This is a genomic window from Microbacterium sp. KR10-403, assembly GCF_040196215.1.
In the GTDB taxonomy this organism is placed as follows: Bacteria; Actinomycetota; Actinomycetes; order Actinomycetales; family Microbacteriaceae; genus Microbacterium.
This window is the reverse complement of record NZ_JBEGDC010000004.1, coordinates 456,609-511,860: the sequence shown is the minus strand read 5'-3', so window position 1 is coordinate 511,860 and position 55,252 is coordinate 456,609. Positions and strand designations below refer to the sequence as shown.

Here is a 55,252-nt window from a genome sequence, read left to right as displayed (position 1 = left end):
AGTCGGCGATGACGGCACGACGCTGCTGCATGTGCTGTTCGGGCACGTCAAACACGACGTCGAGCACGACGCGGCTCTCGCAGCGCGGCTGATCGGCCGAGGTGTCGACGTGAACACGCCCGATGGCGGCGGTGTGCTCGCGTTTCAGTGGGTGCTGAATATGAAGTACACCGATGAGGAGCTCGCACCGATTTACGATCTCTGGTTCGCGCAGCCCGTGCTTGATTTCACATCCCGCTCGTCCCGATACGGTGTCTCCCCGCTCGAAGTGGCAGAGAAGCTGCCCTATCGTGAAAAGATCACCGCGCGCATGAAGGAGTACATCCGTGAGCACTCCTGACTTCGTCCAGAACTCGGGCGGCTGCGTGGTCTCGAAGAACATCCTTTCGGGCCGCGGGCGTCTGACGTGGCTCGTGCGGGAACCATCGACGAACCCCGCCGACAACGGCTGGAGGTTTCTCTCCGACATCGATGACGATGAGTACCTTGCCGACCCGAACAACATGGCCGTTGCCACATTCAATCAGGTTGCGGAGATCGAGCCCGCCATCATCGGGATCTACGCCCTCCCCGTCGGCAGCGACCTTCAGCTCGTCGTGGAGAACGGCCGTCGTCGTTTCTACGACAACAACACGGGCCAGGTGGTCGACATCCACTGAACGGAGCCTCGGGCCGCATAGGCCCACCCGTTGCAGGCTCGATCCGATGCCGGCCACGCGAAAAGGTCCGATGCACCGCCTCTCGCGGCACCTCGGACCTTTTGGAGGGGCTGACGGGAATCGAACCCGCGCTGTCTGCTTGGGAAGCAGAAGTTCTGCCATTGAACTACAGCCCCGCACGCGTCGAAACGCGCTCCGGCCAGCATAACAGGCTCCGCGCGGCACCCTTTCCGGCGCGGGCCGTTCAGAACTCCTCACATCCGCACACCCGACGCCGCGAACGGCCCGCAAAACGCCGCCCAGCGCCGATACTTGCGGAGTTCTGAACACACCCCACCCCGCGCACGCGCCAGAATGGCCGAGTGACCCCCGACCAGCCGTACGCCGGACGCACCGCTCTCGTCACGGGCGCGACCGGGGGCATCGGGCTCGAGATCGCCCGCGCGCTTGCCGAGGGAGGGGCCCGCGTCATCCTGCCCGCCCGCAACCGCGAGAAGGGCGAGCGGGTCGCCGCGGACATCCCGGGCAGCACGGTCACCGACCTCGATCTGGCGAGCCTCGACTCCGTGCGCGCGTTCGCCGCGCGCCTCGACGAGCCCATCCACCTGTGCGTGCTCAATGCCGGGATCGTGCTGCTCGGCGACCGCACCCGTCACGTCACCGCGGACGGCTACGAGCTGCACTGGCAGACGAATCTGCTCGCGCAGGCGGCGCTGGTCCGCGGCATCCTTCCCCTCCTGCGTGCCGGGCGCGCACGCATCGCCGTGCAATGCAGCCTCGCTGCGGCGGTCGGACGCCTGCGCTGGAACGACCTGCAGGGCGAGCAGCGGTACGGAGCCTTCCGCGCGTACGCGCAGTCGAAGCTCGCACTCGGACTGTTCGGCCTGGAGCTGGGTCGCCGCGAGCCCGATCTGCATGTGGCCCTGTGCCACCCCGGTGTCGCGCCGGCGACGGCCATCGCGGCGCCGATCCGCGCGCTGCTGCCGGACCGCGTCGTGGACGCCGTCGTGCACAGCTTCGGCAACCCTCCGCGGCGGGCCGCCGAGTCGGCGCTGATGGCGTTGGGGGCGGATGCCGCAGCCGGCGGGTTCTACGGACCGAGAGGCCTCTTCCAGCTGAGTGGTCACCCGCGCCGGCTGCGCCTGTACCGTCGACTGCGCGACACCGATGCCGCGCGCCGGCTCGGGGGCGTCATCGACGAAGAGCTCTGACCTACGGTGTGGCCAGTCGTGCTTCGAGCCCACGGATGATGACGTCGAGGTCGAACGCGAACTGCTCCTCGTCGAACGTCGAGAACCCGGCGTCGTCGATGCGTCGCAGATGGGGGCTGGCTGCGGCATCCATCGTCGACAGCGCCTCGTGCAGCTCGGCGCGCTGCGGGTGACCGCCGGCGCGCGCGTTCAGCAGCACTCCGCGCGCGTGCGCCATCGCGACGTCGGTGACCAGCGCGATGGCGCGCACGGCGACGGTCTCGTCGAACCCGGCGGCGACGAGCGTGCCGAGCACGATCTCGGCCGGATGCAGGGCCGCGGCCCGCGTCGACGGGTCGAAGCGGATGTGGCTGACGATCGCACCCGATCCGAGCAGGATGTCGCGCATCGACGACGCGATGAGCCGCAGTCCGGTCTGCCAGTCGGTGCCGACCGGGATCTCGACCACCTCGAACCGGGCGGTGAACGCATCGTCGGCGAGCAGCTCGAGCAGACCGTCGCGTCCTGACACGTGGTAGGTCACGGCCTTGCGGTCGACGCCCAGCGCGTCGGCGACCGCCTGCACCGTGAGCGTGTCGGGATCGAGCGTGCGTGCGGCGGCGACGATGCGGTCGCGGTCGAGGCCGACGCTCACGCCGCGCCCGCGCCGTGCCGCTCTCACCTCGTCCATGGTTTCTCCCGTCGCCGTGCCCACCTTTCGACCGTACGCTCCGATAGCGTGATCACCGAACTCAAGGAGACCGCATGACCCCGCTGTTCGCCGGAACCTACAACTCACGAGACACGGGCGGCATGCCGCTGCGCGGGGGCGGGCAGATCCGCACCGGCGTGCTCTACCGTTCGGATGCGCTGTCGGGAGTCACCGACGCGGGCCTCGCAGAGCTCGACGCGAGCCCGATCGGGGCGGTCGTCGACTTCCGCACCGACGGCGAGCGGGCGCAGGCGCCCGACCGGCTGCCCGAGCGCCGGTTCGACACCGAGCACCTGTCGGTGCTGGAGGGCGCGGCACCCGGTATCGGTGCGCCCGCCGCGATGTCGAGCGAGTCGGTGCGTGCGGTGCTGAAGGAGATCCCCACGCTGGGCGACCTCTACATCCGCATGCTGGAGGGGACCGCGGCATCCTTCGCCCGCGTCGCCGGTCTCGTCGCGACACCGACCGACGAGAGCAGGCCCGGCGTGCTCGTGCACTGCACGGCCGGCAAGGACCGCACCGGCGTCGCCACCGCGCTGCTGCTCGACGCCGTCGGCGCCGACCGGGACGCCATCGTGGCCGACTATGCGGTCAGCGAGCAGAACCTCTCCGGCGAATGGGCGGACCGCATGCTCGAGGGCGTCGCGAAGACCGGCGTACCGATGCTGCCGCAGATCGTCGCGCTGGTGACCGCGACCCCGCCCGACGCCATGCGCACCATGCTGGAGTGGGTCGACGACCAGGGCGAATCTGCCGCGTACCTGCGTTCGGGCGGACTGGGCGAGGCAGAGATCGGGATGCTGCGGGCCCGGCTCACGGCTTGATCAGACCCGACGACGTCGGACCGCCACGAGTGCGAGGCCGGCCAGGAGTGCTGCGACTCCCGTCCATGCCCACGGCAGCAGTGCGTTGGTGTCACCGCCGGTGACGGCGAGCGTCGTGTTGGCGTCGCTGGTCGTGGTGGACCTGGTGGTCGTGGTCGGCGTCGTCGACGCAGTCTGCGAGGCTGCGACCGTGATCGGTACGGACTGCGTCGAGGTCGTGCCGTCGACCGTGATCGACGCGGTGATCGTGTGCGCACCGGTCGCCAGGTCGGCGGGCAGCTCCGCGGTCAGAGTGAACGCGCCGGAAGCGTCGGCGGTCGCCGTGCCCAGCGACACCGGGTCGGAGTGCACGCTGATCGCGACGAGGGTACCGGCCGGAACACCGCTGCCGGTCACCGTGATCGGCGCCGAGGGTGTGAACGGCGCGCCCGTCACCGCCAGATGGAACAGGATGGCCGGGGCCGGCGGCACACTCGTGCGCACGCCGAGATAGAAGGTCGTGTCGCTGTAGCGGGGGGTGCCGTCGGTGTCGGCGAGGGTCGTGGCAGCGGCATCCACGTACCAATGGAATCCCGTCGGGATCGCGGGCGAGTGCGCCCCGGCGTTGCTGTCGCCGCAGGCGACCGACTGGGTGGTGGTGGCATCGATGCCGGGGTATCCGTTGGCATCGAACGTGTAGGTGATGCGGCTGCCGACCGACGGGCGGCCCTGCCAGGTGCCGAGGGTGAACGGGTCGGCGTTCGTCGCGGGGTCGGCGTACGCGCACGTGAAGTACATGGTCGTCGCCTCGGGGAACGACGGGTACCCTGACGTCGTGATGGCGGGTGCGGCACCGGTGAACGTGACGGAGGCCAGCCGCGGGTTCGCACCGAAGGCTTCATCGCCGATGGTGCGCACCGAGCTGGGGATCGTCACGGAGGTCAGGTCGTTCTGGCCGAGGGCGAAGTCGTCGATCGAGGTGACCGAGTCGGGGAGGGTGATCGCGGTCAGACCTCGGTTCTGCAACGAGCCCGTACCGATGGTCGTGACCGTGTATTCAGTGCCGCCGAGCGTCACGTGGGCGGGGATGTCGACGACGGTCCCGGTGAACGACGGGGCAAGGCCCACCACCGTTGCGCCCTTCTCGGGATGCAGCGGCTCGTACGAGTACTCGACACCACCGGACGCGCACTGCACGGGGATGGAGCCGGCATACCTCGTCGTGTCGTGGAAATAGTCGGCGGGTGAGGCGAGGGTGGTGCCGTCCGGATCTGCGAACCAGCCCACGCCGCGCGGGACCGTGGGCGGGGTGGGGGCGGTCCCGCATCCTGTGGTGGTGCTGCTGCTCACCACGCCCGGGATGCCGTTGGCGTCGTAGGTCACGGTCACGTCGGTGCCCTGGGAGGTGTACCCCATCCACTCACCGACGGCGAAGCGGCTGCCGTTGCGGGTGGGATCGGCGAACGAGCAGGTGAACATGATCGTGGCCGTGCGCGAGAACGACGGGATCTGGGCGTCATCGGCCCCCGTGACAGCCGGTGCCGAGCCGTCGAAGCTCACGATCTGCGGCACGGCCGGCCCGCCGAAGGCAGCCGAGCCGATCGACGTCACGGACGCGGGGATCGCAATCTGCGAGAGCCCGGTCGTGTCGAATGCGGCAGTGCCGATGGTGGCCACGGACGAGCCCAGATGCAGGTTGCCGATCGACGTGCGTGCGAAGGCCGTCGACTCAATGGTGGTCACGTTGTCTCCGATGTCGACCGCGTCGATCGAGCCGACACCCTCGAACGCCGCGGCGCCGATGGCGGTGACGTCATAGGTCGTGGCGTTGAATGTGACGGTGTCGGGGATCGTGATCGCTGTGCCCGTGAACCCCGCTGCCAGGCCGATAGCGGTGGCGCCGGCATCCACGTGGTTGAGGTCGTATTCGTAACGGATGCCGTCGGCCGTGCCCTCGACCGGGGCCGGTGCGCCGGCGTACACGGTGGTGTCGGCGTAGATCGCGCCGCTCGCCTTCGTGGTCGCACCCGTGTCGGTGTACCAGTACGCGCCTTTCGGGAGCGTCGGTGCGGCGCCGTCGGCGGCGACGGTGGTGCCGCAGCCGATGGTGTGTTCCGTGCCGGTGACGCCGGGGATGCCGTTGGCGTCGTACGTCAGGGCCGGCTCGGTGCCGACGGACGTATACCCCTCCCAGGTGCCCGTGGTGAACGGGTTCGTGTTCGTGGAGGGGTCGGCGTACGAGCAGGTGAAGTGGATCGTCGGGTCTGAGGTGAACGACGGGTGGCCGGTGCCGGCCGCGGTGATTGTGGTGGGCGCTGCTCCGGAGAATGCGACCGTTCCAAGGGGGTTGTGGCCGAATGCGGCGGCGCCGATGGTGGTGACGTTGTCGCCGAGGGCGAGGGTGGTCAGGCTGTTGTTCTCGAACGCGTAGTTGCCGATGGTGGTGATGTCGTCGCCGAGAGTGAGGGTGTTCAGGCTGTTGTCGAAGAACGCGGAGGCGCCGATGGTGGTGATGCTGTTGCCGAGGGTGAGGGTGGTCAGGCTGTTGTATGCGAAAGCGGAGGCGCTGATGGTGGTGATGCTGTTGCCGAGGGTGAGGTTGGTCAGGCCGCTGCTATCGAAAGCGTGGGCGCCGATGGTGGTGATGCTGTCGCCGAGGGTGAGGGTGGTCAGGTCGTTGCCTGCGAACGCGTAGTCGCCGATGTTGGTGACATTGTCGCCGAGGGTGAGACTGGTCAGGTTCTGGAGGGCGAACGCCCCTTGGATGACGCTGGTGGCGTTGTCGCCGATGGTGGTGACGTCGTAGGTCGTGCCGTCGAAGGTCACGGTGTCGGGGATAGTGAGAGCCTCGTGGTCGCCAGCGACGGCGAAGCCGAGTGCGGTGGCTCCGGCATCCACGTCGTTCAGGTCGTATCGGTAGCGGATGCCCTTGCTTTCGCCTGTGACCGAGGCCGGGGCGCCGGCGTACACGGTGGTGTCTGTGTAGATGGCGCCGGCTGCTTCTGTGGTCGCACCCGTGTCGGTGTACCAGTGGGCGCCGGTGGGGAGTTTCGGTGCGGCGTCGTCGGCGGCGACGGTGGTGCCGCAGCCGATCGTGTGTTCGGCGCCGGTGACGCCGGGGATGCCGTTGGCCTTGTAAGTCAGGCTCGACTCGGATCCGACGGACGTGTACCCCTGCCATTTGCCGGTGGTGAAGGGGTGCTTGTTCATGGCTGGGTCGGCGTACGAGCAGAGAAAGTGGACCGTCGGGCTCTCCGGGAAGGGAACACCGGCCAGGGTCGGAGCCGGGCCGGTGAACGTGACCGAAGCAAGGTTCGGGTTGTTGCCGAACGCCCAGTCGCCGATGGCGGTGACGTGGTCGCCGATGGTGAGGCTGGTCAGGGAGTTCTGGCCGAATGCTCTGGCGCCGATGGCGGTGACCTGGTCTCCGATCGGGATGGTGGCCAGCGTGTTGTCGTAGAACGCCCAGTCGCCGATGGCGGCGACCTTGTCGCCGAGGGACAGGCTGGTCAGCCCGTCCCCCCGGAACGCGTCGTCGCCGATGGCGGTGACGTCGTATGCGGCGCCGTCGACCGTGATGGTGTCGGGGATGGTGAGGGCGGTGCCGGTGAACGAGCCGGCCAGCCCGGTCGCCGTGGCAGAGGTGCCCGAATACGAGTATGCGACGCCGTCGACGGTGGCTGTGCCCGACGCGGCGGCTGCCGGCTGTGCCACCCCCACGAGCGCGATCGCAACGGCCGTGGCCCCCAGCATCCCGATCAGTTTCGTGCGCATGAGCAGTCCCCTCGACACGGCCCCGAGGCTAGCGCGAGGCGCGGCGGCGTGCCTCAGTAGTCGACTACTGGTTTTTTCGGCCGATCAGGCCTCGGTAGGCTGGCCACGTGCTGCTCAGCGACCGCGATATCCGCCGACAGATCGATGACGCGCGCATCGCGCTGGACCCGTGGGACCCCGAAATGGTCCAGCCGTCGAGCGTCGATGTGCGCCTGGACCGGTACTTCCGGCTGTTCGACAACCACAAGTACCCGTTCATCGACCCGGCTGAGGACCAGCCCGACCTCACGCACCTGATCGAGGTGGCGCCCGATGAGCCGTTCGTGCTGCATCCGGGCGAGTTCGCGCTCGGGTCGACGTTCGAGCAGGTGTCGCTGCCTGACGACATCGCCGCGCGGCTCGAGGGCAAGTCGTCGCTCGGCCGGCTCGGTCTTCTCACGCACTCGACGGCCGGCTTCATCGACCCGGGGTTCTCGGGGCACGTGACACTCGAGCTGTCGAACGTGGCGACCCTGCCGATCAAGCTGTGGCCCGGAATGAAGATCGGGCAGCTCTGCTTCTTCCAGCTGTCTTCGGCCGCGGCATCGCCCTATGGCACCGGGCCGTACGGCAACAGGTATCAGGGACAGCGCGGGCCGACGGCATCCCGTTCGTTCCAGAACTTCCACGTGACGAACGTGGGCGAGCGCTCCGACGGGGCGCTCGGGGGCTGAGGCAGGTTCTTGCCGCGGGCACTGTCCATCTCGCAGGACGGGTCGCCGCGAGCGGCGTGACACGCCGTGCGACACGCCCGGGATCGCGAAAACATCCTGCGAGACGAACGCGGGGTGCCTCCCGACGTCGGATGTCGGCGCATCCGGTGCGGCCCGACGGTGAGAGTGCACTTGGTGGACGAGGCGTAGGGAAGCACCCGCGCTCTCGTCCACCCGCTGCACTCTCAGCGGCCGAGAAGGCGGCGGGGGTGGATGCCGCGAGGTGGCGTCAGTGCGAGGTGACGACCCCGACCGCGTCGTGCACGATGACCGCCGCCGCACGCGCCCCGGCGCCGGCCGCGACGATGAGCTGCTGCGGGCCTTCGGCCACGTCACCGGCGGCGTACAGGCCGAATTCGCTCGTGTGTCCGGCGCCGTCGGTGACGACATGGCCGTTCTCGTCGCGGTCGGGCACGATGCCGTCGAGGAACGACAGGTCGACGCTCCACTCCGGACGGATGAACCCGCCGTCGAGCGGCACGCTGCGGCCGTCGCTCAGCTCGACGCTCTCGATGCGGCCCTTCTCACCGTGCAGGGCGGCGACCGGCGTGCGCTCGACGGTGACACCCGCCGCGGCCAGCTCGGCCTCGGCGACCGCGTCGATCAGGGAAGCACCGTGCGTGAAGACGGTGAGCGCGTCGGTCCAGCGCGCGATGAGGCGTGCCCGGTCCGCGAGGTCGGAAGTCGCGCCGAACAGGCCCAGCCGCTGTCCGCGCTGTTCCCATCCGTCGCAGGCGGCGCAGCTGAACAGGCTCATGCCGTAGTACGAGATGAGGTCGGGAACGGCGGGGAGCGTCTCCTGCAGGCCCGTGGCCAGCAGCACGTTCTGCGCGAAGACGACGTCGGTCGCCTGGCGTTGGCCGATCTCGGCGACGAACACGCCCTCATCCCGCCCGAGGCGGAACACGCGCTGCCGCGCGCGGTAGTGCACGGTCGGGTAGGCGCTCAGCTCTTCGCGCGCGATCTTCTTCAGCTCGTTGGGCGCGATGCCGTCGCGGGTGAGGAAGCCGTGCACCTTCAGGGTCGCCGCGTTGCGCGGGCGATCCGCGTCGATGACGGTCACCTCGGCCACCGAACGGCCGAGGTTCAGCGCGGCGGAGAGTCCGGCGGGGCCGCCGCCGATGATCAGCACATCCTGCAGTTCCGACATCCCTCAATCTCCTTGCGGTGGCAGTGCGGCCACGAGCGGGTGGTCGACGTGGGTGGGGCCGAGCTTCTGAGCGCCGCCGGGCGAGCCCAGGTCATCGAAGAACTCGGTGTTCACGGTGAGGTAATCTGCCCATTCCTCGGGTAGGTCGTCCTCGTAGTAGATGGCCTCGACGGGGCAGACGGGTTCGCAGGCGCCGCAGTCGATGCACTCCTCAGGGTGGATGTACAGCGAGCGCTCGCCCTCATAGATGCAGTCGACGGGGCACTCGTCGACACAGGCGCGATCCTTGACATCGACACACGGCAGCGCGATGACATACGTCACAGCGCGAGCACCCCGGCTCCGGAGATGTCGACCTGCTCTTCGCGGTCGACGACCTTCACGCGCTCGCGGCGGTGCTCGTGGTTCTCGCCGAGGGCGCGCTCATGCGCGTCGAGCTCGAGCCAGCCGGCCCAGTCGGTGTGCCGTACGCCGCGCTCGGCGAGCAGGTCGAGGATGTCGCCCTCGACGGGCGCCGACAGCAGTCCGGCCGCGGCATCGGCCACGACGTGCCCGATGGTCTCGAGCGCGTCGGACTTCGTGCTGCCGATGAGGCCGATCGGCCCGCGCTTGACCCAGCCGGTCGCGTACAGACCGGGTTCGACGCTGCCCCCGATGTTGGGGACGACGCCCCGCGCCTCGTCGAACGGCGCGCCCTCGACGCGCGTGCCGTAGTAGCCGATCGCCCGGTAGACCGCGCCGACCTCGTACTCGCGGAACTCTCCCGTGCGCTCCAGGGTGCCGTCGGCACCGGGACGCGTGCGCTCGAAGCGCAGCCCGGTCACGCCGCTCTCGTCGCCGAGCACGGCGACCGGCGTGTGCCAGAAGTGCAGGTGCAGGCGCCGCGACGCCTGCCCGACCTCGCGGTCGCGCCACGAGTTGAGGATGCGCTGCATGACCTTGACCTGGTTGCTGGCGGGCACGGTGTCGGCATCCAGCTCGAAATCGGCGTCGTCGAGGATGAGGTCGAGGTCGCGCACCTCGCCCAGCTCGCGCAGCTCGATGGGCGTGAACTTGATGCCCGACGGACCGCGGCGGCCGAACACGTGGACGTCGGTGACCGACGAACCCTCGAGGCCCGCAAGCACGTTGTCGGGCACGTCGGTGGTGCGCATGTCTTCGCCGTGCTTGGCGAGCACGCGCGCGACGTCGAGCGCCACGTTGCCGTTGCCGATGACCGCGACCTGCGTCTGGTCGAGCGGCCAGGTGCGTGGCACGTCGGGGTGCCCGTCGTACCAGGCGACGAAGTCGGCGGCGCCGTACGAGCGGGGCAGATCGATGCCCGGGATGTCCAGCGCCGCGTCGCGCAGCGCGCCGGTCGCGAGGATGACCGCGTGGTAGCGCTCGCGCAGCTCGTCGAGCGCGATGTCGCGGCCGATCTCGATGTTGCCGAGGAAGCGGATGTCGCCGTCGTTCAGCATGTGGTGCAGCGAGTCGACGACGCCCTTGATGCGCGGGTGATCGGGCGAGACGCCGTAGCGGATGAGCCCGTAGGGTGCCGGCAGCGACTCGAACAGGTCGATCGCGACCGTGCCGCCGTTCTCGGCGACGGCATTGCTGAGGAGGTTGCCGGCATAGATGCCGGCGGGGCCGGAGCCCACGATCGCCACGCGCAGGGGAGCAGAACTCGTCACGTCAGAGTGCCTTTCGATTCGACAGGAGAGGGTCAGGATGCCGCGGCCGTCGCGGGCTCGCCAGCGCCGATGAGTGCGCTGTCGGGGTGGTCGTACGCGAGCCGCACGACATCGCCGATGACGATGACGGCGGGGTTGCGCACATGGCGCTCGGCGGCGGCGTGGACGATCGTGGCCAGGGTCCCGATCGTGACGCGTTCGCCGGGTCCATATCCATCTTCGACGATGGCGACGGGACAGTCGCCGCCGCGGCCGCATCGGGCCAGGACTCCGGCGGAGTGACCGAGCGTTCCCACGCCCATGAGCAGCACCACGGTGTGGTCGCGTCCACCGGGCACCTGCTCGATCTGGTCGTGGCCGCTGACGACGGTGAAGCTCGTCGCGACACCGCGGTGGGTGAGGGGGATGCCGGCGACCGCCGGCACCGAGACGGCGCTGGTCACCCCGGGCACGACCGCGACGTCGACGCCCGCGGCCTCGCAGTGCAGCTGCTCTTCGCGTCCGCGACCGAGCACGAAGGGGTCGCCGCCCTTCAGGCGCACGACACGGGCGCCGGCCCGCGCGAAGTTGACGAGCATCTCGTTGATGACGTTCTGCGGCACCGGGTGGTGGCCGGGCAGCTTGCCGACGTCGACGACCTGCGCGGTGATGCGCTCACCGGCGGCGACGAGGCCGTCGAGCACGGCGCGCGCACCGAGGCGGTCGGCGATGATCACGTCGGCCTCGCGCAGGGCGCGCAGCCCGCGCAGGGTCAGCAGCTCGGGGTCACCGGGGCCGGCACCGACGAGGTCGACGCGCCCGCGGACCTGCGCGCTCACAGGTGCAGCCCGCATTCGGTCTTGGAAAGCCCCGCCCAGCGCCCGGCGCGGGGGTCTTCGCCATCGGTGACCGGCTGCGTGCACGGCGCGCATCCGATCGAGGGGTAGCCCTGCGCCACGAGCGGGTTGATCGGCACGTCGTGGGTGCCCGCATAGTCGAGCAGCTCGTCGAAGCTCCACGCCGCGAGCGGGTTGACCTTCACGAGGCCGTTGCGCTCGTCCCAGGTGATCAGCGGGGCGTTCGAGCGCAGCAGGCTCTCCTGGCGCCGTACGCCGGTCAGCCACACCTCGTACTCCTGCAGGGCGTCGTGCATCGGGTCGACCTTGCGCATCGCGCAGCACAGATTCGGGTCGCGGGCGAAGAGGTCCTTGCCGTACCTCTCGTCCTGCTCGGCGACGGTCAGCTCGGGTCGCACGTCGACGACGGTGACGTCGAGGCGCTCGGCGACCTCGTTGCGGGTGAACGTCGTCTCGGCGAAGTGGTAGCCGGTGTCGCCGAACAGCACGTCGACGCCGGGCAGATGCTGCGACACCAGGTGCGGCAGCACGCCGTTGGCCATCGACGAGGCGACCGCCACACCCCGCAGCGGGAAATTCTCGACCACCCAGGCGATCGCCTCCTCGGCGTTCGCCTCCGGCCCGTGCGTGCGCGGGGCATCACCCAGCACACGCAGGCCCTCGTCGACGAGCGCGTGCAGCGTCGCCGCATCGCGCCGTGTCGTGGTCGCGGTGCTCATACCAGCGCCTCGTCCTCGGCGGCATGCGCCCACTGGGCGAAGGTCTGGCCGGTCTCGCGGTCGGCGAGGTAGCGGCGGATGACGCGCTCGGCGTAGTCGGCGATGCCGTCGGCCGGCACCTTCAGGCCGCGCACGGTGCGACCCAGGCCCGCCTCGGGGCGGCCCTCGGTGGCGAGGCCCCCGCCCAGGTGCACCTGGTAGCCGGGCACCTGATTGCCGTCGGCGTCGGTGATCAGCTGGCCCTTCAGGCCGATGTCGGCGACCTGGATGCGCGCGCACGAGTTCGGGCAGCCGTTCACGTGCAGGCTGATGGGGCGGCCGATCTCGGGCTCGAGGTCGCCGAGGCGCTTCTCCAGCTCGCTGATCGCGTGCGCCGCGTTCACCTTGGTCTCGACGATCGCGAGCTTGCAGAACTCGATGCCGGTGCAGGCCATGGTCGCGCGGCGGAACATACTCGGGCGCACCGACAGATCGAGCTTCTCAAGGCCGGCGGTGACGGCATCCACCCGCTCTTCCGGAACGTCGAGCACCAGGATCTTCTGGAACGCGGTCGTGCGCACCCGCTGCGATCCGTTCGCCTCGGCGAGGTCGGCCACGGCCGTCAGCGTCGAGCCCGACACGCGCCCGACGAGCGTGGATGCGCCGATGAAGTAGCGGCCGTCCTTCTGCTTGTGCACGCCGACGTGGTCGGGTGCGCCGACCGGCTCGGGAGCGGCGGGGCCGTCGGGCAGCGGGGCGTCGAGGTACTCGGTCTCGAGAACCTGGCGCAGCTTCTCGGGGCCCCAGTCGGCCAGCAGGAACTTCATGCGCGCCTTGTTGCGCAGGCGCCGGTAGCCGTAGTCGCGGAACAGGCGGGTCACGCCGTACCAGACCTCGACGACGCGCTCGGGCGGCACGAAGGCGCCCAGGCGCTCGCCGAGCCGCGGCACGGCGGCCAGGGCTCCGCCGACCCACAGGTCGTAGCCGACGCCGAGCTCGGGGTGCTCGACGGCCACGAACGAGCAGTCGTTGATCTCGTGCACGACGTCTTGGCTGGGGTGTCCGGTGATCGCCGTCTTGTACTTGCGGGGCAGGTTCGAGACGCTCGGGTCGCCGATGTAGGTGTCGACGATGCCGCGCAGCTGCGGGGTCGGGTCGATGAGCTCGTCGGCGGCGATGCCGGCCACGGGCGAAGCGAGGAACGCGCGGGGCACGTCGCCGCACGCCTCGGTGGTGCGCAGCCCGACCGCCTCGAGGCGGCGCCAGATCTCGGGGACGTCCTCGATGCGCACCCAGTGCAGCTGCACGTTCTGCCGGTCGGTGATGTCGGCGATGTCGCGGGCGAACTCGGTCGAGATGCCGCCGATCACCCGCAGCTGCTCGGTGGTGAGCTGTCCGCCGTCGATGCGCACGCGCATCATGAAGTAGCGGTCCTCGAGCTCGTGCGGTTCGAGCGAGGCGGTGCGGCCGCCGTCGATGCCGGGCTTGCGCTGCGTGTACAGCCCCCACCAGCGGAAGCGCCCGTGCAGATCATCGCCCGCGATCGAGTCGAAGCCTTCCTTCGAGTAGATCTCCTCGATGCGCGTGCGCACGTTCAGGCCGTCGTCTTCGGCCTTGAACACCTCGGTGGGGTTCTGCGGCTCTTTGCCGTCGATCTTCCACTGCGCGTTCGGTTTCTGCGGCGCCCTGCTCGTACGGGTGCGTGCACCGCGGACAGGGCGGGCAGCGGTGTCGATCGTCACGACGACCCCCTTCGACCAGGCGGGAGGAACCCGCGACGGAATGTGGATGGGTCGAGAGTAGGGAGGAATGTGTCGGTGCCGTCGGCGTATGACGTCGCGGTGCCTTATGACGTCACAGTTCGTCACGCGGGGTTGCGCGATGACGCTCGAAGACATGCGGCGTCATGGACTTGCCGGGTGCTGGAGGCGCTCTGCGCGGTGCGGTCAGCGCGGCGCGGATGCGTAGCGGTCGATGACGAGGTCGACGATCGCGTCGGGTGCCCCCGTGCCGTCGAGCAGCGGTGCGGCCAGCTCGTGGTCGGGGGCGGTGCGCGCCGCCAGGTCGTGGAAGAACCCGTGCGCGAGCAGATACGGCACGACGAGAGCGTCGGGATGCTGCGCGGCGGCGTCGGCCAGCGACGGCCGGCGGGCCGCGAGATAGGCGAGATGCACGGGAGCGTCGACGCTTTCTCGCAGAAGGGCGGCGGCCTGTTCGCACGCGGGTGCCGAGGCGGGGTCTCGCGAGCCGGCGGCCGCGAGGATCACGGGCCGTCGCGGATCGGTGATGCGCGTCGCGAGCACCTCGACCAGGCGCCGATCGGGGCCGAGCGGGGGAGTGACCGTCGCGTCCGGGTGGGCGGCGGCCGCGGCCTGCAGATCGACGCGCACGTGGAAGCCCGTCGACAGCAGCAGCGGCACGATCACGAGCGGCCCATCGACCACCGAGGCGGCGGCCGTGGCATCTGGTTCCTGCACGTCGACGAAGGCGGCGCGCACATCGACGTCCGGCAGGCGTGCGGCGACCCGGTCGACGAGCTCGGCGATCGCGGCCGAGCCCGGCGCGGAGTCGGTGCCGTGCGAGACGGCGAGCAGGGTCGGTGCGGGCATGACGTCAAGGATGCCAGGGTTCGTGTTTCGGGCCGATGACACGCGTAACCGGGCGCCTTCGGCGGCGTGGGGTGGCGCGCTGTGCTCGCTTCGCCGACGACGGGGCCGGACAGCTCCGAAAAGCGTAGTGAACTTCCGGTTCACACAGCTGTCGGATGGGTGGGGCCGGCGCCGGCGGTGCCAGGTGAGAAGGGGCGCAGCCCCATCGGTGAGAGTGCAGCGGGTGGACGAGGATGCGGGTGCTTCCCTCCTCCTCGTCCACCAGATGCACTCTCAGCGGCCGACGGGCCGCCCGGGAGGGGCGACCCGGTCGCGTGCTCAGGCGCCGGGGGTGGACGCCGCGCCGTCGGCGCCGGCGGAGAACCCGGCCGAGAAGCCCCGCTCGTACGCCTGCTCGGCGGCATGCCGCACGTCGGCGCCGTGCCCGTGGCCCTTGCCGTGCCCGTGGCCCTTGCCGTGCCCGTGGTGCCCGTGCCCGCCGTGGTGGCGGCGCTCGAACTCCTCGCGCAGGTGCGCGTGGTGTCCGGGGCCGAAGCCGCGGCGGCCCGGACCGAAGCCGTACTCGCGAGGTGCGCCCGGATCGAAGTCGGGACCCTCGTCGGGGAACCCGGGCGCGTGGCCGGCGTAGCCGCGGGCGTACTCGACGTCGTCGCGCGTGAAGCGTCCGTGGCCGCGCCTCGGGCCGTCGAACTCGCGGCCGGCGTTGTCGAACCCGCGACCGCGGCGGCCGTCGAACCTGCGCTCGCCGGAGAACCCGCGCCCGTGACGGCGGGGGTCACCGCACTCGGCGTCGTAGCGACCGTAGCCGTAGCCGTGGCCGCGGCGGCGTTCGTCGAACTCGGGGCCGTGGCCGCCGAAGCCCTCGCCGTGGTCGAACGGACGCCGGCCGGCGCCGCGCCCGCGGCCCTTTGCGGCGCGCTCGCGGCTCGGCATCGGCTGCGACTCGTCCCAGCCGAGTTGGCGGGCGATGGTCTCGAGCGAGGCCGTCAGCTGCGCGAACTCGTCGGCGGGAAGAGCCCAGGCGACCTTGGCGCGCACCGCGTCCACCTTCGCGCCGAGTCGGCCGAGGGCCTCGCGGCCGCTGTCGGTCAGCGACCAGCCGCCGTCGACGCGGGCGATCCAGCCGCGCCGCGCGAGTCGCACGATGCGCTTGCCGGTATGCTCGGTCATCCACGGTGCGTCGACGGTGCCGGCGACCGCGTTGAGCAGCATCCAGTCGCGTCGGGTGACTTCGTCGTCGGCGAAGGCCGTGGCGAACTCGCGTGAGATGAGGCGGTCGACCAGTCGGAGCCACGCGCCCAGCGGGCGGCGATCGGTGGGCGTCGTGCCCGCGTCTGCCGAACTCTCGGCGGCCGCGGCGGTCTGGTCGGGGGTGCTGTCGGAGGGTGTTGCGCCCTCCTCGGGGGTGTTGTCTTGCGTGTCCATGAGGAAGTCCTTTCGTGGCGGCCGCTCTCGAGGCTGCCGCTCGGTGTATGTCAGATGACAAGTACATGTAGTGTGACATGCTCTGGCGTTGCATGTCAAGTCACATGTAAAATTCGAGGCATGAGCGCATCGACCCCTGACTCCGCCGACGCGATCGCCGCCGCCCTGGCGCGGCTGCGGGGGCGGCGCGGACCCCGTCCCGGCGAACGGGGTGGGTGGGGGCCCGGTCCCCACGATCACGACCCGCGCGACCATGACCTGCACGGGGGTCCGCACGGCGACTCGCACGGGGGTCCGCACGGCGACGCGCACGGGGGAGGGCCGCACGGCGGACCGTGGACGGGAGGACGCCCGGGCCCCTTCGGGCCCCACGGCGGAGGACATCCGATGGCGGGATGGCCGGGAGGCCACGGACGCTTCGCGGGGCCGGCGCGCCTGCGCCTGCTCGAGGCGCTGGCCGCGGCATCCACCCCTCTGTCGGTCAGCGAGATCGCGGATCGGATCGGCGTCGATCAGCCGCGCGCGTCACGGCTCGTGCAGCAGTGCGTCGGACTCGGGTTCGTGCAGCGCGAGGCCGACCCCGACGACGCCCGCCGCACGCGCATCGTGCTCACCGATGAGGGATTGCGGATCGTCAAGGGCTTCCGCGGCAATCGCCGTGCCGCGATCGAGGACGCGCTCGCGGACTTCTCCGACGCAGAGCGTGCCGAGCTCGCGCGCCTGCTCACCAAACTCGCCGACGCCTGGGGGGAGTGAGGTCAGCGCGGCCGGCGGATCGGGTCGTGATAGAGCGCGGGCGTGACGGTGAGGTCGCCCGACTCGTCCGTCCACGAGTGCGCGGCACCGCGGTGCCGGTGGCGGCGCAGCCGAACGATCGCCCCGGCCAGTGGCACTCCCACGGCGAGCGCGAGGGCCCCGGAGAGCGTGCGGTCCTCGTTTCCGAGCACGCTCTTGCGCTCGAAGGCGGTGTGCAGCGCCCCTCCGCGCGGCGGCGGAACCGGCCGCGGTGCGAGCGTGCCGCGGCGCCGCTGCTCGACAAGTTCGGTGACCTGCGTCCACCACGTCGATTCCGCCGCGTCATGGAAGTAGTTGTCGACAGCCCATGTGGGGTCGGGATGCCGGAACCGCCGCGCGATCACGTCATCGGCGCCGCCCAGCAGACCGCTCGCGCGGAACGCCGTGTTCAGCAGCGTCTTGCGCACGCCGAACTCGTCGAGCGCGATGACCGGGACGCCCATCGCCAGGGCCTCGATCGCGGCTGTGGAGCCGATGGTGACGAGCCCTTCGGCGGTCTGCAGCGCGGTGGTCATCGGGTCGTATGAGACGACGAGGTTGTCCGGGCGCTCGCGCAGCAGGTCGACGAGCGGGGTCTGCTCGTAGTGGGTCTCGTTCTCGCCGGCCCGCGAGCGCAGCTTGATGACGACGCGTCGCTCGGGATGCGCCTTGGCCGCGGCGACCAGCACATCGGCCAGCCGCTGACGCTCGTCGGGGGAGCGGGGCACGATGGCCTGCGCCGCGAACACGAGGTCGGTGCCGCCGCTCGCGCGCTCGCGCGGGCGGGCGAACGGCAGCGTTGCGAGTCCCAGCGGCACATCGATCGCGAGCCGGCGACTCAGCTCGGCGAAGGCGCGGCGCTCGCGCAGCGAGTGCACGACGAGCAGATCGCTGTGCCGCCGGTACTTCACCGCACCGGCCTGAGCCGGAATCGAGATGCCCGGCATCCCGGTCACGACCACCGGCCGGTCGGTGAGCCGGTCGATCTCGCGCTGCACGAGGCGCACGAACGGTCCGCGGCCGCCGATCAGTACGACATCGGCGCGCAGCGCGTGCAGGCGGGTGGCGATCCCGCCATGCGTGACACGCGACACCGCCCGGGCGGCCGGTTCGCCCGCGGCGAGCGCGGTGCCGGCGAGAGCCGCGCGCTCCTGCGCGCGGCTCACGGTCAGCGGTGTGCGCACGATGAGCATGCGCGCGTCGATGCCGGTGACCGAGTCGAGCATCGTCGCCGCCCACTTCACGTACGAGTCGGCGTCGGCGATGGCCACCACGCGCAGCGTGGCGGCGGGTCGCGGCGCCGGCCGCGACGCCGGTTCGCGGCGTGCGGCGGCACCCGAGGAGGGGCGGGCGGCGAGCAATGTCATGCCGAGACGCGCCTCAGCTTCGCCATCGGAGCCAGCTCGCCCGGGAAGACGCGCTTCACGCCGTCGCCGAGAGCCTCCTCGACGATGCGGATGTCGCGGACCAGGTGCTCGAGGCCCGACGGCTCGAGCGACGCGGCGTGGTCCGATCCCCACATCGTGCGGTCCAGGGTGATGTGCCGTTCGACGGCCACCGCGCCCAGCGCGACGGCCGCGACCGAGATCTGCAGCCCGCGCTCGTGGCCCGAGTATCCGACCGGGATGCCGGGGTAGCGGTCGCGCAGCGTCGCGATGGTCTTGATGTTGGCCTCTTCGGGCTCCATCGGGTAGGTCGAGGTCGCGTGCATGAGCACGACCCGTCCGGTGTCGAGCTCGGCGAGCGCCCGGTCGATCTGCTCGATCGTCGACATGCCCGTCGACAGGATGATCGGCTTGCCGGTCTCACGCAGTGCCGCGAGCAGCTCGAGGTCGGTGACCGACGCCGACGCCACCTTGTGCGCGACGACGTTCAGGTCTTCGAGGAACGCGACCGAGGGAACATCCCACGGCGAGGCGAACCAGTCGAGGCCGGCCATCGTCGCGTAGTCGCTGATCTCGACGTACTCGTCGCGGCCGAACTCGACGCGACGGCGGTAGTCGAGGTAGGTCATGGTGCCCCACGGCGTCTCGCGCGGAGTGTCGCGCATGTGCTCGGGGGTCGCGATCTCGGGGGTGCGCTTCTGGAACTTCACCGCGTCGGCACCCGCGTGGGCGGCCACGTCGATGAGGCGCTTGGCGAGCTCGACGTCGCCGTTGTGGTTCAGGCCGATCTCCGCGATCACATAGGCGGGGTGGCCGCCCCCGATCACGTGCGAGCCGATTCTGACGGTCATGCTGCTGTCCTCTCGTCCATGCGTTCGAGGCTCTCGGCCGCACGTGAACGGAACGCGACCGTGCGGTGACGTGACGAGGTCGGGATGCCGTCAGTCGGCCAACACGCGATCGACGAGTTCGCGAACGGCGCCCGAACCGCCGGTGCGCTCCAGCACGACGCGAGCGCGCGCACGCACCTGCGGGTGGGCATCGGCCACCGCGACCGGCCAGCCGACCAGCACCATCGCGGGCAGGTCGTTGACGTCGTTGCCGAGGTACGCGATGTCGGCCAGGGCGATGCCGAGCTGGCCCGCCCAGTCGCGCAGCGCGGCGGCCTTGTCGGTCACGCCGTGCCGCACGGGTGCCTGCAGCTTCGCCGCGCGGGCGCGCACGACGGGGTTCGTCTCTGTCGAGAGGATCAGCAGCGGGATGCCGGCACGCCGGAGCAGACTCGCACCCATCCCGTCCGAGCGGCTGACGCGCACGAGCTCGTGGCCCTCTTGGTCGATGAGCGCGGTGTCGTCGGTGTGCACGCCGTCGAAGTCGGTGACCACCGCGCGTGCGGGAATGCGCGCCGGCGCGTCGACGAGCGGCGCGAGTGCGGAGGCGACCGCGAGCTGCTCGGGGTCGTCGATCTCGATCGCCGTACGCTCGGGCACCGGCGCGATGCCGATCCGGCCGAAGAACCGGTGCCGTGCCGCGCGGAACCCGTCGGCGTCGAACACGTAGAACGCACCGGTCTCGAGGAAGTGCGGTTCGCGATCCTGCCGACGGGGACGATGGGATGCCGCATGGTTCACGCCCTCGGCGGTGCCGTCGGCAGTCTGTCGCCAGAGGAAGCCGTAGCTCTCGAACGCCGAGAAGACGCTGTCGTAGCGCCCTGCGCGCACGGCGGCGACGGCATCCCGCAGCCCCTCCCCGGGGATGAACGGCGATGTCGCCTGCAGGAACGCGACCACGTCGATGTCGAGTCCGTCGGTGGCCAGCGCGTCGAGCGCGTGCAGCACGGCGCTCTCGCTGGTCGCGGTGTCGCCGGCGATCTCGGCGGGGCGCGGCACGATGCGCGCTCCGGCCTCGGCCGCGACGGCGGCGATCTCGTCGTCGTCCGTCGACACCACCACGAGGTCGATCCCGGCGGCCTGTGCCGCGTGCACCGCGCGGGCCACGAGCGGCACGCCGCCGACCGGGCGGAGGTTCTTTCGCGGCACGCCCTTCGAGCCGCCGCGCGCCGGGATGATCGCGGCTGTGATGCTCATCGTCCGTTCACCGCCTTCCAAGCGCGCTGCGCGCGTCGGCCCGCACCGCGCAGCGCGAGCCGGGTCTCTTCGGTGCGCCCGGTGCCGCCGCTGCCGATCACCAGGCGCGTCAGCAGCCTGCGCGAGCCGCCCGGCAGGTGCAGCTCGGCCAGCCGGCGCGGTGCGAAGTACCGGGCGCGCTCGTCGGGGTCGATCCCGTCGAGCAACTCTTCGGCGCGTTCGCGCAGATGCGCGGCGATGCGCGGCTGCATGCAGTAGCCGACGGCGTCGACGAGGTGCTGCAGCCGGCCCGGCTGCGCGTAGGGATCGCCCGGACGGTTGGTCGCATCGACGATCGTCGCCGGGATGCGGTTGCCGTTCTCGTACGGCTGCAGCGCCGCCAGCACCGTGGCGTTGCCGACGGCCTCGGTGTGCGTGCCGTACAGCGCGCGGACGGTGGGCAGTGCGGTGGAGAAGCCGGCCACGACCGCCACCGCCGACAGGCGCCGGGTGAGCACCTCGGCCGGCGCGTCGCCGCGGTAGGGCTCGAAGGCCACGCCGTGCCCGGCCGCACGGGCGCGGACCTGGTCGGCCAGCGCGGGCGGTGCGGTCGGGTGCGGTTTGAAGACGATGCGGCGCGCGCCCCGGTGCACGGCGCGGTCGACCATCTCCTCCTGCATCGAGGTCTCGTCCTCGGTCGACACCAGTCCCAGGGCGGCGAGGTACTGTCCCAGCACGAGGGCCGCCGGAGCACCGTGCTCGGTGCGGTCGTGCTCGGCCGAGGCCGCGTCGATCTCGGCGACGACCGCGGCGAACGCGGGCGCCGGGACGGGCACCGGCTGCGCGCCGACCTCGGTGAACAGAAGCGGTACGACATCGGGCACGACGTCGGGGTAGAGCACGTGCTGCACGCGCCCGGCGATGCTCCGTGAGAGCCTGCTGCGGATCGGTGCGTAGGTCATCAGGCCGTCGCCTACGACCGTGATCCGTGCGTTGCGGAACACCGAGAGCAGCGTCCGGGTCGGGGCGACCTGCGGCGTCTGCACGAACAGATCGAGGTCGTCGGCGTCGACCTGCCAGGCGCGGGACAGAAGGCGCTCCCATGCCGGCGACTCCGTGTCGCCGGGGGCCCACGCGGTGGGGTGCAGGGGGTCGAGCAGCGGGTTGAGTGGCTCGATGCGGTCGAACCGGCTCAGCAGCGTGCGCAACTGCGGCGACTCGTGGATCGCCCGGTTCGTCTCGGGCACGGCGGCGGAGTTGATCGGCACGAGCACGCGTTCGTCGCCCGAGGGCACGAGTCCGGCGTCGATCGCGGCCACCGCGGTCATCAGGCCGTACCCGGTGTGCAGCGCGAACACCTGCGTCATGCCCGGCCCGCCTTGCGCAGGTGCCGGGCCAGCACACGGCGTCGCGGATCGCTGAGGCGCGGCAGCGCGGCATCCACCGCCTCCGGGTCCAGGCGCGCCAGCAGCGCGCCGATGACCGCGGACAGCTCGCCGCGCACGGCCATGCTCATGCCCCGCGAGCGGATGAGGTGATGCGAGCTGAGCGCCAGGACGGTCGCGGTGATCTTCGGGCGGAAGCGGGTTGCCTCGGCATCCTCCTCGACGATGTCGACGACCTGCATGAGCGCCCGTCCGAAGTCGAGCTGCCGGCGATCGAACACCTGCGTGAGAGAGCTCGGGATGCCGCGGCGGTAGAGCAGCGGCGGGGCGTCGACGACGGCGAAGGATGCCGCCTGCAGGTGCAGTCGCCAGATCCAGGGCCGGTCCTCGGCCGTGAACAGGCCGGAGGGGAACGCGGCCAGGCCGTCATCGAGCACGCGGCGGTGGAACATGCCCGCCCAGGCATACGGGTAGTCGACCATCGTCGACTCGTCGGGTGGGAGGATAGCCTCGCGCGGCGAGACGGCGACGCCGCGCCATGGGAAGGGCGCCCGCACCAGCGCCCGCCGGGCGTCGGTGACGGTGACATGGTCGGTGCGCACGAAGTCGCAGCCCAGCTCGTCGAGTGCCGCGATGAGCGCCGTCAGGCGATGCGGGGCCATCCAGTCGTCGCCGTCGACGAAGCAGAAGGCGTCGCCCTCGACGCGCTCCAGGCCCTGGTTGCGGGCGCTGGCCAGCCCCAGCGCTGTCGGATTGGTGAGGACCTCGGCGTGCGCGAAGCGCTCGGCGTAGTGCGCCATGATCGCGCCGGTGTCGTCGCTCGAGCCGTCGTCGATCGCGACGAGCTTGAGGTCGCCGGGCTCGTCGAACTGGCGCAGCAGCGTCTCGAGCGTCGTCCCGATGTATGCGCCGGCGTCTTTCGCGGGCAGGATGACGGTGGTTCTCGGATGATGCATTCTGCGACGTTGTCACGGCAGGGTGACCGTGCGGCGAAGCCCGGGTGAACGGGCGGCGACGGGTTGCGGCATCCCGCGATCTCTTGTTCTGAGCCCCGCCGCGCGGCGGGTCGGACGGCACGGAATCGCGGCCGGACGGCGGATGCGGCATCCACCAGCCTCCCGCATGCTGGAGGGGTCGCAAGGACGCGACCGGACCGAAGGAGATCCCATGACCGAAACACTCTCGGCGAGCGCACACCCGCCGTTCGACCCCGAGCTCGCCGCCGCTCTTGCGGCGCTGGGCGACGCCTTCCCGTCGACGCTGACCCCCGAGATGATCCCGATGCTGCGCGCGAACCCGCTGCTCGCGGTGACCGATGACGTTCTCGATGAGGCGGGCATCGAGGCGCGTGATGTGACGATTCCGGGCTACCAGGGCGACGACATCGTCGTCACGGTCCTGCAGGCGAAGGGACGCACCGGCACCGGCGCCGGGATCTATCACACGCACGGCGGCGGCATGATCATCGGTGACCGGTGGACGGGCGCCCAGGCGCTGTTCGGGTGGCTGCACCGCTACAACGCCGTCGCGGTGACGGTCGAGTACCGGCTCGCCCCCGAGTTCCCCGACCCGACGCCCGTCGAGGACTGCTACGCCGGCCTGCTGTGGACCGCCGCGCACGCCGAAGAGCTCGGGATCGAGCTCGACCGGCTGCTGATCGCGGGCGGCAGCGCGGGCGGTGGGCTGGCGGCCGGGGTATCGCTCCTCGCCCGCGACCGGCAGGGGCCCGCGCTGATCGGTCAGCTGCTCATGTACCCGATGCTGGACGATCGCGACCAGACGACGTCGACGATCCAGATCGACGGGGTCGGCGTCTGGGACCGCGGGAGCAACGTGACCGGCTGGTCGGCCCTGCTCGGGGAGCGCCGGGGCACGGACGATGTGTCGATCTATGCCGCACCCGCGCGCGCGACCGATCTCTCGAACCTGCCGCCGGCGTTCATCGACTGCGGCAGCTCAGAGGTTTTCCGCGACGAGGACGTCGCCTATGCCGGCGCGATCTGGGCGGCCGGCGGCCAGGCCGAGCTGCACGTCTGGCCCGGCGGATTCCACGGCTTCGAGGGCTTCGCGCCCCAGGCCGTGCTCTCGCAGCAGATGGTCGCCGCGCGCGACAGCTGGGTCGACAGGATCCTCGGAGCGTGACGCCCGGGCGGCCGGCCGTCGCGCAGCGGAGGCCGGCCGCCTAGGATGGGCCGACAGGAGCCCATATGCAGGAACTCGCCGGCCGCCTGACCGCTCTCGATCCCGACGCGAGCGAGTCGCTCAAGGTCATCGCGTACTTCGACGCGCTCGTCGCGAACGGCGTCGGCGTCGAGGCCCTCGTCCGTGCCGCCGCGGTGCTGGCGGGCGTGCCCGCCGGGGCGCTCGTGCACGGCCGGACGATTCGGATCGACCCGCAGGGGCGACGGATGCCGGTCGCTGACGCGGCGGATGATCAGGGCTTCGCCGGCGCAGACGCGACCGCGTGGCCGTCGGCCGGCGGCGAGGAGCACCGCGTCTGGATAGAGCGCACCGGTGCTCCGCACGCGAACGACGCAATGGTCCTGGATCGTCTCGAGCTCGCGGTGGTCATCGTCTCCGGCGACCGGCGTGCGCCCGCGGGATCCGTGGAAGTCGTGCTCGACGAGGCGCGGAGCCCGGCGGAGCGTGCGACGGCGCTTGCGCGCCTTCGCCTCGACGGGGCGCAGCGGTTGCGCGTGATCGCGCGATCGGGTGAGACGGATGTCGCGGGCGGGGCGACGGCCGTGCTGGCCACGGAGCACGGCCTCGTGCGTGCCGGCCTCGTCGCGGCCGAGCACGATCTCCCCACCGCAGGGCCCGTCGGCCATGCGGTCGCAGCGGGCCCCGACGAACTCCCCGCGGCATGGCGGGACGCCCGGATCGCGCTGCGGCTCGCCGACCGTCGTCATCCGGTGGTGGATGCCGCGGACCTGGGCGCGCTGATCCTGCTGGCGCGCGCCGTCTCGCCGTCCGACGAGCCGCATCCTGACGTCGTTGCGCTGCTCGCGCTGGACACACGCACCCTCGATCTGCTCGACGAGCTCGTCGCGGCGGAGAGTGTTCGGGCCGCGGCATCCGCCCTCTCGATGCACCACAGCAGCATGCAGTCACGGCACGAATCGCTCACCCGCCAGCTCGGATACGACCCGCGTACTCCGCTCGGGCGCACGCGTTACGAGACGGCCCGCATGCTGGCGCGGTTGCGCTGAGCCGGCTCGGAGTCGCACGTGCTCGCGATCAGTCGCGGTGGCGCAGCTGCTCCTGTCGGGAGTGCACGGGGAGCAGCAGGATCAGTCCGACCAGCAGCACGAGCACGATGCCGAGGATGCCCCAGTACTGGGCCCCGCCGATCGTGACGAACAAGCCGAACATGGCCGGCGCGATGAACGTCGCGGCGCGGCCGGTGGTCGCGTAGAGGCCGAAGACCTCGCCCTCGCGTCCCGGGGGGATCAGGCGTGCGAGGAACGTGCGCGACGCGGACTGCGCCGGGCCGACGAACAGGCACAGGATCAGCCCGAAGATCCAGAACATCGTGGGGCCGCCCGCGTGCAGGAAGAAGACGAGGCTGCCGCTGACGACGAGGCCGATGAGCGAGATGACGATGAGGGGCTTGGGGCCGAATCGATCGTCGAGGCTGCCGCTGGACATCGTGGCGATGCCGGCGACGACGTTGGCGGCGATGGCGAAGATGATGACCTCGCCGGCGCTGAACCCGAACGTGCCGGCGGCGAGCACCCCGCCGAACGTGAACACGCCGGTCAGCCCATCTCGGAAGATTGCCGACGCCAGCAGGAAGTACACGGTGTGCCGGCTGTCGCGCCACAGGCTCGCGATGTCGCGGAACAGCACGGCGTAGGAGTGGAGGATGCCGACCCGCGCGCGGCCGGGAGCGGGCTTGTTCTCGGGCACGGCGATGAGCACGGGGATCGCGAACACCGCGAACCAGGCGGCGGCCACGAGCATCGAGATGCGCACGTCGAGGCCGTCGGTGCCGGTGACCCCGAACAGGCCGACGTCGGGGTGGATGAAGCCGAAGTACACGATCAGCAGCAGGACGATGCCCCCGAGGTAGCCCATGCCCCAGCCGAAGCCCGACACCTTGCCGACCGTCGCGGGTGTCGACACCTGCGCGAGCATCGCGTTGTAGTTCACGCCGGCGAGCTCGAAGAACACCGTGCCGACGCCGAGCAGCACGAGACCGAACCACAGGAATGCGGGATCGGCGCGTACGAACACCATCAGCCCGAGCATCACCACGACCACCGCGGTGTTGACGGCGAGCCACAGCTTGCGGTGCGCCGACGCGTCGGTGCGCTGCCCGGTCACCGGGGCGATCACGAGCACGATGAGACCGGCGATCGTGAGGGCCGTGGACAGTGCCTGGGACGACGCCGTGTTGTCGCCGAACGACGAGCTCGTCAGGTAGACGGTGAACACGAAGGTCGTCGCGACGGCGTTGAACGCGGCGGAGCCCCAGTCCCACAGGGCCCACGAGAAGACGCGTCTCCGGGGGACGGGCGTGCTGTCGGGGCCGACGGCCATCGCGGCGGTCGAGAAGCGCGGGTCGGGGTCGGGGGCGTCGTGGCCGGTCACGAAGCTCAGGCTACGGGAAGGACGAGACGGGATGCCAGGATCCGGTCGGATCCGCGTCGTCTCGTGCGTGCTCTCAGGAGCACTCGGTAGGGTGTCTTCATCCTCCGATCCCATCCGGAAACGGTGATCCGCATGCCTGAAGAGTCCGCCCGATCGTCACGGAGACCCGCTGCTGCCGGCGGATTTCCGTCCGATTATCCGCCGGTGCTGTATCTGCCGATCGTCCGTGGGGTGGCGGACCCCGCCGATGCCCAGCTCGAGTACCGACGCACGAAGGACGGGCGCTCTGCCCTCCTCGCGTATTCGGCACTGGACCGGCTGCATGCCGGCATGGGCGCGGAGCAGCCTTGGATCGTGATGCCGACCGCGCAGCTGCAGCCGATCTGGGAGGTCGACCGGTTCGACACGGTACTGCTCGACATCGACGTTCCGGTCGAGTTCCGCAACGGCGCCGAAGGCGATCGCGCCCGCGCCGAGGCCGCTGAGCGCGGCGGGGTCGTCTCGTGAGCGGGTCCGTCGCCGTCGATGCCCAGGCGCTCGCCGGCGGCATCCGATCCCTGCGTACCGCGACCGAGGACTTCGACGCGGCGGTGTCGCGCAAGAACCCGGATGCCTCGGACACGGGGCTGGCGGCGCCTCTGCTCGAGAGCGCGCTGTCGACGGTGACCGAGGTCGCGCTGCGTCTGGTGTTCGAAGTCGACACGATCGCCGACGCCGCCGAAGAGGGCGCCGGCGACATCGCGGACTACGATGCTCGCGCGAAGGCGGCGATCGCGCAGTTGAAGGCGGAGGGCTGATGGGCCAGGTTCTGGAGACCCGCATCGACGGCTCGCCGGACGCCATCGGGGACGTCGGCATCTTTCTGAGCAACACCGTCGCCGGCCACGCCGACACGCTGGCCACGGATATCTCGTCGGCGCGGACGAAGACCCTGAACGGCTGGACCGGCACTGCGGCCGGTGCGTTCGGGACGACGACGCAGACCGCCAAGAAGGCAGTCGACACGTATCGCGAGGATGTCGCCGACCTCGCCGGATCGGTCAAGACGCTGGGCACCGCGCTCTCCGACGCGCAGAGCAGCATGACCGATGCCCGCGCCACGGCTGTCGACGGCGGGCTGACGGTAGCCGGAACGCAGATCCACGGCCCGGGCGAGGCGCCGAACACGCAGCTGCCGGCCGACGCGACGAGCGAAGAGGCGGATGCCGCGCAGGACGCCCTCGATGCCTACAACGCCAAGGTCGACGTGTGGAACGGCCTGGTCGATGCCGTCGATGAGGCGAACGAGCAGTGGCAGCAGGCGCTGGAAGACTTTGCGGCCACCTGGAACTCGGCGGCCGGAAACCTCGCGAGCGTGACGACCTCGCTCATCACCGCGGGGGTGTCGGGCGGGGCGCTCGCGAACTCGGCGTACCAGCTCAAAGGCACGATGCTCATCAACCAGGATCGCTTGACCACCGCGCAGAAGAATCTCGCCGATGCCGTCAAAGACGGTCGGGTCGTCCTGCCGAAGGAGGACGTGTACGCCTTCATGGACGACGCCGCCAAGGCCAAGAGCGTCGTCGCCGACAGTGCTTCCATGCTCGAGACCGGACTCAAGGTGGGTTCGAAGCTCAGCCGTGGACTTCTCGTGCTGGGCATCGCCGGCACGGCCTACGGCATCTATGACGACATGCAGCACGGCGAGTCCGCAACGCAGGCGGTCGTGTCGAACGGCGGCGGTTTCGTCGCCGGGTTGGCGGCCGGTGCCGGTGCCGGCGCCATCGTCGGCAGCTTCATCGCGCCACCCGCCGGTACCATCGCCGGTGCGGTGGTGGGTGCCGTTGTCGGCGGTGCCGTCGGGATCTTCACCTCCGGTGCGATCGATCACCTGTTTGAAGACGCGGCAGCCGGCGTCGGGGACACGCTGAAGGCGGGCTGGGACGAGCTCGCCGACACCGGCGAGGCGATCGGCGACCTGGCCAGCGGGGCGTGGCATGCCGTCTTCGGCTGAGGCGCCCCTCTCGCGCCGCGCTCGCACGATGCCGAGCGCCGCGGTGGAGATGCTGCTCCCGCGGGCGGCCTGGTGGATCATGTGCGGGATCGTCGCCGTGTTCGCCGCGTTCCTCACGGTGGGGGCCGTCGATCTCGCGGTGGGCGCGGACGCGGAAGCGCGGCGATGGGCGCTGGTGGTCGCCGCCGTCGCCGGCATGTTCTGGATCGTCGTCGCGGACCTCTTCATACTCGTGCTCTACCGTCCGCGCCGTGATCCCGTGTCGGTGCGCGCCTCGACGACGGAGGTCGAGGTCCCCGGCAGTCGGCGCTTCGCCGGGTGGACGCTCGCCACAGCGGTCGTCTGGCTCGTCGGCGCGTGCATCATCGCCGTGGCGGTGGATGCCGCGTGGCGCGTGTTCTGGATCATCGTCGCCGTGCTGCTGCTGGCCGTCGTGATCGATCACCTCCTGTCGATCGGGCACGTCCGACGCGCCGTGCTGACGCGCAACGGCGTGCGTGCGACGTCGTTCCGCATCGACGCCGAGGTCGCGTGGGATGACATCGCGGCCCTCCGCTGGACCCAGGCGACCGGCGGCCTCATGGTCGCGCGCATCGAGGTGAAATCAGGCGCCGCGTCGTACGTCGAGCACTGGCGGCACCCGTTCGCGCGCCGCCGCGACACGATCGACGTCGAACTGCCCGCCCTCGACCTCGATCCCCTTCTCGTGATGATGGCGCTGCAGCTGTACTGGCTCATGCCGACGGCGCGGGCCGAACTCGCGACCGGGCGTGTGCCGGCGCGGCTCTTCGACGCCGACCTCGCCGTCGGCTCGGTGCCGGCACAGCTCGGCACGGACTGGCTCGCGTCGTTCCGTCCGCGCGGGCAGCGCTGATCGCGGGCTGCGGGCTGCGGGCCGCGGGCCGCGGGAATGCCAAAGTTGAGCCGGTGGTTATCAACTTTATTGACAGCGGCCGCACATCGTCCTACACTTGAGTCATCGCGGCTCAACATCGGGCCGCGAGAAGGCTTTTATCAACGTCAACCCGGGCCGTGGCAGCAGCCATGACCCCCGGAAAGGAAGAGAAACACATGGCACGTGCAGTGGGTATCGACCTCGGTACGACCAACTCGGTCGTGTCCGTCCTCGAGGGCGGCGAGCCGAAGGTCATCGCCAACGCCGAGGGGTTCCGCACGACCCCGTCGGTGGTCGCGTTCACGAAGGACGGCGAGGTGCTGGTCGGTGAGACCGCCAAGCGCCAGGCCGTGACGAACGTCGATCGCACCATCACCTCCGTCAAGCGTCACATGGGCACCGATTGGAAGACCCAGGAGATCGACGGCAAGGCCTACACGCCGCAGGAGATCTCGGCGCGCATCCTGCAGAAGCTGAAGCGCGACGCCGAGGAGTACCTGGGCGACACGGTGACGGATGCCGTCATCACGGTTCCGGCGTACTTCAACGACGCCGAGCGTCAGGCGACGAAGGAGGCCGGCGAGATCGCGGGCCTGAACGTCCTGCGCATCATCAACGAGCCGACCGCTGCGGCCCTCGCGTACGGCCTCGACAAGGGCAAGGAAGACGAGCTCATCCTGGTCTTCGACCTCGGTGGCGGCACGTTCGACGTGTCCCTGCTCGAGGTGGGCAAGGACGACGACTTCTCCACCATCCAGGTGCGCGCGACCGCGGGCGACAACCGCCTCGGCGGCGACGACTGGGACCAGCGGGTCGTCGAGTGGCTGATCACGCAGTTCAAGAACACGACCGGCGTCGACGTCTCGGGTGACAAGATCGCCCTGCAGCGTCTGAAGGAGGCCGCGGAGCAGGCGAAGAAGGAGCTCTCGAGCTCGACCTCGACCAGCATCTCGCTGCCGTACCTCTCGCTGACCGAGTCGGGCCCGGCGAACCTGCAGGAGACCCTCTCGCGCGCCAAGTTCGAGGACCTCACCAAGGACCTGCTCGACCGCACGAAGAAGCCGTTCACCGACGTCATCCGCGAGGCCGGCATCAAGGTCGCCGACATCGACCACGTCGTGCTCGTGGGCGGATCGACGCGTATGCCCGCCGTCGCCGAGCTCGTCAAGAGCGAGACCGGCAAGGACGCCAACAAGGGCGTGAACCCCGACGAGGTCGTGGCCGTGGGCGCTGCCCTGCAGGCCGGTGTCCTCAAGGGCGAGCGCAAGGACGTCCTTCTGATCGACGTCACCCCCCTGAGCCTCGGCATCGAGACCAAGGGCGGCATCATGACCAAGCTCATCGAGCGCAACACGGCCATCCCGACCAAGCGCAGCGAGACGTTCACGACCGCCGACGACAACCAGCCGTCGGTCGCGATCCAGGTGTTCCAGGGCGAGCGCGAGTTCACCCGCGACAACAAGCCGCTGGGCACCTTCGAGCTGACCGGCATCGCGCCGGCGCCGCGCGGCATCCCGCAGGTCGAGGTGACCTTCGACATCGACGCCAACGGCATCGTGCACGTGTCCGCCAAGGACAAGGGCACCGGCAAGGAGCAGTCGATGACCATCACCGGCGGCTCGTCGCTGCCCAAGGAGGACATCGACCGCATGGTGCGCGAGGCCGAGGAGAACGCGGCCGACGACAAGAAGCGCCGTGAGGCCGCCGACACGCGCAACCAGGCCGAGTCGCTCGCCTACTCGATCGAGAAGCTCATCAAGGAGAACGACGAGAAGCTGCCGTCCGACGTCAAGGACAGCGTGCAGGCCGATGTCGACGCCCTGAAGACGGCTCTGGCCGGCGAGGACGACGACGCGGTGAAGTCCGCCTTCGACAAGCTCAACGAGAGCCAGCAGAAGCTGGGCGAGGCGATCTACCAGGCCGCGCAGGCCGAAGGCGCCCAGGGTGACCCGAACGTCGCCGACCCGGGCAACGGCGACGTGCCGAACCCCGAGGAGGACGTGGTCGACGCCGAGGTCGTCGACGACGAGGACGAGAAGAAGTAGGGAACATGACCGACAAGGGCTTCGACGACAACGACGAGGTCCGTCCGGACGGCGAGGGGTCGGATGCTGCGGCATCCGGCCCCGAGCCGCAGGACGCGGCCGACAACCCGACGGGCGCGGAGAGCGCCGAGGGCGGCGACGACGAACTGACCGTCGACGACATCCTCGGCACCGCGCAGAATCCCGACGCCGCGGCGGAGGATGCCAAGCTGGCCGACCTCGAGTCGACGCTGCTGAGCGACCTCAAGCGCCTGCAGGCGGAGTACGCGAACTACCGTCGCCGCACCGAGGAGCAGCGCCAGGTCGAGATCGACCGGGCCAAGGGTGAGGTCGCCAAGGGCCTGCTGCCCGTGCTCGACGACCTCGACCGTGCCGAGAAGCACGGCGACCTCGAAGCGGGCAGCGCCTTCGCGCTGATCGCCGAGAAGCTGCGCGGCGTCGTGGAGAAGCTGGGCGTGGTCTCGTACGGCGCCGCCGGCGACGCCTTCGACCCGCAGCAGCACGAGGCCGTCTTCCAGCAGCCGACGCCGGGCGTGGCAGAGGCGACGATCCTCGAGGTCGTCGAGACCGGTTACCGGCTGGGCGATGTGGAGCTCCGCCCCGCGAAGGTGGTCGTCGCCGTTCCGGCGGATTGACCGCGAGAAGGAGCATCCATGGCCAGTCAGGACTGGTTCGACAAGGACTTCTACAAGACGCTCGGCGTGTCCAAGGACGTCACCGACGCCGACCTGAAGAAGACCTATCGCAAGCTCGCGCGCAAGTACCATCCGGATTCGAACCCGGGCGATGCCGCCGCTGAGGCGAAGTTCAAGGAGATCAGCGAGGCGTACTCGGTGCTCTCCGACAAGGAGCAGCGGGCCGAGTACGACCAGATCCGCGCAATGGGCTCGGGCGCGCGCTTCACGGCGGGCGGCCAGGGCGCCGGCGGCTTCGACGACGTCTTCGGCGGCATGTTCGGCCAGGGCCGCGGCGGGGGGACGCGCTTCCAGACGAACGGCAACTTCGAGGACATCTTCTCGATGTTCGGCCAGCAGGGCGGCGGCTTCGGCTCCGGCCGGTTCGGTGACTCGACCGGCGGATACCGCGGGTTCGGCGGGCCGCAGAAGGGGCAGGACGTCACGGCGCACACCACGCTGGACTTCATCACGGCCGTCAAGGGCGAGACGATCACCCTGTCGGGCGAGAACGGCAAGCCGTTCAAGGTGAAGATCCCGGCCGGGGTGTCGAACGGTCAGAAGATCCGGCTGCGCGGGCGGGGGCATCCCTCACCCGACGGCGGCGAGAGCGGTGACATCGTCGTGACCATCACGGTGCGGCCGCATCCCGTGTTCACCCGCGACGGGCTGAACCTGCGCGTGACCGTCCCCGTGACGTTCACCGAGGCGACGCTGGGCGCGACCATCGAGGTGCCGACGCTCGGCGGCGATCCGGTGCGGCTGCGTGTCGCACCCGGCACACCGTCGGGGCGCGTGCTGCGCGTGAAGGGCCGCGGCGTGGAGAGCAAGAAGGGCACCGGCGACCTGCTCGCCGAGGTGCAGGTGGCCGTGCCGTCGCACCTCGACGACGCGGCGCGCGAGGCGCTCGAGCGCTTCCACGACCTCGAGCCCAAGGAGAATCCGCGGGCCGAGCTGATGGCCAAGGCCGGCGCCGGCCGGTGAACGAACGGGACCGGCATCCCGGCCGCTCCGCGAGCGGAGCGCGTCGGAACGCCGGCACCCGCGGAGAAGTTCCTAGAGTAGCGAGGAGGTGAATCCGGATGCCCGAGTACAAACCCGACGAGAACGCCCCGATCTTCGCGATCGCGGCGGCCGCCGAGCTGTCCGGAATGCACCCCCAGACTCTGCGGCAGTACGACCGCATGGGGCTCGTCGTGCCCGCCCGCACCAAGGGCGGGTCACGACGCTACTCGCTGCGGCACGTCGCGCAGCTGCGTGAGGTGTCGAAGATGTCGGCCGCGGGCATGAGCCTGCCGGCCATCGTGCGCATCCTCGAGCTCGAGGAGCACGTGCGCGAGCTGCACATGCGCGTGCAGGTGCTCGAGGAGCGCGTGCGCGTCGAGGTCGAGAACCGCCCCGGTGCGCGGGTGTTCGCCGCGGGGTCGACCGGTTCGGTCGTGCCGCTGCGGCATGGCCGCCGCATCCGCCGCTCGACCGACATCGTCGTGTGGCGCCCGCAGCGCCCCGACGAGCGCTGAGGGGCCGACGAGTGCCGACCCACGGCCCATCCATCCCGCCGAATTCACGTGGAACTGTCTCGTGCACACGAAACTGGCCGACGGTTTGGTGTGCACAAGACAGACTCATGTGAATCTGCCGGAGGAGCGGAGGAGAAGGGAGGGGTGGGATGCCGGAGTATGAGCCGTTCGCGTATCGGGTGACCAAATCGGGCGAGGTGCTCATCTCGCGCGCCGGCCGCCTGGTCACCGTCGTCCGCGGATCTGCCGCGGCGCGCCTGATCGCCCGGCTCGGCGTCGACGACGCGACCGACCAGGCCGCCCTGCAGCGCGCCACCGGCAATTACAAGCGCGGCAACGAGCGCTGAGCCGCGCGGCATCCACCCCTCCCGCGTGTGCGGCTCGCAGGATGCTTCTGCGATCCCGGGCGCTTCGCGCGGCGTGTCGAGGGGGCGGGCCCGATTCATCCTGCGAGATGAACGGCCTCGCGGCCGCCTACACGGCGGGCGGGTCGCTCACAGCCAGCAGCACGATCCCGAGCAGGGGCAGGATGCCCTGCACGAGCGCCGCGCTGAGGTACTTCCTTCCGGTGGTCGTCAGGACCACGGCGGCGAGCACCATGCAGCTCAGCGTGAAGTACACGAGGGTCAGCCCGACGGTCTGCTGGCCGACGCCGTAGAGGATGAGCCCGACGATCGCGCCGAGCCCGAGGAACAGGTTGTAGAAGCCCTGGTTGTACGCCATGGGCTTCGTCGTGTCGGCGGCGGATTGATCGGTGAGGCCGAACCGTGTCCACACACCGGGCTTCGACCACAGCACGCTCTCGAGGACGAAGATCAGCACGTGCAGCACCGCGGCGAGGGCCACGACGAGCGTTGCGATGACGATCATGCGGTCAGCCTACGGGCGGAACGGCGTCGGGCGCACGACCGTCGTCGAACGCGGCGGCCGGGCCCGCGGCATCCCGTCGATCGTCCTTGGGTGCAGAACATACCGTCCGGTCGGTATGATGGAGTGAGCATCGTCACGACGAGGAGGTCAGGATGCCGCAGCCCGAACACACCCCGCCGCCGATACCCGGCGCCGACGCGGCCGGTGCCACGCCGGGTCTCGACATCGCCGGGTTCCGCGCCTGGCTCGAGAGCGCCCACCCCGAGCTGGCGGGCGGTGAGCTGGAGGCGTCCGTCATCGTCGGCGGCAAGAGCAACCTGACCTACGCCGTCGATGGCGCCGCGGTGCCGCTGATCGTGCGCCGTCCGCCGCTCGGCCACGTGCTCGCCAGCGCGCACGACATGCGCCGCGAGCACCGCGTCATCGCGGCTCTCGCCGGCAGCGGCATCCCGGTCCCGGTCGCCATCGACCTCGTCGACGACACCGAGACCGCCGCCGTGACCGGGACCCCGTTCTTCGTCATGGAGCGCGCCCCAGGGCGCACGATCACGCGCCGCGCGCAGAACGCCGAGTTCACCCGCGCGGGCATCCAGGCGATGAGCACGGCCCTGGCCGGGCACCTCGCCGATCTGCACGCGGTCGATCCTGCACAGGTCGGGCTCGCCGACTTCGGCCGCCCCGACGGATACATCGACCGGCAGCTGAAGACCTGGCAACGGCAGCTCGACGCGTCGCGCTCGCGTGAGACGCCCACCCTCGATCGCCTGCAGCAGCGGCTGCACGATCAGGTGCCGGCGTCGGGCCCCGCCGCCATCGTGCACGGCGACTACCGCCTCGACAACGCGCTGGTCGTCGGCACCGGTGACGCGCCGCGCATCTCGGCGATCCTCGACTGGGAGATGGCCACGCTCGGCGACCCGCTCGTCGACCTCGGCATCCTCGGGCTGTACTGGAACGTCGCCGATCTGCCCGGTGCCGGCCGCATCGTGCCGAGTGCGGTGGACGTGGATGCCGGATACCCGACGTTCGACGCGCTCGTCGAGGCGTATGCGCGCCGGTCGGGGCGCAGCATCCCGAATCTGCACTGGTATCGCGCGTTCGCGGCATACAAGCTCGCGGTGATCCTCGAGGGAATCCACCTGCGCCATAGCGCCGGCGAGACCGTCGGTGCGGGATTCGATCGCATCGGCGAGCTGGTCGAACCGCTCGCCACGGCAGGGATGGAGTGGGTCTGATGGATTTCGCACCCGACGCGCGCACGCGCGAGTTCACGGAGCGCGCACGGGCGTTCGTCGACGAGCGCGTGCTGCCGGCCGAGCCCGTGCTCGAGCAGCAGCTGGCCGATGCACCCGGCGAGTGGTCGTTCCGGCCGATCCTGCGCGAACTGCAGGCCGCGGCGCGCGCGCAAGGGTTGTGGAACCTGTTCCTGCCCGGGGACGAGGGTGCGGGCCTGTCGCAGCTGCAGTACGCCCCGATCGCCGAGATCACGGGGTGGAGTCCCAAGCTCGCGCCCACGGCATTCAACTGCAACGCCCCCGACACCGGCAACATGGAGGTGCTGCACGACTTCGGCACCCCCGCGCAGAAGCGCGACTGGCTCGAGCCGCTGCTGGCGGGCGAGATCCGCTCGGCGTTCTGCATGACCGAACCCGATGTCGCCTCGTCGGACGCCACGAACATCGGCACGCGCATCCAGCGCGACGGCGACCACTACGTGATCACCGGCCGCAAGTGGTGGTCGACCGGGGCGATGAACCCCGATGCCAAGATCTTCATCGTCATGGGCAAGACCGACCCCGACGCCGACCGGCACCGGCAGCAATCGATGATCCTCGTGCCGCGCGACACCCCGGGGGTGCACGTGGTGCGGCCGCTGAGCGTGTTCGGCTACGACGATCGCGATCACGGCGGGCACGCCGAGGTCGTGTTCGACGGGGCGCGCGTGCCGGCGGCGAACATCCTGAAGGGCGAGGGGGAGGGCTTCGCGATCGCGCAGGCGCGTCTCGGGCCAGGGCGCATCCACCACTGCATGCGCGCGCTGGGGATGGCCGAGCGGGCGCTGGCGCTCGTGCGTGGGCGGGCGAACGAGCGGGTCGCTTTCGGCCGGACGCTCGCCGAGCAGGGCGTCGTGCGCGAGTGGGTCGCCGAGTCGCGCATCCAGCTCGAGGCGCTGCGGCTGCTCGTGCTGAAGACCGCGTGGCTCATGGACACCGTCGGCAACCGCCAGGCGATGACCGAGATCCAGGCGATCAAGATCGCCGTGCCGCGGGCCGTGCAGCAGATCCTCGACCGCGCGATCCAGCTGTTCGGCGGCGCCGGCGTCTCCGGCGACACGCCCCTCGCCGCGCTGTGGGCCGGGGTGCGCACGCTGCGTCTGGCCGACGGGCCCGACGAGGTGCACCTGAACTCGCTGGGACGGGCCGAGCTGCGGCGCTGAGCGGCTGCGCTCCGCGGCCCCGCGACCGTGAGGGTGCAATGGGCGGACGAGGCAGAGGGAACCAACCGCTCCTTCGTCCACCAGCTGCACTCTCACCGCGGGGGTGGGGGACGGGGCGGATGCCGCGGGCCGCGGCCGCGCCGTCAGCCGGCCGGGTGGCGTGCCGCGGCATCCACCCGCCGGATGCCCGCCAGGAACAGCTCGGTGAGCTGCCGCGCGAGCGCGTCGGCGCTGCTGGCGCCCGTCGGCGAGTACCACTGGCCGAGATAGTGCACGTCGGCGAAGAAGTGGGCGATGAGCACCGGCAGCGGGATGTCGGTGCGGTAGCGGCCCTCGGCCTGCCCCTGCGCGATGAGCGCGCCGAACGCGTCGTTGTACGTGCGGCGGCGCCGGGTCACCTCGTCGTGCCGCTCCGGGCTCAGCAGGTGCGCGCTCTGGAAGAACACCACCGCCTCGTCGAGCTGCGCGACCGTGGTCTCGACGACGTCCACGCAGGCGGCACGGAGCACGTCGTCGATGTCGCCGCCGCCCGCGACGATGGCGTCGAGGTGCTCCTGCTGGGTGCCCAGCAGTCGCTCGTAGATGCCGAACAGCAGGTCGTCCTTCGAACCGAAGTAGTGGTACAGCGCGCCCTTGGTGACGCCCGCCGCCTCGACGATCTGCTGCACGCTGGTGCCGCCGTATCCGTTGGCGGCGAACAGCTCGACCGCGGCGCGGGTGATGTCGTCGGCGACGGTGGTGCCCTTGACCATGGGCGCTCAGCCGATCCCGTGCAGCATCGCGCCGCCGTCGATGACGATGGTCTGGCCGGTGATCCAGGCGGCGTCGTCGGACAGCAGGAACGCGACCGGGCCGGCCACGTCGTCGGGCTCGCCGAGCCGACCGAGGGGGTAGACGGATGCCGCCTCGTCCTCGTGCCCCTCGTACAGGGCGCGGGCGAAGCGGGTCTTCACGACCGCGGGGGCGACGGCGTTCACGCGCAGACCGGGGGCGAGCTCGTGCGCGAGCTGGATCGTGAGATTGATCACCGCGCCCTTCGAGACGCCGTACAGGCCGATGCCCGGGGCGGCCGAGAGTCCGGCGATCGAGGCGAGGTTCACGACCGAGCGCTGCAGGCCCGCGGCGACGGCCTCGCGGGTCCATGCGAGGGTGGCCAGCACGTTCACCTCGAGGATCTTGCGAGCGGGCTCGTCGTCGACCGTCAGCAGAGGACCATAGGCGGGGTTGATGCCGGCGTTGTTCACGAGGTGATCGAGGCGGCCGTGGCGCTCGGCGATGTGGGCGAAGACGGCGGCGCGGTGCTCGGGGTCGTCGGCGTGCCCGGCGACGGCCGAGGCGTTCGGGCCGAGTTCGGCGACGGCCGCGTCGAGCTCGTCCTGCTTGCGCGCGGTGAGGACGACCGACCCGCCCTCGGCGACGATCCGCTGCGCGATCGCGAACCCGATGCCGCGGCTCGCGCCCGTGACGAGCGCGGTGCGCCCCGTGAACCTGTCCATCCTGCCTCCTTGCAGATACCGTCCGGTCGGTATGACGGTAGCACGGGGCGGCGAGGAGGTCGTCGGGCGATGTGGTCAAGACGTGGGGGCGTGGCACCGATCACGGTGCCCCGCGATCCGTGAGGGTGCAGCGGGTGGACGAGAGCGAGGGTGGTTCCCTCCTCCTCGGCGACCAGGTGCACTCTCACCGCGGGAGGACAGGGGGCCAGGGCGACGGCGACAGGTGCGGTGTCGGCGGCTGCGGCATCCCGACCCCGCGTGTTCACCTCGCAGGACGTTTTCGCGATCCCGGGCGTGTTGCACGGCGTGTCGGGGTGGCTCGCGCAGGACTTCCTGCGAGATGAACGGAGGGGATGCCGCGACCCCGCGCGAGCAGGAGCGGGGTGGATGCCGCGACCCTGCGCGAGCAGGAGCGGGGTGGATGCCGCGACCCTGCGCGAGCAGGACGGAGGGGACGCCGCGACCCTGCGTGAGCAGGAGGGAGGGGATGCCGCGGCTCAGCGCACGCCGCGCGCGGCGAGGGCGTCGCCCAGCTCGTCCGCATGCTTGAGCGCCATGACGAGGTACGGTACCGCGAACGTGCGCACGCCGGGCCGGGCGCCGCGGGCGCGCTGCGCCTCGCGGACGTCGTGGGCGATGCGCCCCATCACCGGGAGCGTCGACAGCGTGACGGTGAGCATGAGTGCGACGCGGGCGGGGTCGACGCGAACGGTCCGCAGCGGTGCGAGCCCCCGCTCGAGTGCGTCGAGCAGGTCCGTCACCCGCGTCGTCACGGCGAGAAGTGCTGCCAGCAGCACCGCTGCCGTCACACGCACGGTGTTGAGCACGGCGGGCACCGGTCCCAAGAAGATCAGCTGCCCGATCAGCATGAACGCGATGACCCACTTCAGCGCCCACGTCTGCCGCGCGAGAAGCAGCAGCGCCGGCATCCCGCCCCCGAACAGATACGCGATGACGCAGATCGCCGCTGCGACCGCGGCCCCCCACGGCGCGGTCGGCAGCAGCGAGACGGTGAGCACCAGCACGACCAGCAGCACGAGCTTGGGGCCGGCGGGCATGCGATGCAGCGGACTGGTGCCCGGGCGAAAGAGGCTCAGCATGTCAGCAGCGCCTCGTACTCGGATACGACCTCGGCGGGGTCGCCCGTCGACCGCACGCGTCCGTCGGCGAACAGCACCGCCACGTCGCACCGCCGTGCGAGCGTGAGGTCGTGCGTGGCGAGCACGAGCCGGTGCCCGGTGTCGGCGAGCAGATGATCGCCGACCAGCCGCGCGTTGCGGGCGTCGAGGTAGGCGGTGGGCTCGTCGGCGATCACGAGCTCGGGCTCGCGTACGAACGCCCCGGCCAGGGCGAGCAGCTGCTTCTGGCCGCCCGAGAGATCGTGCGCGGGGCGCTCGGCGAGCTCCGTCAGGCCGAAGCGGGTCAGCGCGTCGGTGACCCGGGCAGCCGTGGCATCCTTTGACAACTTCTCCCGCGCCCGCTGCGGCCGCAGCGAGAAGGCGACATCCTCGGCCACGGTGGGCATGACGATCTGGGCGTCGGGATTGCTGAAGATGACCGCCACGCGGCGGCGCAGCTCGGCGACATCCCGCGCCGGGTCGAGGCCCAGCACGCGGACGGAGCCGGATGCCGCCGGCGCAAGACCCGCGAGCAGCCGGGCGAAAGTCGACTTGCCCGATCCGTTCTCGCCGATCACCGCGACCGTGCGCGCATCGACGTCGAGCGTCGCGCCGCGCAGGGCATCGACCTCTCCGAGGCGCACGACCACGTCGCGCAGCGAGATCACCATGTGCGATGGAACGCCCGCGGGTACGCACGCACGAGCGTCAGCGTAGTCGCGGTGGCCAGCACCGCCTTGATGAGATCGCCCGGGATGAACACCAGGCTCGTGAGGAACGTCTCGCCCAGCGGCAGACGCGTGATCAGCGCCTGCAGCGGGATGCCGAACGCGTACACGACGAGGATGCCGCCGACGACCATACCGGTCGCCGTGCGCCACAGCGTGGGCTTGCGATTCCCGGCGTGCACGATGAGCCCGATCACGAACGCGCCGACGACGAAGCCGATGAGGTAACCGGCCGAGGGGCCGACGAACACCGCGATGCCGCCGCGCCCGCCCGACAGCAGCGGCAGTCCGAGCGCCACGAGCGCGAGGAACACCGTCATCGACAACGCGCCGAGCCACGGCCCGAGGATCGCGCCGGCGAGCATCACGCCCAGCGTCTGCGCCGTGATCGGCACCGCACCGAAGATCGTGAAGCCGCCGGGCAGGCCGAGCACGGCGATCACTGCCGCGAAGACGGCGACGCGGGCGATGTCGGCGGCGCTCAGTCGTGCGCGGGTGACGGTGGAGGTGTCGGTCATGGGGTTCCTTACCTGAACGGTGTTCACCTGAACGCCGTTCACTATAGTGAGGATATGGCCCCGAGCGAAACTGCGCGACGACACACTCGCGACAATGTCGCCCGCACCGCGCTGCGTCTGCTCGACGACGTCGGGCTCCCCGACCTCACGATGCGGCGGCTCGCGGCGGCGCTGGATGTGCAGCCGAGCGCGCTGTACCACCACTTCCCGAACAAGCAGGCGCTGCTGGCCGAGCTCGCCGACCGCATCGTCGCGAGGCGCGCTTCGTCGGCGGTGAGCGGCGACTGGGCCGCCGACGTACGCGCGTCGGCCTCGGCTCTGCGCGACGCGCTCCTCGCCTATCGCGACGGCGCGGAGGTGGTCTCAAGCACCCTGAGCATGGGGTTGGGAGCGGATGCCGCGCTCGACCGGCTCGCGGCGGCGATCGCCGGCGGCGGGTTCGACGAGGCGATGACCCGGCAGGCGTCGACCGCCCTGCTGCACTTCGTGCTCGGCCATGTCTCGCACGAGCAGCAGCGGCTGCAGTACGACAGCATCGGCGTGACGGTGGAGGGCGGGCCGGATGCCTCGGCCTCGGCCTTCGCGTTCGGTGTGGATCTGCTGGTCGAGGGGCTGCGCGCGCGGGTCGCGGTCGCGCGTTAGACCGGTGTCGACCGGCGAGCGGCCGGGGCGCGCGCGGCGTTGTCGGCCGTCGCTCGCCACTCGGCGCTCACAGGGTTCGGAGCCTCGCGCGTAGCCCGGATGATTCCGCGGAAATGGTCCGGTGTTGGCGCGATTCTCCGAAGTCTGGGTGCCGCTGCTCTTCGGGGCGGTGCCTGCGGACAGCCGGAGAGTAGCGCGTGTGACGCGGTCGAAGGCGCTGGGGCAACGTACGGAAACGAGCACTTGTCAGACAATACGGCTCGAAGTGTCAGTTGAATCTGGCCTCTGAGCCCTCGAGTTGCTTACGCTCAGTGAAATCCTCCGCTTGGAGGGTGTGTTTATTGTCTGACAAGCCAAGGTAACTCATGCCCGCTGAACTAGAGATGAGGCTAGTGCAGCACTTCCGCGAACTGGAGCTGCTGCCCGGTGAGGCCTTGCCTTCGGAGCAGGATCTGGTACACGATCTCTCGGTCAGCAGGCCCGCACTCCGTGAGGCGCTCGCTGCGCTGAGCGCCCTCGGCCTTGTCGTCTCGAAGCAAGGCGCGCGTAGGACGCTGGGCGAGTTCAGCATGCAGTCGGTTGTGGAGGCTCTGACGCGGTTCATGGAGCCATCGATCGACCTGATGCTTGAGATGCTGGACGTCCGTCGTGTGCTCGAAGCGGCGTTCTTCCCTACTGCGGTAGCCAACATGTCACCGGCGACTCTCCGTGAGTTGCGTCGCGTGGTCGACCGCATGGAGTCGAAGGCCGCACGCGGTCTGCCGTTTATCCACGAGGATGCGAAGTTCCATCAGCTCTTGTACACACACGTCGACAACCGCACCTTCCATGGCCTCGTCGCCGCGTTCTGGCACATGCTCGATGAGTCAGCCGAGCCTCTGCAGGTGGGAAGCGATCTGCCGGCATCAGCGCATCGGCACGCGACCATCATCGCCGCGCTCGAAGCAGGCGACACGCCTCTCGCCATCCATGAGCTCAACGTGCACTTCTTCGATGTGCGTGCGCGACTGACCAGTTCGCGTGAGCAGCAGCACGCATCATCCGCGGAGAACACCCGCCTGTCCTGAAAGAACCCACCCGAAAGGTATTGCAATGAAGCAAGGCAAGACCCGCGTTCCCATCTTCGTGACCGGTGCACTCGCGGCATCGGCTCTCCTTCTCGCCGGATGCAGCGGCGGCGGCGGGAGCGCAGACACTGACAACGGCTCGACAAAGGGCCAGACCCTTACATACTGGCTGTGGCAGGACGACGCCACGGACACCACCTGGCAGCAGCTGGCCGATGAATTCAACGCGCAGAGCGATCACGGCACGGTGAAGCTGCAAGTCGTTCCCGCTGCCCAGTATCTCGACAAACTATCGACCGCGATCAGTAGTGGAAACGGGCCCGATGCGGCACGCATGAAGGACTCCTGGATCGGCCAGTTCGTCGACGCGGGTGTCCTTGCGTCACTGAACGACCGTATCGACGCGTGGAACGACAAGAGCGAAGTTGAAGCGAGCGCCTGGGACGCCGGGAAGGTCCCTGGCAGCGACGAGATCTACATGATGCCGCACCAGAACACCGCGCTGTACATGTACTACAACAAGAAGCTTTTCAAAGCCGCCGGGCTCGAGCCACCAAAGACGCAGGACGAGATGCTGGCTGATGCACCCAAGCTGACCGGCGACGGCCATTACGCCATGGACGTGCGCGGTGGGGCAGGCGGCCAGGATCAGTGGGCGGCTTGGATGCTTGCGGGTGGCGCCCAGTTCGTGAACTCCGCGGGCGACGTCGTCCTCGACAAGGCGCCCGCCGACAGTGTGAACCAGAAGTACCTCGAGCTCGCGAAGTACGCGCCTCCCGGGTCGGAGACTGCAGCGTTCTCGCAGGTGCAGAGCAATTTCCTCTCCGGTACGACCGCCACGATGATCCATCACATCGGATCGCTTGCCGCCGTGCGGGAACAGTTCGGCGATGACGTTGGCGTCATTCCGGTGCCCGCTGCGGATCCGTCGAATCCCTCGACTGTGCAGTCGATGAGCGGGAACGTCATCTTCGCTTCGTCCAAGAAGCAGGAGTTGGCGTGGCAGTGGGAGACGTTCCTTCTCGGGGACGCGCAGATGCTCAAGATGAGCACCTCGCCGCAAGGGCAGTTGCCCGTGACCACCGCTGTGGCTGAGAACGAAGCGTTCAAGAAGGACCCTGCGTACCAGGTGGCCATCACCGCGGCTAAGACTGCCAAGAGCTGGCCGCAATTGCCAGGTACGACGTCTGTCATAAACGCCACATGGTCGCCCACAATTCAGCAGGCATTCTCAGGTGAGATCACGAGCACGCAGATGCTCGAGAAGCTGACCGCCGAGCTCAAGAAGTAGCGATGTCAGCGACGCTTGCTGAGGGTCGAACCGGCGCTAAGCGCCGGTTCGACCCGACCATCCTCATCTTTGTCTCGCCGACGCTGATTCTCCTGTTCGTCTTTGTCGCGTATCCGTTCCTGCGGGCGATCTGGTTGTCGTTGACCAAGACCACCCTGCTCGGCGGAACCGTTGGGTTTGTCGGGCTCGATAACTTCATCGAGCTGTTTCAAGACCCTCAGTTCGGGACGTTCGTGGCGAACTCGGTGTTCTGGACTGTCGGTGGCGTCGGGCTCCAACTCGTGTTTGGCGTCATCGGGGCGCTTCTGCTCAATCAGAGATTCAAGCTGCGTGGCGTCGTGCGCGGACTGGCGATGATTCCGTGGGCGACACCGAGCGTGCTCGTTGCGCTGATCTGGCTGTGGTTGCTCGATCCGAACCGTGGACTCATCAACACAGTGCTAGAGCGGATGGGTCTCATGGCTGATCCGGTCGCGTGGCTGTCTGACCCGCACACGGCCTTGCCGACGCTGATCGCCATCGACGCTTGGCAGGGAATTCCGTTCTTTGCCGTCATGGTGCTCGCGGCGTTGCAAGCGGTGCCCGAAGAGCTCAAAGAATCCGCGCGAACTGACGGCTGCGGCGTGCTGGGCGTATTCCGCCACGTCGTGGTTCCTTCGATCTTGCCAACGGTGCTCATTACATTGGTGCTCCGCCTCATCTGGACGGCCAACTACATCGATCTCGCCTATGTGCTCACCGGCGGTGGCCCCGGCATTGCGTCGACGACCATACCGCTGCAGTCGTATCTGACGGCGTACAAGCAGGGGCAGATGGGCAACGGGGCGGCGTACGCGGTGATTCAAGCGGTCATCTTGGCGATCCTCGTCGTCATCTACCTCCGACTGACGCAGACGAAGGGAGCAAAGCGATGACCAGCAGCACGCTCGTCACTACTGATGGGCTGCACACGGTGCGGATTCCCGTGGTGCGGCCACCGGGCAGTCGTTTCCGCGGGCTTCGACGTCTTGGTCGTGTCGGACTCTATGTCGTCATCGTGGGGTGGCTCATCGCCACGCTCGGCCCGTATCTTGTCATGCTTCTGACGTCGTTCACGCCTGGCAAGGAGCTGATTGCGAACGGGATGAGCAAGTTGCCTTCGACGCTCAGTGTGCGGGGCTACATCGAACTGTTCCAGACGACGGCGTTCCTCGCATACATGCGCAACAGCTTGGTGACGGCCCTGTGTACGGTGCTCTTCTCGCTGATCGTGGCATCCGCAGCTGCCATCTCACTGTCACGCTTTCGGTTCCGTGGACGCACCGCCCTGCTGACTGTCTTGCTTATCGCGCAGCTGTTCCCCGCCGTTCTTCTCGTGATTCCGCTGTCGACGATGCTCAAGACCGGTCACCTGCTCGACAGCCCTGTGGGCCTCGTGCTGGTCTACACGACCTTTGCAACGCCGTTTGCGACGTACTTGCTCAAGGGATTCCTTGACGGGCTACCGCCCGAACTCGACGAGGCAGCCACTGTGGATGGCTGCTCCAAGTTCCAGATGGTGCGTCACATCCTGTTGCCTCTGATGCGGCCCGGGCTGACGGCGGCAGGGACATACATCTTCATCTTCTCGTGGAACGAGTTTCTCTACGCCTTGACGTTCACGTCGACAACCGCCAGCCAAACCATTCCCGTTGGACTGCAGTTGTTCATCGGCGACTACCAGGTGCGATGGGACCTACTCACCGCGGGTGGTGTGATCGCCGCGGTGCCCGTCCTGCTCGGGTTCATGCTCGTTCAGAAGCAGCTCATTGGAGGCCTTGCGGCTGGCGCCGTCAAAGGCTGATCCACACTTCCACCGATCCGAAAGGCAACAGGAATGACAGACACGAAGATCGGCGTTCGGCCGACCAGCACCGAGATCCCGCGGATCGAGGGGATAGAGATCTCCCTTGCGCGGGTGCCGCTGCCGCAGGGACCGTGGGGAGACCAGATTCACAAGGTGACCGACATTGAGGTCACCGTGGTCGACTTGCATGCAGACAACGGGCTGGTGGGGACTGGGTTCAGCCACACTTCCGGTATGGGTGCGCGCACGATCGGTGCTCTCGCGGCAGAGATCGCTCCGGTGCTGGCGGGGGAGCGGGTTTCGCCGCGCGCTCTCTGGAACCGCGCCTATCGGTACGTGCACGACATCGGGGGTGCAGGTGTTACCACGCATGCGCTGTCGGCCTTTGACATCGCCGCTTGGGACTTGCTCGGGAAGACGCTGGGAGCCAACGTCGTCGACCTCATCGGGCGCGTCCGCGATAGCGTGCCGCTCTATGGGAGCGGCATCAACCTGAATCTGTCGGCCGAAGAGGTCGTAGAACAGGTACGACGCTGGCGCGCGGAAGGTTACGCCGCAGCGAAGGTCAAGGTTGGCAAGCCTGACCTTGAAGAGGATGTCGAGCGTCTCGCAAAGATCCGCGAGGCAGTAGGTGCATTCCCTGTCGCCGTCGATGCGAATCAGGGCTGGAGCTATCCCCAGGCAGTCCGCGCCTTCTCGCGCTTCGAGCAGTTCGATCTGCTCTGGGTAGAAGAGCCGTTGCCGGCCGATGACATCCCTGGGCATGTGCGTCTTGCCCGCGAGGTGCGCACGCCGATCGGGCTGGGTGAGAACGTCTACACGGTCGACCAGTTCGTGCAGTACTTCGATGGCGGCGCGGTGGACTTCGTGCAAGCCGACCTCGGTCGTGTCGGGGGTATCACTGGGTACCTCGACATTGCAGCGGCCGCGCGTACCAGAAATCTGCCGATGACTCCGCATTTCGTGATGGAGCTCAGTGCCAGCATTCTGGCAGCCATCCCTAACATCTCCTATGCAGAGATGACCGACGGGGGGACGTGGACAGACCTCGGGATCTTCGCCTCCACAGGGCAGACGCGAAACGGGCGCTATCTCCCTCCGACCGGGCCCGGCCATGGTCTCGTCCTCGATCGCGACTATCTGACCGAACACCGGATCTGAGGAGCGATCTTATGGAAAAGGCAAATGATCCTCTCTTCTCGGTCACTGATCGCATCGCGGTCGTCACCGGCGCCTTCGGCCAGATCGGGACTGAGTTCGCAAAGGCCTTGCATGAGCGCGGCGCACGTGTGGCCGTCACATCTCGTCGAGATATGGAGGATGCCGCCTCCCGACTGGGCATCGAAGACGACGACGGCCGTTTGCTCGCAGTGCGGATGGACATCACAGATCAGCAGAGTGTGGAACGCGCGCTCCGGCAGGTGGTCAACACCTGGGGCGTGCCGACCGTCCTCGTGAACAACGCCGGGATCGATACCCAACCCAGCGCACCGCCAGAGGTATCGGGACCTTTTGAACGTTTTCCGCCGGAGATCTTCCGAGAGGTGGTGGAGACCAATCTCGTCGGTACCTTCCTCGTCACGCAAGCGGCCGGTCGGCTCATGCGTGAGGCAGGGGTCTCCGGCTCGATCATCAACGTGGGGTCGATTTACGGCATGGTCTCGCCTGTGCAGGACATATATGCATACAAAGCAGAAGACACGGGGGTCCCCTTCGTGAAGCCGGTCGCGTACTCCGCCGCCAAGTCGGGTGTGTACAACCTGACCCGATACTGCGCGACATATTGGGGGCGCGAAGGCATTCGGGTGAATACCCTCACCCCGGCCGGGGTGTGGCGCGACACACAAGACGACAAGTTCCACGCGAACTACGAGGCACGTATCCCTATCGGACGCATGGCGCAGGCGGATGAGTACAACGGAGCGCTGATCTTCCTCGCCTCGGACGCGTCTCGATATATGACCGGCGCGAACCTCGTCGTGGACGGAGGGTGGACGGCATGGTGAGCGATCTGATTGGCGAACGTCTCTTCGTCGCGGCATGCACTCCGATGCGCGAAGACGAGTCAATCGACTTCGACAGCCTTGCGTCACTGGTCGACACCGACATCCGCCGGGGGGTGGAAGGCGTCTATGTCGGCGGATCGACCGGCGAGGGGATGTTGCTGAGTGCTGCGGAACGCATCGCCGTCGCACGGACAGCGGTCGAGTCAGCCCAAGGACGTGTCCCGGTCTTCGCACACGTCGGCGCGATGACAACACGTGAAGCTCTCGAACTTGCGGCGGCTGTGCAGGCGGCCGGAGTAGCGGCGATATCCATGATTCCACCGCTCTACTACGGATACTCGACAGCGGACGTCATTGCGCACTACCGCGAGGTGATCGATGCTGTGGACATCCCGTTCGTCGTCTACAACATCCCACAGTTCACCGGACGCGACATCGTCGACGGCGGCTACGAAGAGCTGATGGCGCTTCCTCAGGTCATCGGGATCAAGCACACGTCGCAAAATCTCTTCGGGGCAGAGCGACTCGTTGCTCAGTACCCTGACGTGCAGTTGATCAACGGTTTTGATGAGCTCTATCTGCCCGCACTGTCGATGGGCGCAACAGCATCTATCGGCACGACCGTGGGGCTGCAGATCGAGCTCTTCCTGTCCTTGCGGGAACGCGCGCGCAACGGCGACTTCGCAGGCGCACGCACCGTTCAGGTTCGAATCAACGAGACTCTCGACGGCATGGTGCGTGAGGAGGTCTTCGGCGCGGCGAAGTATCTGGTCGGCAAGTACGCTGTCGGCTGCGGTCGCTGCCGTCGGCCGCTGAGAGCCCTGGACGACGAGAGCCTGCGTCGACTCGACCTCGTGTGGGAGCAACTGCAGCGGAGTATCGAAGAAACGGCACAGGAGGATCGGTCCGCGGACTGACGGGCGGGTGACCCTCCGGTTGTCCACTGCCACCCGATCGCCTTGATCCTTGCAACAGGTGAAGAATCAGACGATGAGCAGTTCCAGGCCGGTCTTCCTCACAAGATCAAGCTGCTTCGGGTCTGCCTCCTTGGTTGTGATCAACAGATCCACATCGCTAAGTGGACCCACTCGACTGCTACGGACAACACCGATCTTCGAGCTGTCGGCGACCAGCACGCGCCTGGCCGCCGCCGCGAGGAGCCGGCGTTTGACGTCCGCCTCGGGGAAGTTCAGATTGCTGATCCCCGACTCGACCGACACCCCGTTGCAGCCGATGAAGGCGATGTCGGCGCGCACCCGGGACAGCAGCGCGTCGGCCATCGGATCGACGAGGGAGTGCTGGGCGGGCCGCAGCGTGCCGCCCGTGACGACGACGGTCACCCGGGGATACGCCGTCTCCAGCTCGAGGGCGATGTTGAGCGCGTTCGTGACAACCGTGATGTCGGCCAGCTGCTCGCGGCGCGGAAGTTCGCGCGCGATCGCCGTGGTGGTAGTGCCGACGTCGAGCATCACGACCTGATGCGGCTTGATGAGATCCGCCGCTGCCGCGCCGATCCGAACCTTCTCGGCGGCCGCCTCGCCGGCCGCCACGTCGAACGTGCGCTCCAGGGTCGCCGATCCCAGTCCCGAGATCGCGCCCCCGTGCACCCGCTGGATCGCGTTCGTCTCCGCGAGCGCCTCGAGGTCGGCGCGCGCGGTCACCTCGGAGATCCCGAAGTAGTTCGCGAGATAGGTCACCTTGGCGAAGCCGCGTCGCTCGATGAGGGCGAGAATGTGCTGTCGTCGGGCCGCGGCAGGCAGATATCTCGATGGCTGATTCATCGCTTGCAGTCTCGCCCGGCGCGGCGGCCGCTGTCAACGAGGACGCGGCCGCCGTGCACCTCAGTGGACCGCCAGGCGTCCCGCCGAGCCGAACTCGCGCATCCGCTGCGCCACGGCGGCGGCCATCGCGTCGATCGTGACGCCGATCGCGGCGCTCGGCTCGACAGTCGTGCGGTCGGCGTCCAGCGCCTCGCGCAGGGCTGCTGTCCACGCCAGGTGCGAGTCGGTGCCCTGATTGATCTTGCGGATGCCCGAGGCGATGCCCTGCTGCTTCTGCTCGGTGTCGATCCCGTACGAGGACGGCAGCCGCCCGCCGTGCTCGTTGATCGTGCGGACGCTGTCGGCGGGGATCGAGCTGCTGCCGTGGAGCACGAGGAACGTCCCGGGGATCCCGGCGTGGATCTGGGCAATGAGCCCGATCCGCAGCCGCTGCCCCTGCTCGTCCGTCGTGAACTTGACCGAGCCGTGGCTCGTGCCCACGGCCACTGCCAGGGCGTCCACCCCGGTCCGCGCGACGAACTCGGCGGCCTGCGCGGGATCGGCGAAGATGATGTCCTCCACGATCCCGCGCACGCCCGCCTCTGCCCCGCCGATCGTTCCCAGCTCCCCCTCGACGCTCACCCCGAGCGGATGCGCGTGCTCGACGACCGCGCGGGTGGCCGCGACGTTCGCGTCGAAGTCGGCGGGCTCGTCGGTTGCCGCATCCCGGCTCGCGTCGATCATGACGCTCGTGAACCCGTGCTCAATCGCGCGTCGGCAGTCGTCGAACGTGCGCCCGTGGTCCAGGTGCAGCACCGCGTCGACGGTGGGGTGGCTCTCGATCAGCTCGCGAAGCCGATCCCACCACCACCCCTCGTCGTCGTAGGGGTGCATCCCGGCGATCGCCTGCACGATCACGGGGGACTGCTCCTGCCGCGCGGCGCGCAGGACGGCGACTGCCTGGTTCAGGTCGGACACGTTGAACGCGCCGACGGCGTAGCTGTCCGCCTCTGCGTGGGCGAGGACCTCAGTAAGTGTCTTCAGAGTCATGGTGTTCGGGATGCCTCGAATCAGAGCGACGTGGTGATGCCGAGCTTCTCGAACTCGAGGACGATCGGCGTCGGGGTGGCGATGCGCGAGTAGATCTGCACCTTCGCGGCGGACTCGACCGCGACGGACGTCTTGAACGCGTCGCGGAGGTTCTCGCCCACCGTCAGCAGACCGTGGTTCCCCCAGACGACCGCGTTCAGATCGCCCATGACATCGCACATCGCGTCGCCGAACTCGGTGCGGTTGCTCAGCGCGAACGGCATGATCGGGACGTCCCCCTTGGTGTAGATCACCATGTTGACGAGGGTTCCCCGGATCGGCTCGCCGATCACGCCCCACACGTTCGCGAACACCGGCTCGGTGTGCACGATCGCGTTGACGTCCGGGCGGCGCCGGTAGACAGCCATGTGCACCGTGACCTCGGAACTCGGCTCGTGCGGTCCCTCGATGAGGTTCGAGTCCCCGTCGACGAGCACGATGTCCTCGGCGGTCATCTTGTCGTACTCGAGATCGGTCGGGGTGATCAGGAAGCGGTTCGGCTGGTCCGGGACCCGGATGCTGATGTTGCCCTGGGTGTTGAAGTTCAGGCCGTACTGCATCGAGCGCAGGCAGTACTCCAGGATCTGCTCCTTGGCGGCGGCGAGATCGAACGTGCTCATGTTTTCTCCTCATCGTTCACGAGCGTGTGAATGGTCGGTGTGGTCGTGATGTACAGGTCGACGAAGCGCTCGCGCTGCCGCCGGTACCAGTCCGCGTGCTCCCGGTCTGGGACGGCGGGTTCGCCCAGCAGCGCGTCGGGAAGGGCGTCCAGTCCGGTGAACGTGCCGGTGCCCAGGCCTGCCAGCAGAGCCGCCCCGCGCGCCGACGACTGGCCGGGCACGGGCCGGAGGGAGCGCCCAGCCGCGTTGGCACGCACGCGCAGGGCGCGTTCGTTCGACCCGCCGGTGCCCACCGTGCGGATGTCACCCACCTTGATGCCGCGATCGGCGAACGCCGCCGTGATCTTCGCGAGCTCGTAGCCGGTGGACTCCAGGAACGCGCGGGCCAGCTGCGGCCGGGTCGTGTCCAGCGCCAGGCCCGCGATCACCCCTCGGGCCCCTGGGTCGTTGTCGAGCGTCCCCGAGCCCGCCAGATACGGCAGAATCAGCAGGGGCGAGGGGGCGTCGTCGAACTGCGTGAACAGGTCGGAGATCGGCTCGCGGACGAGGTCGGCGAACCACTCCAGCGACCAGCCGCCGGCCGCCGTGCCGGCGAGCGTGATCCACGCCCCTTCTGCGATCGGATAGCACGCGAACCCGGTGCCGTCCAGGCCCGCCGGGCGGTGCGCGGTCAGGACGGTGAGGCAGTCGCTGGAGCCCAGGGCGAACACGCTCGGGCCCCCCGCCGCGCCGCCGGCGCCGAGGAACGAGGCCGCCTGGTCGTGCACGCCCGCGACGATCGGCGTGCCCTTGGCGAGACCGGTGCGGGCCGCGGCATCCGCGTCGACGGCGCCGATCACGGTCCCGGGAGCGGCTACCCGCGGCAGCGCCGAGGCGGGGATCTCGATTCCGGCGGCTTCGCCGGCGGCCGATAGCGTCCGGTCCGACCAGTCGAGCCGTCCGACATCGAACGCGCCGGTGCGTGCGGCCATCGAGTAGTCCGTGGCGGGCAAGGCACCCAGCCGCGCCGCCACGAATGCGTCGAGCGTGCGGTAGCCGGCGGCATCCGTCCAGCCGTCGCCGCCCGCGGCGATCTTGAAGATCGAGAACATGGGATGAAGCGGTTGCCCCGTGATCGTCTGGAACGCGGCATGGCCCAGAAGACCGTCGATGACGGACGCCGCGTGCGTCCCCCGGCGGTCCATGCTCACTGGGGCGGGCGCGAGAGCTCTCTCCTGTGCGTCGACGGGGACAACCGCCTCACCCTGAACGCTGAAGGACACCGCCGTGACGGGGTCCTTCAGCACGGCCGGGGAGATGACGATGGATGCCGTCGCCTCCCAGACCGCAGCCAGCACGGCTTCCGCGTCGGTCTCGACGCGGTCGGCCGAGCGCGACAGCGGTGTGCGCACCGCGTGCTCGGCCAGCAGCGCGCCGTGCTCGTCGAAAGCCGCGGCCCGCACGCCGCTGGTTCCCAGATCGATCCCGACGAGGCTCATTTGATGGCCCCCGCCAGTCCGTTGACCAGGTAGCGCTGGATCGAGAGGAACACGAGGACCACCGGGATCGAGATCAGCACGAGCACGGCGAACAGGGCGCCGGGCTGGCTGAGGAAGATGCCCTGATAGGCCAGCGGCACGAGTGTGAGCGGCTTCTTGTCGTTGTCGCTGAGCGAGACCAGCGGCAGCAGGAAGTCGTTCCACGCCATCATGACCTGCCAGATCACGACGACCGAGATCGCCGGCCGGGCGAGGGGCAGGTAGATGCGCCAGAAGATCTGCCACACGCTCGCGCCGTCGATGACCGCCGCCTCGAACGTCTCGTAGGGGATCGCGAGGAACGCGGTGCGGATGATGATGACCGCGAACGGAAGCCCGAGGGCGGAGTACACGAGCACGAGCCCGAGGATCGAGTTGTACAGGTTCAGGGACTGCAGGATCTTGAAGACCGCCACGACGATGCCCGACATCGGGAGCACGAGCCCGAGGATCAGGATGCCGAAGAACAACGCGCGCAGCGGCACCCGGAGCCGGGCCAGCGAGAACGCGGCCATCGCGCCGACGATCACAACGATCACGACCGACGGCACGGTGATGAGCAGGCTGTTCAGCAGGTGCAGCAGGATCGGGTTCTGCTGCCACACGAGCACGTAGTTCGAGAAGGACGGCGCCGCCGGGAACATCCCGAAGAACGTCGTCGCCGGGTTGTTCGACGGCATCAGCGACAGGCCGACGACCATGAACACCGGCACCATCCACAAGATCCCCAGCGGGATGAGCACGAAGTGCAGCCAGCGTCGGCGGCCCGAGACCCTCCTGCTGTGGTGCAGCCGGGGCCCACCGGGGCGCGTGGCCTCGTCGGTGGTGAGCAGACGCTGCGTCATCGTGGTCGTCATTTCTCGTCTCCCGTGATGAAGCCGGCACCGAACACTCGGACCATGGACAGCGATGCGGCGACCGCGATGACGATCAGCACGACGCTGATCGTGGACGCGTATCCGACGCTCTGCAGCTGGAACGCCTGCTCGAAGGCGTAAGTGGGCAGCATCTCGGATGCGTGCGCGGGGCCGCCCTGGGTGAGCACGTAGACGAGCTCGAAGGTCTTCAGCGACCCGATGACCCCCAGGAGCAGGAGGGACAGATGCGTCGACTTCAGCAGCGGGAACGTGATCCCCAGCGTGGTCTGGAACCCGTTCGCGCCGTCGATCTTGGCGGCCTCCAGGACGTTGTTGTCGATGAGCTGGAGCCCGGCGAGGTAGAACAGCATCGAGAAGCCGGTCCACATCCACACGTTGACGAAGATGACCGCGAAGATCGCCGTGCTCGGGCTGCCGAGCCAGTCCCCGGTGAGCCAGGTGATGCCGGTGGCCCGCCCGACCGACGAGATCACGCCGTTGGAGGGATCCATGATCCGCTGCCACACGATGCCGACCACCACCGGCGACAGGATCGCCGGGACGAAGAAGATCGCCCGATAGGCGGTGCTCGCGAACACACCGCGGTTCAGGCCGAGCGCGAGCAGGAACCCGATCAGCGACTGCGGGATGATCGTGAGCACGATCCACAGCCCCGAGTTGCGCAGGGTGATCAGGAACACCGGATCCTGGAACAGCTGCACGTAGTTCTGCAGCCCGACGAAGGTGCCGGCGTTGACGCCGTCCCAGTCGAGGGTGCTCGCCTGGATGTTGTAGACGATCGGGTAGACCACGAACACGGCGAACAGCACGAGGGCGGGCACGAGGAACGCGAGCCCGGGAAGGTTGCGGGTAAGTCTGGTTCTCACGGTCAGAGTGGTCATGGTGGTCCTCTCAGGGCGCCCCGGTTGTACGCGGTCCGGGGCGCCCTCTCACGAGCGGTCGGAGATCAGCCTGCGGCGAGGACCTGGTCCTGGACCTTCTGCACGGCGGCGGCGGCCTGCTCCGGCGTCTGCGAGCCGGTGGCCACGGCCGACAGCGCGTCGCCGACCGCGGTGTCGATCTTCGGGCTCTCGAAGTAGCGCGAGTACTTCACCTTCGGCAGCCAGTCGTTCACGAACATGTCCCAGATCTGCTTCTGCTTGTCGCTCGTGAACTTCTCGGGGGTGACGCCCTGCACCGCCGGGATGTCGTTCATGGTGTTGACGAGCTTCTGCGCGCCCTCGCCGGCGATCCAGTCGGTGAGCACCTTGCAGGCCAGGGTCGGGTTCTTCGTGTTCTTCGAGATGCCGAGCGCGACATCCGTGCCACCCACGTACTGCGACTCGGCCGCGCCGCCGGGCACGGTCGGGAACAGGAAGGGCTGGTATCCGGACATGCCCTTGGACAGGTCGGGGATCGTGGACTGGTCCTTCGTGGGGTCGGACTGCTGGATCCACCAGGCGCCCAGCGGGATCATCGCGGCCTTGCCGGCCTCGAACTGGTTCGCGCCGCTGGGGTAGCTGTCCAGGCTCAGCGCGCCGCTCTGCGCGATGCCGTCGGTGAACAGCTTCTGCCAGTAGTCGAACGCCTTCACGATCTGCGAATCGGTCCATTTCGCCGAGCCGTCCTCGGCCTTGTAGACGTATCCGGGATCGACGTTGTTGGCGATTTGCAGGAACACTACGTTGCGCACCCAGCTGTCCTTCGCGGGCAGCAGGAACGGCGTGTACGAGCCGCCCTTCATCGCCTTGACGGTGTTCGCCAGCTCGTCCCAGGTCTTGGGGATCTGCTGACCCGCGG

At 69.3% G+C, this 55,252-nt stretch carries 56 protein-coding genes and 1 tRNA gene (2 of these 57 only partly in view); 27 read left to right on the top strand and 30 right to left on the bottom strand.

Annotated features, from left to right (window positions below; genetic code table 11):
- A protein-coding gene (locus tag ABMQ42_RS11670; protein ID WP_349723159.1) for an ankyrin repeat domain-containing protein crosses the window boundary here: on the top strand, positions 1–340 show its 3' portion. It extends 185 nt beyond the left edge of the window; 340 of the gene's 525 nt are visible here — the last part of the coding sequence; its start codon lies off the left edge, out of view; it ends in the stop codon at positions 338–340.
- Entirely contained in the window at positions 327–659 is a 333-nt protein-coding gene (locus ABMQ42_RS11665; RefSeq protein ID WP_349723158.1) for a DUF2185 domain-containing protein, read from the top strand. Before ABMQ42_RS11670 ends, ABMQ42_RS11665 begins: the two co-directional genes overlap by 14 nt.
- A gap of 102 nt (positions 660–761) precedes the next feature.
- Here ABMQ42_RS11665 and ABMQ42_RS11660 read toward each other — a convergent pair.
- Positions 762–835: transfer RNA gene (locus ABMQ42_RS11660), tRNA-Gly, on the bottom strand.
- 186 nt (positions 836–1,021) lie between these two features.
- On the opposite strand from ABMQ42_RS11660, the gene ABMQ42_RS11655 reads away from it, so the two are divergent.
- The gene (locus ABMQ42_RS11655; protein WP_349723157.1) at positions 1,022–1,870 is read left to right on the top strand and encodes an SDR family NAD(P)-dependent oxidoreductase; all 849 of its coding nucleotides are present in this window, start codon (positions 1,022–1,024) and stop codon (positions 1,868–1,870) included.
- 1 nt (position 1,871) lies between these two features.
- On the opposite strand, the gene ABMQ42_RS11650 is transcribed toward ABMQ42_RS11655, so the two are convergent.
- The gene (locus ABMQ42_RS11650; RefSeq protein ID WP_349723156.1) at positions 1,872–2,540 is read right to left on the bottom strand and encodes a TetR/AcrR family transcriptional regulator C-terminal domain-containing protein; all 669 of its coding nucleotides are present in this window, start codon (positions 2,538–2,540) and stop codon (positions 1,872–1,874) included.
- A gap of 74 nt (positions 2,541–2,614) precedes the next feature.
- Between ABMQ42_RS11650 and ABMQ42_RS11645 the strand changes: the two genes are divergently transcribed.
- Complete coding sequence (locus ABMQ42_RS11645) at positions 2,615–3,385, top strand: tyrosine-protein phosphatase (protein WP_349723155.1); 771 nt, start codon at positions 2,615–2,617, stop codon at positions 3,383–3,385.
- Here the strand turns inward: ABMQ42_RS11645 and ABMQ42_RS11640 are convergent, their stop codons facing one another.
- Positions 3,386–7,138 carry a leucine-rich repeat protein gene (locus tag ABMQ42_RS11640; RefSeq protein ID WP_349723154.1) on the bottom strand — a complete coding sequence of 1,251 codons (3,753 nt, stop codon included), beginning with the start codon at positions 7,136–7,138 and terminating at the stop codon, positions 3,386–3,388. It lies immediately after the preceding gene.
- A gap of 107 nt (positions 7,139–7,245) precedes the next feature.
- Here ABMQ42_RS11640 and dcd point away from each other — a divergent pair, with 107 nt between their 5' ends.
- Positions 7,246–7,851, top strand: a complete 606-nt coding sequence (dcd, locus tag ABMQ42_RS11635; RefSeq protein ID WP_349723153.1) for a dCTP deaminase — start codon at positions 7,246–7,248, stop codon at positions 7,849–7,851.
- 268 nt (positions 7,852–8,119) lie between these two features.
- On the opposite strand, the gene ABMQ42_RS11630 is transcribed toward dcd, so the two are convergent.
- The 8 genes from ABMQ42_RS11630 to ABMQ42_RS11595 form a co-directional block, all read right to left on the bottom strand.
- Positions 8,120–9,040 (bottom strand): NAD(P)/FAD-dependent oxidoreductase, encoded by a 921-nt coding sequence (locus ABMQ42_RS11630; RefSeq protein ID WP_349723152.1) that lies wholly within the window; start codon positions 9,038–9,040, stop codon positions 8,120–8,122.
- Positions 9,041–9,043: 3 nt separating this feature from the next.
- Positions 9,044–9,364, bottom strand: a complete 321-nt coding sequence (gene fdxA, locus ABMQ42_RS11625) for a ferredoxin (RefSeq protein WP_349723151.1) — start codon at positions 9,362–9,364, stop codon at positions 9,044–9,046.
- A complete protein-coding gene (locus ABMQ42_RS11620) occupies positions 9,361–10,713 on the bottom strand; it encodes an FAD-dependent oxidoreductase (RefSeq protein WP_349723150.1) in 1,353 nt (450 codons plus the stop codon). Before ABMQ42_RS11620 ends, fdxA begins: the two co-directional genes overlap by 4 nt.
- 32 nt (positions 10,714–10,745) lie before the next feature.
- Complete coding sequence (gene cobA / locus ABMQ42_RS11615) at positions 10,746–11,531, bottom strand: uroporphyrinogen-III C-methyltransferase (RefSeq protein WP_349723149.1); 786 nt, start codon at positions 11,529–11,531, stop codon at positions 10,746–10,748.
- Entirely contained in the window at positions 11,528–12,268 is a 741-nt protein-coding gene (locus ABMQ42_RS11610) for a phosphoadenylyl-sulfate reductase (RefSeq protein ID WP_349723148.1), read from the bottom strand. The genes cobA and ABMQ42_RS11610 overlap by 4 nt, the downstream gene beginning before the upstream one ends.
- Positions 12,265–13,989, bottom strand: coding sequence for a nitrite/sulfite reductase (locus ABMQ42_RS11605; RefSeq protein WP_502884680.1), 1,725 nt, complete (start codon positions 13,987–13,989; stop codon positions 12,265–12,267). Before ABMQ42_RS11605 ends, ABMQ42_RS11610 begins: the two co-directional genes overlap by 4 nt.
- Positions 13,990–14,193: 204 nt before the next feature.
- Positions 14,194–14,856: a sirohydrochlorin chelatase gene (locus tag ABMQ42_RS11600; RefSeq protein ID WP_349723147.1), complete on the bottom strand. Its 663-nt coding sequence runs from the start codon at positions 14,854–14,856 to the stop codon at positions 14,194–14,196.
- 318 nt (positions 14,857–15,174) lie between these two features.
- On the bottom strand, positions 15,175–16,281 hold the full coding sequence (locus tag ABMQ42_RS11595; RefSeq protein ID WP_349723146.1) for a MarR family winged helix-turn-helix transcriptional regulator: 1,107 nt from the start codon (positions 16,279–16,281) through the stop codon (positions 15,175–15,177).
- 120 nt (positions 16,282–16,401) lie between these two features.
- Here ABMQ42_RS11595 and ABMQ42_RS11590 point away from each other — a divergent pair, with 120 nt between their 5' ends.
- Positions 16,402–17,037 carry a MarR family winged helix-turn-helix transcriptional regulator gene (locus tag ABMQ42_RS11590; RefSeq protein ID WP_349723145.1) on the top strand — a complete coding sequence of 212 codons (636 nt, stop codon included), beginning with the start codon at positions 16,402–16,404 and terminating at the stop codon, positions 17,035–17,037.
- A 2-nt stretch (positions 17,038–17,039) separates the two neighbouring features.
- Here ABMQ42_RS11590 and ABMQ42_RS11585 read toward each other — a convergent pair whose 3' ends face one another.
- The 5 genes from ABMQ42_RS11585 to ABMQ42_RS11565 form a co-directional block, all read right to left on the bottom strand.
- Positions 17,040–18,422: a DUF6716 putative glycosyltransferase gene (locus ABMQ42_RS11585; protein WP_349723144.1), complete on the bottom strand. Its 1,383-nt coding sequence runs from the start codon at positions 18,420–18,422 to the stop codon at positions 17,040–17,042.
- Entirely contained in the window at positions 18,419–19,291 is an 873-nt protein-coding gene (locus ABMQ42_RS11580; RefSeq protein ID WP_349723143.1) for an N-acetylneuraminate synthase family protein, read from the bottom strand. Before ABMQ42_RS11580 ends, ABMQ42_RS11585 begins: the two co-directional genes overlap by 4 nt.
- 90 nt (positions 19,292–19,381) lie before the next feature.
- Positions 19,382–20,527 (bottom strand): cytidylyltransferase domain-containing protein, encoded by a 1,146-nt coding sequence (locus ABMQ42_RS11575; protein ID WP_349723142.1) that lies wholly within the window; start codon positions 20,525–20,527, stop codon positions 19,382–19,384.
- Positions 20,524–21,873 (bottom strand): polysialyltransferase family glycosyltransferase, encoded by a 1,350-nt coding sequence (locus tag ABMQ42_RS11570; protein WP_349723141.1) that lies wholly within the window; start codon positions 21,871–21,873, stop codon positions 20,524–20,526. Before ABMQ42_RS11570 ends, ABMQ42_RS11575 begins: the two co-directional genes overlap by 4 nt.
- Entirely contained in the window at positions 21,870–22,847 is a 978-nt protein-coding gene (locus tag ABMQ42_RS11565) for a glycosyltransferase family 2 protein (protein WP_349723140.1), read from the bottom strand. The genes ABMQ42_RS11570 and ABMQ42_RS11565 overlap by 4 nt, the downstream gene beginning before the upstream one ends.
- Before the next feature lie 211 nt (positions 22,848–23,058).
- Between ABMQ42_RS11565 and ABMQ42_RS11560 the strand changes: the two genes are divergently transcribed.
- On the top strand, positions 23,059–24,033 hold the full coding sequence (locus tag ABMQ42_RS11560) for an alpha/beta hydrolase (protein ID WP_349723139.1): 975 nt from the start codon (positions 23,059–23,061) through the stop codon (positions 24,031–24,033).
- A gap of 65 nt (positions 24,034–24,098) precedes the next feature.
- A complete protein-coding gene (locus ABMQ42_RS11555) occupies positions 24,099–25,100 on the top strand; it encodes a hypothetical protein (protein WP_349723138.1) in 1,002 nt (333 codons plus the stop codon).
- Positions 25,101–25,128: 28 nt separating this feature from the next.
- Here ABMQ42_RS11555 and ABMQ42_RS11550 read toward each other — a convergent pair whose 3' ends face one another.
- Positions 25,129–26,433, bottom strand: a complete 1,305-nt coding sequence (locus ABMQ42_RS11550; RefSeq protein WP_349723174.1) for an MFS transporter — start codon at positions 26,431–26,433, stop codon at positions 25,129–25,131.
- A 183-nt stretch (positions 26,434–26,616) separates the two neighbouring features.
- On the opposite strand from ABMQ42_RS11550, the gene ABMQ42_RS11545 reads away from it, so the two are divergent.
- From ABMQ42_RS11545 to ABMQ42_RS11505, 9 genes are all read left to right on the top strand, one after another.
- Positions 26,617–26,991, top strand: coding sequence for an SAV_915 family protein (locus ABMQ42_RS11545; RefSeq protein ID WP_349723137.1), 375 nt, complete (start codon positions 26,617–26,619; stop codon positions 26,989–26,991).
- Positions 26,988–27,281: a hypothetical protein gene (locus tag ABMQ42_RS11540; protein ID WP_349723136.1), complete on the top strand. Its 294-nt coding sequence runs from the start codon at positions 26,988–26,990 to the stop codon at positions 27,279–27,281. Before ABMQ42_RS11545 ends, ABMQ42_RS11540 begins: the two co-directional genes overlap by 4 nt.
- The gene (locus tag ABMQ42_RS11535; protein WP_349723135.1) at positions 27,281–28,477 is read left to right on the top strand and encodes a hypothetical protein; all 1,197 of its coding nucleotides are present in this window, start codon (positions 27,281–27,283) and stop codon (positions 28,475–28,477) included. Before ABMQ42_RS11540 ends, ABMQ42_RS11535 begins: the two co-directional genes overlap by 1 nt.
- Positions 28,461–29,351: a hypothetical protein gene (locus ABMQ42_RS11530; RefSeq protein WP_349723134.1), complete on the top strand. Its 891-nt coding sequence runs from the start codon at positions 28,461–28,463 to the stop codon at positions 29,349–29,351. The genes ABMQ42_RS11535 and ABMQ42_RS11530 overlap by 17 nt, the downstream gene beginning before the upstream one ends.
- Before the next feature lie 197 nt (positions 29,352–29,548).
- Positions 29,549–31,417 (top strand): molecular chaperone DnaK, encoded by a 1,869-nt coding sequence (dnaK, locus tag ABMQ42_RS11525; RefSeq protein WP_349723133.1) that lies wholly within the window; start codon positions 29,549–29,551, stop codon positions 31,415–31,417.
- Between the two features lie 5 nt (positions 31,418–31,422).
- Positions 31,423–32,052: a nucleotide exchange factor GrpE gene (locus tag ABMQ42_RS11520; RefSeq protein ID WP_349723132.1), complete on the top strand. Its 630-nt coding sequence runs from the start codon at positions 31,423–31,425 to the stop codon at positions 32,050–32,052.
- An 18-nt stretch (positions 32,053–32,070) separates the two neighbouring features.
- Entirely contained in the window at positions 32,071–33,075 is a 1,005-nt protein-coding gene (locus tag ABMQ42_RS11515) for a DnaJ C-terminal domain-containing protein (RefSeq protein WP_349723131.1), read from the top strand.
- A 98-nt stretch (positions 33,076–33,173) separates the two neighbouring features.
- On the top strand, positions 33,174–33,611 hold the full coding sequence (locus ABMQ42_RS11510; RefSeq protein ID WP_349723130.1) for a heat shock protein transcriptional repressor HspR: 438 nt from the start codon (positions 33,174–33,176) through the stop codon (positions 33,609–33,611).
- Between the two features lie 149 nt (positions 33,612–33,760).
- Positions 33,761–33,958: a hypothetical protein gene (locus tag ABMQ42_RS11505; RefSeq protein WP_349723129.1), complete on the top strand. Its 198-nt coding sequence runs from the start codon at positions 33,761–33,763 to the stop codon at positions 33,956–33,958.
- A gap of 127 nt (positions 33,959–34,085) precedes the next feature.
- Here ABMQ42_RS11505 and ABMQ42_RS11500 read toward each other — a convergent pair whose 3' ends face one another.
- The gene (locus ABMQ42_RS11500) at positions 34,086–34,481 is read right to left on the bottom strand and encodes a DUF1304 domain-containing protein (protein ID WP_349723128.1); all 396 of its coding nucleotides are present in this window, start codon (positions 34,479–34,481) and stop codon (positions 34,086–34,088) included.
- Positions 34,482–34,633: 152 nt separating this feature from the next.
- Here ABMQ42_RS11500 and ABMQ42_RS11495 point away from each other — a divergent pair, with 152 nt between their 5' ends.
- Complete coding sequence (locus tag ABMQ42_RS11495; protein ID WP_349723127.1) at positions 34,634–35,716, top strand: phosphotransferase family protein; 1,083 nt, start codon at positions 34,634–34,636, stop codon at positions 35,714–35,716.
- Positions 35,716–36,918, top strand: a complete 1,203-nt coding sequence (locus ABMQ42_RS11490; RefSeq protein ID WP_349723126.1) for an acyl-CoA dehydrogenase family protein — start codon at positions 35,716–35,718, stop codon at positions 36,916–36,918. The genes ABMQ42_RS11495 and ABMQ42_RS11490 overlap by 1 nt, the downstream gene beginning before the upstream one ends.
- A 143-nt stretch (positions 36,919–37,061) precedes the next feature.
- Here the strand turns inward: ABMQ42_RS11490 and ABMQ42_RS11485 are convergent, their stop codons facing one another.
- The 5 genes from ABMQ42_RS11485 to ABMQ42_RS11465 all read right to left on the bottom strand — a co-directional run bounded on the left by ABMQ42_RS11485 (position 37,062) and on the right by ABMQ42_RS11465 (position 40,778).
- Positions 37,062–37,670, bottom strand: a complete 609-nt coding sequence (locus tag ABMQ42_RS11485; protein ID WP_349723125.1) for a TetR/AcrR family transcriptional regulator — start codon at positions 37,668–37,670, stop codon at positions 37,062–37,064.
- Between the two features lie 6 nt (positions 37,671–37,676).
- Complete coding sequence (locus ABMQ42_RS11480) at positions 37,677–38,414, bottom strand: SDR family oxidoreductase (protein ID WP_349723124.1); 738 nt, start codon at positions 38,412–38,414, stop codon at positions 37,677–37,679.
- 497 nt (positions 38,415–38,911) lie between these two features.
- Positions 38,912–39,514, bottom strand: coding sequence for a CbiQ family ECF transporter T component (locus ABMQ42_RS11475; RefSeq protein ID WP_349723123.1), 603 nt, complete (start codon positions 39,512–39,514; stop codon positions 38,912–38,914).
- Positions 39,508–40,203, bottom strand: a complete 696-nt coding sequence (locus ABMQ42_RS11470) for an energy-coupling factor ABC transporter ATP-binding protein (protein WP_349723122.1) — start codon at positions 40,201–40,203, stop codon at positions 39,508–39,510. Before ABMQ42_RS11470 ends, ABMQ42_RS11475 begins: the two co-directional genes overlap by 7 nt.
- A complete protein-coding gene (locus tag ABMQ42_RS11465) occupies positions 40,197–40,778 on the bottom strand; it encodes a biotin transporter BioY (RefSeq protein ID WP_349723121.1) in 582 nt (193 codons plus the stop codon). Before ABMQ42_RS11465 ends, ABMQ42_RS11470 begins: the two co-directional genes overlap by 7 nt.
- Before the next feature lie 54 nt (positions 40,779–40,832).
- Here ABMQ42_RS11465 and ABMQ42_RS11460 point away from each other — a divergent pair, with 54 nt between their 5' ends.
- The 8 genes from ABMQ42_RS11460 to ABMQ42_RS11425 all read left to right on the top strand — a co-directional run bounded on the left by ABMQ42_RS11460 (position 40,833) and on the right by ABMQ42_RS11425 (position 48,526).
- A complete protein-coding gene (locus tag ABMQ42_RS11460) occupies positions 40,833–41,420 on the top strand; it encodes a TetR/AcrR family transcriptional regulator C-terminal domain-containing protein (protein ID WP_349723120.1) in 588 nt (195 codons plus the stop codon).
- Between the two features lie 365 nt (positions 41,421–41,785).
- Positions 41,786–42,487, top strand: a complete 702-nt coding sequence (locus tag ABMQ42_RS11455) for a FadR/GntR family transcriptional regulator (RefSeq protein WP_349723119.1) — start codon at positions 41,786–41,788, stop codon at positions 42,485–42,487.
- A gap of 25 nt (positions 42,488–42,512) precedes the next feature.
- Positions 42,513–43,778: an ABC transporter substrate-binding protein gene (locus ABMQ42_RS11450; RefSeq protein ID WP_349723118.1), complete on the top strand. Its 1,266-nt coding sequence runs from the start codon at positions 42,513–42,515 to the stop codon at positions 43,776–43,778.
- A gap of 2 nt (positions 43,779–43,780) precedes the next feature.
- Positions 43,781–44,692, top strand: coding sequence for a carbohydrate ABC transporter permease (locus ABMQ42_RS11445; protein WP_349723117.1), 912 nt, complete (start codon positions 43,781–43,783; stop codon positions 44,690–44,692).
- On the top strand, positions 44,689–45,600 hold the full coding sequence (locus ABMQ42_RS11440; RefSeq protein ID WP_349723116.1) for a carbohydrate ABC transporter permease: 912 nt from the start codon (positions 44,689–44,691) through the stop codon (positions 45,598–45,600). Before ABMQ42_RS11445 ends, ABMQ42_RS11440 begins: the two co-directional genes overlap by 4 nt.
- Positions 45,601–45,633: 33 nt before the next feature.
- Positions 45,634–46,764, top strand: coding sequence for a mandelate racemase/muconate lactonizing enzyme family protein (locus ABMQ42_RS11435; protein ID WP_349723115.1), 1,131 nt, complete (start codon positions 45,634–45,636; stop codon positions 46,762–46,764).
- Positions 46,765–46,775: 11 nt separating this feature from the next.
- Positions 46,776–47,609, top strand: a complete 834-nt coding sequence (locus ABMQ42_RS11430; RefSeq protein WP_349723114.1) for an SDR family oxidoreductase — start codon at positions 46,776–46,778, stop codon at positions 47,607–47,609.
- A complete protein-coding gene (locus tag ABMQ42_RS11425) occupies positions 47,603–48,526 on the top strand; it encodes a dihydrodipicolinate synthase family protein (RefSeq protein WP_349723113.1) in 924 nt (307 codons plus the stop codon). The genes ABMQ42_RS11430 and ABMQ42_RS11425 overlap by 7 nt, the downstream gene beginning before the upstream one ends.
- A gap of 66 nt (positions 48,527–48,592) precedes the next feature.
- On the opposite strand, the gene ABMQ42_RS11420 is transcribed toward ABMQ42_RS11425, so the two are convergent.
- The 7 genes from ABMQ42_RS11420 to ABMQ42_RS11390 form a co-directional block, all read right to left on the bottom strand.
- On the bottom strand, positions 48,593–49,390 hold the full coding sequence (locus ABMQ42_RS11420; RefSeq protein WP_349723112.1) for a DeoR/GlpR family DNA-binding transcription regulator: 798 nt from the start codon (positions 49,388–49,390) through the stop codon (positions 48,593–48,595).
- 60 nt (positions 49,391–49,450) lie between these two features.
- Complete coding sequence (locus tag ABMQ42_RS11415) at positions 49,451–50,419, bottom strand: ketose-bisphosphate aldolase (RefSeq protein WP_349723111.1); 969 nt, start codon at positions 50,417–50,419, stop codon at positions 49,451–49,453.
- A gap of 20 nt (positions 50,420–50,439) precedes the next feature.
- Complete coding sequence (locus ABMQ42_RS11410) at positions 50,440–51,078, bottom strand: class II aldolase/adducin family protein (RefSeq protein WP_349723110.1); 639 nt, start codon at positions 51,076–51,078, stop codon at positions 50,440–50,442.
- A complete protein-coding gene (locus tag ABMQ42_RS11405; protein WP_349723109.1) occupies positions 51,075–52,556 on the bottom strand; it encodes an FGGY-family carbohydrate kinase in 1,482 nt (493 codons plus the stop codon). Before ABMQ42_RS11405 ends, ABMQ42_RS11410 begins: the two co-directional genes overlap by 4 nt.
- On the bottom strand, positions 52,553–53,452 hold the full coding sequence (locus ABMQ42_RS11400) for a carbohydrate ABC transporter permease (RefSeq protein ID WP_349723108.1): 900 nt from the start codon (positions 53,450–53,452) through the stop codon (positions 52,553–52,555). Before ABMQ42_RS11400 ends, ABMQ42_RS11405 begins: the two co-directional genes overlap by 4 nt.
- Positions 53,449–54,354 (bottom strand): carbohydrate ABC transporter permease, encoded by a 906-nt coding sequence (locus ABMQ42_RS11395; RefSeq protein WP_349723107.1) that lies wholly within the window; start codon positions 54,352–54,354, stop codon positions 53,449–53,451. Before ABMQ42_RS11395 ends, ABMQ42_RS11400 begins: the two co-directional genes overlap by 4 nt.
- A 65-nt stretch (positions 54,355–54,419) precedes the next feature.
- A protein-coding gene (locus ABMQ42_RS11390) for an ABC transporter substrate-binding protein (RefSeq protein ID WP_349723106.1) crosses the window boundary here: on the bottom strand, positions 54,420–55,252 show its 3' portion. It continues 517 nt past the right edge of the window; only the last 833 of its 1,350 coding nucleotides appear in the window; its start codon lies beyond the right edge, outside the window; the stop codon is at positions 54,420–54,422.

Coding starts and splice junctions, on each gene's coding strand:
- ABMQ42_RS11650 (WP_349723156.1), bottom strand. CDS start 2,540: ATGGACGAGGTGAGAGCGGCACGGCGCGGGCGCGGCGTGAGCGTCGGC.
- ABMQ42_RS11645 (WP_349723155.1), top strand. CDS start 2,615: ATGACCCCGCTGTTCGCCGGAACCTACAACTCACGAGACACGGGCGGC.
- ABMQ42_RS11640 (WP_349723154.1), bottom strand. CDS start 7,138: ATGCGCACGAAACTGATCGGGATGCTGGGGGCCACGGCCGTTGCGATC.
- ABMQ42_RS11630 (WP_349723152.1), bottom strand. CDS start 9,040: ATGTCGGAACTGCAGGATGTGCTGATCATCGGCGGCGGCCCCGCCGGA.
- ABMQ42_RS11610 (WP_349723148.1), bottom strand. CDS start 12,268: ATGAGCACCGCGACCACGACACGGCGCGATGCGGCGACGCTGCACGCG.
- ABMQ42_RS11600 (WP_349723147.1), bottom strand. CDS start 14,856: ATGCCCGCACCGACCCTGCTCGCCGTCTCGCACGGCACCGACTCCGCG.
- ABMQ42_RS11595 (WP_349723146.1), bottom strand. CDS start 16,281: ATGGACACGCAAGACAACACCCCCGAGGAGGGCGCAACACCCTCCGAC.
- ABMQ42_RS11590 (WP_349723145.1), top strand. CDS start 16,402: ATGAGCGCATCGACCCCTGACTCCGCCGACGCGATCGCCGCCGCCCTG.
- ABMQ42_RS11585 (WP_349723144.1), bottom strand. CDS start 18,422: ATGACATTGCTCGCCGCCCGCCCCTCCTCGGGTGCCGCCGCACGCCGC.
- ABMQ42_RS11580 (WP_349723143.1), bottom strand. CDS start 19,291: ATGACCGTCAGAATCGGCTCGCACGTGATCGGGGGCGGCCACCCCGCC.
- ABMQ42_RS11575 (WP_349723142.1), bottom strand. CDS start 20,527: ATGAGCATCACAGCCGCGATCATCCCGGCGCGCGGCGGCTCGAAGGGC.
- ABMQ42_RS11570 (WP_349723141.1), bottom strand. CDS start 21,873: ATGACGCAGGTGTTCGCGCTGCACACCGGGTACGGCCTGATGACCGCG.
- ABMQ42_RS11565 (WP_349723140.1), bottom strand. CDS start 22,847: ATGCATCATCCGAGAACCACCGTCATCCTGCCCGCGAAAGACGCCGGC.
- ABMQ42_RS11560 (WP_349723139.1), top strand. CDS start 23,059: ATGACCGAAACACTCTCGGCGAGCGCACACCCGCCGTTCGACCCCGAG.
- ABMQ42_RS11555 (WP_349723138.1), top strand. CDS start 24,099: ATGCAGGAACTCGCCGGCCGCCTGACCGCTCTCGATCCCGACGCGAGC.
- ABMQ42_RS11550 (WP_349723174.1), bottom strand. CDS start 26,433: ATGGCCGTCGGCCCCGACAGCACGCCCGTCCCCCGGAGACGCGTCTTC.
- ABMQ42_RS11545 (WP_349723137.1), top strand. CDS start 26,617: ATGCCTGAAGAGTCCGCCCGATCGTCACGGAGACCCGCTGCTGCCGGC.
- ABMQ42_RS11535 (WP_349723135.1), top strand. CDS start 27,281: ATGGGCCAGGTTCTGGAGACCCGCATCGACGGCTCGCCGGACGCCATC.
- ABMQ42_RS11530 (WP_349723134.1), top strand. CDS start 28,461: ATGCCGTCTTCGGCTGAGGCGCCCCTCTCGCGCCGCGCTCGCACGATG.
- dnaK (WP_349723133.1), top strand. CDS start 29,549: ATGGCACGTGCAGTGGGTATCGACCTCGGTACGACCAACTCGGTCGTG.
- ABMQ42_RS11520 (WP_349723132.1), top strand. CDS start 31,423: ATGACCGACAAGGGCTTCGACGACAACGACGAGGTCCGTCCGGACGGC.
- ABMQ42_RS11515 (WP_349723131.1), top strand. CDS start 32,071: ATGGCCAGTCAGGACTGGTTCGACAAGGACTTCTACAAGACGCTCGGC.
- ABMQ42_RS11510 (WP_349723130.1), top strand. CDS start 33,174: ATGCCCGAGTACAAACCCGACGAGAACGCCCCGATCTTCGCGATCGCG.
- ABMQ42_RS11505 (WP_349723129.1), top strand. CDS start 33,761: ATGCCGGAGTATGAGCCGTTCGCGTATCGGGTGACCAAATCGGGCGAG.
- ABMQ42_RS11500 (WP_349723128.1), bottom strand. CDS start 34,481: ATGATCGTCATCGCAACGCTCGTCGTGGCCCTCGCCGCGGTGCTGCAC.
- ABMQ42_RS11495 (WP_349723127.1), top strand. CDS start 34,634: ATGCCGCAGCCCGAACACACCCCGCCGCCGATACCCGGCGCCGACGCG.
- ABMQ42_RS11490 (WP_349723126.1), top strand. CDS start 35,716: ATGGATTTCGCACCCGACGCGCGCACGCGCGAGTTCACGGAGCGCGCA.
- ABMQ42_RS11485 (WP_349723125.1), bottom strand. CDS start 37,670: ATGGTCAAGGGCACCACCGTCGCCGACGACATCACCCGCGCCGCGGTC.
- ABMQ42_RS11480 (WP_349723124.1), bottom strand. CDS start 38,414: ATGGACAGGTTCACGGGGCGCACCGCGCTCGTCACGGGCGCGAGCCGC.
- ABMQ42_RS11475 (WP_349723123.1), bottom strand. CDS start 39,514: ATGCTGAGCCTCTTTCGCCCGGGCACCAGTCCGCTGCATCGCATGCCC.
- ABMQ42_RS11470 (WP_349723122.1), bottom strand. CDS start 40,203: ATGGTGATCTCGCTGCGCGACGTGGTCGTGCGCCTCGGAGAGGTCGAT.
- ABMQ42_RS11465 (WP_349723121.1), bottom strand. CDS start 40,778: ATGACCGACACCTCCACCGTCACCCGCGCACGACTGAGCGCCGCCGAC.
- ABMQ42_RS11460 (WP_349723120.1), top strand. CDS start 40,833: ATGGCCCCGAGCGAAACTGCGCGACGACACACTCGCGACAATGTCGCC.
- ABMQ42_RS11455 (WP_349723119.1), top strand. CDS start 41,786: ATGCCCGCTGAACTAGAGATGAGGCTAGTGCAGCACTTCCGCGAACTG.
- ABMQ42_RS11450 (WP_349723118.1), top strand. CDS start 42,513: ATGAAGCAAGGCAAGACCCGCGTTCCCATCTTCGTGACCGGTGCACTC.
- ABMQ42_RS11445 (WP_349723117.1), top strand. CDS start 43,781: ATGTCAGCGACGCTTGCTGAGGGTCGAACCGGCGCTAAGCGCCGGTTC.
- ABMQ42_RS11440 (WP_349723116.1), top strand. CDS start 44,689: ATGACCAGCAGCACGCTCGTCACTACTGATGGGCTGCACACGGTGCGG.
- ABMQ42_RS11435 (WP_349723115.1), top strand. CDS start 45,634: ATGACAGACACGAAGATCGGCGTTCGGCCGACCAGCACCGAGATCCCG.
- ABMQ42_RS11430 (WP_349723114.1), top strand. CDS start 46,776: ATGGAAAAGGCAAATGATCCTCTCTTCTCGGTCACTGATCGCATCGCG.
- ABMQ42_RS11425 (WP_349723113.1), top strand. CDS start 47,603: ATGGTGAGCGATCTGATTGGCGAACGTCTCTTCGTCGCGGCATGCACT.
- ABMQ42_RS11420 (WP_349723112.1), bottom strand. CDS start 49,390: ATGAATCAGCCATCGAGATATCTGCCTGCCGCGGCCCGACGACAGCAC.
- ABMQ42_RS11415 (WP_349723111.1), bottom strand. CDS start 50,419: ATGACTCTGAAGACACTTACTGAGGTCCTCGCCCACGCAGAGGCGGAC.
- ABMQ42_RS11410 (WP_349723110.1), bottom strand. CDS start 51,078: ATGAGCACGTTCGATCTCGCCGCCGCCAAGGAGCAGATCCTGGAGTAC.
- ABMQ42_RS11405 (WP_349723109.1), bottom strand. CDS start 52,556: ATGAGCCTCGTCGGGATCGATCTGGGAACCAGCGGCGTGCGGGCCGCG.
- ABMQ42_RS11400 (WP_349723108.1), bottom strand. CDS start 53,452: ATGACGACCACGATGACGCAGCGTCTGCTCACCACCGACGAGGCCACG.
- ABMQ42_RS11395 (WP_349723107.1), bottom strand. CDS start 54,354: ATGACCACTCTGACCGTGAGAACCAGACTTACCCGCAACCTTCCCGGG.